Origin of the sequence: Streptomyces sp. NPDC007896, from assembly GCF_042959425.1 — a bacterium.
Classification (GTDB): Bacteria; Actinomycetota; Actinomycetes; order Streptomycetales; family Streptomycetaceae; genus Streptomyces.
Genome location: NZ_JBIBKX010000020.1, coordinates 110,520 through 168,190, shown reverse-complemented (window position 1 = coordinate 168,190; position 57,671 = coordinate 110,520). Strand labels below are relative to the sequence as shown.

At 69.6% G+C, this 57,671-nt stretch carries 43 protein-coding genes and 8 pseudogenes (2 of these 51 cut by a window edge); 9 read left to right on the top strand and 42 right to left on the bottom strand.

Annotated elements, in window-relative coordinates; all coding sequences use genetic code 11:
* The 12 genes and pseudogenes from ACFZDJ_RS44975 to ACFZDJ_RS44920 all read right to left on the bottom strand — a co-directional run.
* Positions 1–519: the 5' portion of an FxLYD domain-containing protein gene (locus ACFZDJ_RS44975; RefSeq protein WP_391068093.1), read on the bottom strand. 120 nt of this gene lie to the left of the window's left edge; 519 of the gene's 639 nt are visible here — the first part of the coding sequence; the start codon lies at positions 517–519; its stop codon lies off the left edge, out of view.
* Between the two features lie 268 nt (positions 520–787).
* The gene (locus ACFZDJ_RS44970; protein WP_391068090.1) at positions 788–1,135 is read right to left on the bottom strand and encodes a GntR family transcriptional regulator; all 348 of its coding nucleotides are present in this window, start codon (positions 1,133–1,135) and stop codon (positions 788–790) included.
* A gap of 116 nt (positions 1,136–1,251) precedes the next feature.
* A complete protein-coding gene (locus ACFZDJ_RS44965; protein WP_391068087.1) occupies positions 1,252–2,385 on the bottom strand; it encodes a glycosyltransferase in 1,134 nt (377 codons plus the stop codon).
* On the bottom strand, positions 2,382–3,287 hold the full coding sequence (gene fdhD / locus ACFZDJ_RS44960) for a formate dehydrogenase accessory sulfurtransferase FdhD (RefSeq protein ID WP_391068084.1): 906 nt from the start codon (positions 3,285–3,287) through the stop codon (positions 2,382–2,384). The genes ACFZDJ_RS44965 and fdhD overlap by 4 nt, the downstream gene beginning before the upstream one ends.
* 54 nt (positions 3,288–3,341) lie before the next feature.
* A pseudogene (locus ACFZDJ_RS44955) lies at positions 3,342–4,053 on the bottom strand (GTP 3',8-cyclase MoaA).
* A 34-nt stretch (positions 4,054–4,087) separates the two neighbouring features.
* Entirely contained in the window at positions 4,088–5,470 is a 1,383-nt protein-coding gene (locus ACFZDJ_RS44950) for an L-serine ammonia-lyase (protein WP_390933131.1), read from the bottom strand.
* A gap of 67 nt (positions 5,471–5,537) precedes the next feature.
* On the bottom strand, positions 5,538–6,812 hold the full coding sequence (gene glyA / locus ACFZDJ_RS44945) for a serine hydroxymethyltransferase (RefSeq protein ID WP_390933132.1): 1,275 nt from the start codon (positions 6,810–6,812) through the stop codon (positions 5,538–5,540).
* The gene (locus tag ACFZDJ_RS44940) at positions 6,809–7,246 is read right to left on the bottom strand and encodes a glycine cleavage system protein H (RefSeq protein WP_391068081.1); all 438 of its coding nucleotides are present in this window, start codon (positions 7,244–7,246) and stop codon (positions 6,809–6,811) included. The genes glyA and ACFZDJ_RS44940 overlap by 4 nt, the downstream gene beginning before the upstream one ends.
* Entirely contained in the window at positions 7,243–8,424 is a 1,182-nt protein-coding gene (locus tag ACFZDJ_RS44935; protein ID WP_391068078.1) for an FAD-dependent oxidoreductase, read from the bottom strand. The genes ACFZDJ_RS44940 and ACFZDJ_RS44935 overlap by 4 nt, the downstream gene beginning before the upstream one ends.
* A 46-nt stretch (positions 8,425–8,470) precedes the next feature.
* A pseudogene (locus tag ACFZDJ_RS44930) lies at positions 8,471–9,052 on the bottom strand (SpoIIE family protein phosphatase); the annotation flags it as partial.
* A gap of 12 nt (positions 9,053–9,064) precedes the next feature.
* Positions 9,065–9,331: pseudogene (locus ACFZDJ_RS44925) on the bottom strand (alcohol dehydrogenase catalytic domain-containing protein); the annotation flags it as partial.
* A 271-nt stretch (positions 9,332–9,602) separates the two neighbouring features.
* On the bottom strand, positions 9,603–9,788 hold the full coding sequence (locus ACFZDJ_RS44920; protein WP_391068075.1) for a hypothetical protein: 186 nt from the start codon (positions 9,786–9,788) through the stop codon (positions 9,603–9,605).
* A 103-nt stretch (positions 9,789–9,891) separates the two neighbouring features.
* On the opposite strand from ACFZDJ_RS44920, the gene ACFZDJ_RS44915 reads away from it, so the two are divergent.
* The 3 genes from ACFZDJ_RS44915 to ACFZDJ_RS44905 all read left to right on the top strand — a co-directional run bounded on the left by ACFZDJ_RS44915 (position 9,892) and on the right by ACFZDJ_RS44905 (position 12,184).
* The gene (locus ACFZDJ_RS44915) at positions 9,892–10,389 is read left to right on the top strand and encodes an IclR family transcriptional regulator C-terminal domain-containing protein (RefSeq protein WP_391068072.1); all 498 of its coding nucleotides are present in this window, start codon (positions 9,892–9,894) and stop codon (positions 10,387–10,389) included.
* Between the two features lie 170 nt (positions 10,390–10,559).
* A complete protein-coding gene (purU, locus tag ACFZDJ_RS44910; RefSeq protein WP_390933136.1) occupies positions 10,560–11,432 on the top strand; it encodes a formyltetrahydrofolate deformylase in 873 nt (290 codons plus the stop codon).
* Between the two features lie 101 nt (positions 11,433–11,533).
* On the top strand, positions 11,534–12,184 hold the full coding sequence (locus ACFZDJ_RS44905; protein WP_390933137.1) for an IclR family transcriptional regulator C-terminal domain-containing protein: 651 nt from the start codon (positions 11,534–11,536) through the stop codon (positions 12,182–12,184).
* Here ACFZDJ_RS44905 and folP read toward each other — a convergent pair.
* The 10 genes and pseudogenes from folP to ACFZDJ_RS44855 all read right to left on the bottom strand — a co-directional run bounded on the left by folP (position 12,172) and on the right by ACFZDJ_RS44855 (position 27,518).
* Positions 12,172–13,055, bottom strand: a pseudogene (folP, locus tag ACFZDJ_RS44900) (dihydropteroate synthase). The gene ACFZDJ_RS44905 and the pseudogene folP overlap by 13 nt on opposite strands.
* A gap of 203 nt (positions 13,056–13,258) precedes the next feature.
* Entirely contained in the window at positions 13,259–13,861 is a 603-nt protein-coding gene (locus ACFZDJ_RS44895) for a sarcosine oxidase subunit gamma family protein (RefSeq protein ID WP_390933138.1), read from the bottom strand.
* A complete protein-coding gene (locus ACFZDJ_RS44890; protein ID WP_391068069.1) occupies positions 13,854–17,108 on the bottom strand; it encodes a sarcosine oxidase subunit alpha family protein in 3,255 nt (1,084 codons plus the stop codon). Before ACFZDJ_RS44890 ends, ACFZDJ_RS44895 begins: the two co-directional genes overlap by 8 nt.
* A gap of 11 nt (positions 17,109–17,119) precedes the next feature.
* Positions 17,120–18,352, bottom strand: a complete 1,233-nt coding sequence (locus ACFZDJ_RS44885; RefSeq protein WP_384920522.1) for a sarcosine oxidase subunit beta family protein — start codon at positions 18,350–18,352, stop codon at positions 17,120–17,122.
* A 58-nt stretch (positions 18,353–18,410) separates the two neighbouring features.
* Positions 18,411–19,271 (bottom strand): bifunctional methylenetetrahydrofolate dehydrogenase/methenyltetrahydrofolate cyclohydrolase, encoded by an 861-nt coding sequence (locus ACFZDJ_RS44880; protein ID WP_391068066.1) that lies wholly within the window; start codon positions 19,269–19,271, stop codon positions 18,411–18,413.
* 30 nt (positions 19,272–19,301) lie between these two features.
* Positions 19,302–21,740: an FAD-dependent oxidoreductase gene (locus ACFZDJ_RS44875; RefSeq protein WP_391068063.1), complete on the bottom strand. Its 2,439-nt coding sequence runs from the start codon at positions 21,738–21,740 to the stop codon at positions 19,302–19,304.
* Between the two features lie 217 nt (positions 21,741–21,957).
* Positions 21,958–22,926: an ABC transporter substrate-binding protein gene (locus tag ACFZDJ_RS44870; RefSeq protein WP_319751418.1), complete on the bottom strand. Its 969-nt coding sequence runs from the start codon at positions 22,924–22,926 to the stop codon at positions 21,958–21,960.
* Positions 22,927–22,939: 13 nt separating this feature from the next.
* Complete coding sequence (locus ACFZDJ_RS44865) at positions 22,940–24,940, bottom strand: ABC transporter permease subunit (RefSeq protein WP_391068060.1); 2,001 nt, start codon at positions 24,938–24,940, stop codon at positions 22,940–22,942.
* Complete coding sequence (locus ACFZDJ_RS44860) at positions 24,940–26,028, bottom strand: glycine betaine/L-proline ABC transporter ATP-binding protein (RefSeq protein WP_382182943.1); 1,089 nt, start codon at positions 26,026–26,028, stop codon at positions 24,940–24,942. The genes ACFZDJ_RS44865 and ACFZDJ_RS44860 overlap by 1 nt, the downstream gene beginning before the upstream one ends.
* A gap of 20 nt (positions 26,029–26,048) precedes the next feature.
* Positions 26,049–27,518, bottom strand: a complete 1,470-nt coding sequence (locus tag ACFZDJ_RS44855) for an aldehyde dehydrogenase family protein (protein WP_390933143.1) — start codon at positions 27,516–27,518, stop codon at positions 26,049–26,051.
* Positions 27,519–27,737: 219 nt separating this feature from the next.
* On the opposite strand from ACFZDJ_RS44855, the gene purU (ACFZDJ_RS44850) reads away from it, so the two are divergent.
* Positions 27,738–28,610, top strand: a complete 873-nt coding sequence (purU, locus tag ACFZDJ_RS44850) for a formyltetrahydrofolate deformylase (protein WP_390933144.1) — start codon at positions 27,738–27,740, stop codon at positions 28,608–28,610.
* Between the two features lie 75 nt (positions 28,611–28,685).
* Here purU (ACFZDJ_RS44850) and ACFZDJ_RS44845 read toward each other — a convergent pair whose 3' ends face one another.
* From ACFZDJ_RS44845 to betA, 3 genes are read right to left on the bottom strand one after another with little or no spacing between them, the layout of a single operon-like run.
* A complete protein-coding gene (locus ACFZDJ_RS44845) occupies positions 28,686–29,528 on the bottom strand; it encodes an alpha/beta fold hydrolase (RefSeq protein ID WP_391068057.1) in 843 nt (280 codons plus the stop codon).
* Positions 29,529–29,540: 12 nt separating this feature from the next.
* Positions 29,541–30,377 (bottom strand): 5,10-methylenetetrahydrofolate reductase, encoded by an 837-nt coding sequence (locus ACFZDJ_RS44840; RefSeq protein ID WP_384920496.1) that lies wholly within the window; start codon positions 30,375–30,377, stop codon positions 29,541–29,543.
* Between the two features lie 3 nt (positions 30,378–30,380).
* Entirely contained in the window at positions 30,381–32,048 is a 1,668-nt protein-coding gene (betA, locus tag ACFZDJ_RS44835; RefSeq protein ID WP_384920493.1) for a choline dehydrogenase, read from the bottom strand.
* Between the two features lie 202 nt (positions 32,049–32,250).
* Between betA and ACFZDJ_RS44830 the strand changes: the two genes are divergently transcribed.
* On the top strand, positions 32,251–32,997 hold the full coding sequence (locus tag ACFZDJ_RS44830) for an IclR family transcriptional regulator C-terminal domain-containing protein (RefSeq protein ID WP_391068148.1): 747 nt from the start codon (positions 32,251–32,253) through the stop codon (positions 32,995–32,997).
* Between the two features lie 9 nt (positions 32,998–33,006).
* On the opposite strand, the gene ACFZDJ_RS44825 is transcribed toward ACFZDJ_RS44830, so the two are convergent.
* The 8 genes and pseudogenes from ACFZDJ_RS44825 to ACFZDJ_RS44790 form a co-directional block, all read right to left on the bottom strand.
* Positions 33,007–34,137, bottom strand: coding sequence for an SRPBCC family protein (locus tag ACFZDJ_RS44825; RefSeq protein ID WP_391068054.1), 1,131 nt, complete (start codon positions 34,135–34,137; stop codon positions 33,007–33,009).
* A 130-nt stretch (positions 34,138–34,267) separates the two neighbouring features.
* On the bottom strand, positions 34,268–35,431 hold the full coding sequence (locus ACFZDJ_RS44820) for an FAD-dependent oxidoreductase (protein WP_391068051.1): 1,164 nt from the start codon (positions 35,429–35,431) through the stop codon (positions 34,268–34,270).
* The gene (locus ACFZDJ_RS44815) at positions 35,428–35,790 is read right to left on the bottom strand and encodes a bifunctional 3-phenylpropionate/cinnamic acid dioxygenase ferredoxin subunit (RefSeq protein WP_168505525.1); all 363 of its coding nucleotides are present in this window, start codon (positions 35,788–35,790) and stop codon (positions 35,428–35,430) included. Before ACFZDJ_RS44815 ends, ACFZDJ_RS44820 begins: the two co-directional genes overlap by 4 nt.
* 214 nt (positions 35,791–36,004) lie before the next feature.
* Positions 36,005–36,634, bottom strand: a complete 630-nt coding sequence (locus tag ACFZDJ_RS44810; RefSeq protein WP_391068048.1) for an MBL fold metallo-hydrolase — start codon at positions 36,632–36,634, stop codon at positions 36,005–36,007.
* A complete protein-coding gene (locus ACFZDJ_RS44805) occupies positions 36,634–37,719 on the bottom strand; it encodes an S-(hydroxymethyl)mycothiol dehydrogenase (protein WP_382182951.1) in 1,086 nt (361 codons plus the stop codon). The genes ACFZDJ_RS44810 and ACFZDJ_RS44805 overlap by 1 nt, the downstream gene beginning before the upstream one ends.
* A gap of 318 nt (positions 37,720–38,037) precedes the next feature.
* A pseudogene (locus tag ACFZDJ_RS44800) lies at positions 38,038–38,385 on the bottom strand (BCCT family transporter); the annotation flags it as partial.
* 16 nt (positions 38,386–38,401) lie between these two features.
* Positions 38,402–38,677 (bottom strand): annotated as a pseudogene (locus ACFZDJ_RS44795) (chorismate-binding protein); the annotation flags it as partial.
* Positions 38,678–38,748: 71 nt separating this feature from the next.
* A complete protein-coding gene (locus ACFZDJ_RS44790; RefSeq protein ID WP_391068045.1) occupies positions 38,749–41,040 on the bottom strand; it encodes an FdhF/YdeP family oxidoreductase in 2,292 nt (763 codons plus the stop codon).
* A 300-nt stretch (positions 41,041–41,340) separates the two neighbouring features.
* Here ACFZDJ_RS44790 and ACFZDJ_RS44785 point away from each other — a divergent pair.
* Positions 41,341–42,752 (top strand): annotated as a pseudogene (locus tag ACFZDJ_RS44785) (hypothetical protein); the annotation flags it as partial.
* Between the two features lie 55 nt (positions 42,753–42,807).
* Positions 42,808–43,077: a beta-propeller fold lactonase family protein gene (locus ACFZDJ_RS44780; protein ID WP_391068145.1), complete on the top strand. Its 270-nt coding sequence runs from the start codon at positions 42,808–42,810 to the stop codon at positions 43,075–43,077.
* 203 nt (positions 43,078–43,280) lie between these two features.
* On the opposite strand, the gene ACFZDJ_RS44775 is transcribed toward ACFZDJ_RS44780, so the two are convergent.
* Complete coding sequence (locus tag ACFZDJ_RS44775) at positions 43,281–43,547, bottom strand: hypothetical protein (protein WP_391068042.1); 267 nt, start codon at positions 43,545–43,547, stop codon at positions 43,281–43,283.
* Positions 43,548–43,779: 232 nt separating this feature from the next.
* Between ACFZDJ_RS44775 and ACFZDJ_RS44770 the strand changes: the two genes are divergently transcribed.
* Positions 43,780–45,000: a metallophosphoesterase gene (locus ACFZDJ_RS44770; protein ID WP_391068039.1), complete on the top strand. Its 1,221-nt coding sequence runs from the start codon at positions 43,780–43,782 to the stop codon at positions 44,998–45,000.
* 896 nt (positions 45,001–45,896) lie between these two features.
* Positions 45,897–50,168, top strand: a complete 4,272-nt coding sequence (locus ACFZDJ_RS44765) for a discoidin domain-containing protein (RefSeq protein WP_391068037.1) — start codon at positions 45,897–45,899, stop codon at positions 50,166–50,168.
* A gap of 317 nt (positions 50,169–50,485) precedes the next feature.
* Here the strand turns inward: ACFZDJ_RS44765 and ACFZDJ_RS44760 are convergent, their stop codons facing one another.
* The 8 genes and pseudogenes from ACFZDJ_RS44760 to ppgK all read right to left on the bottom strand — a co-directional run.
* Positions 50,486–51,847 (bottom strand): beta-1,3-glucanase family protein, encoded by a 1,362-nt coding sequence (locus ACFZDJ_RS44760; RefSeq protein WP_391068034.1) that lies wholly within the window; start codon positions 51,845–51,847, stop codon positions 50,486–50,488.
* 279 nt (positions 51,848–52,126) lie between these two features.
* The gene (locus tag ACFZDJ_RS44755; protein WP_391068031.1) at positions 52,127–52,309 is read right to left on the bottom strand and encodes a hypothetical protein; all 183 of its coding nucleotides are present in this window, start codon (positions 52,307–52,309) and stop codon (positions 52,127–52,129) included.
* Positions 52,310–53,198: 889 nt separating this feature from the next.
* The gene (gene zwf / locus ACFZDJ_RS44750) at positions 53,199–54,608 is read right to left on the bottom strand and encodes a glucose-6-phosphate dehydrogenase (protein WP_391068028.1); all 1,410 of its coding nucleotides are present in this window, start codon (positions 54,606–54,608) and stop codon (positions 53,199–53,201) included.
* Positions 54,609–54,650: 42 nt separating this feature from the next.
* On the bottom strand, positions 54,651–55,352 hold the full coding sequence (gene pgl, locus ACFZDJ_RS44745; RefSeq protein ID WP_391068025.1) for a 6-phosphogluconolactonase: 702 nt from the start codon (positions 55,350–55,352) through the stop codon (positions 54,651–54,653).
* 5 nt (positions 55,353–55,357) lie between these two features.
* Positions 55,358–56,389, bottom strand: coding sequence for a phosphogluconate dehydrogenase (NAD(+)-dependent, decarboxylating) (gene gnd / locus ACFZDJ_RS44740; protein ID WP_391068022.1), 1,032 nt, complete (start codon positions 56,387–56,389; stop codon positions 55,358–55,360).
* 71 nt (positions 56,390–56,460) lie between these two features.
* Entirely contained in the window at positions 56,461–56,667 is a 207-nt protein-coding gene (locus tag ACFZDJ_RS44735) for a hypothetical protein (RefSeq protein ID WP_391068143.1), read from the bottom strand.
* Positions 56,668–56,713: 46 nt separating this feature from the next.
* A pseudogene (locus ACFZDJ_RS44730) lies at positions 56,714–57,319 on the bottom strand (transaldolase family protein); the annotation flags it as partial.
* 50 nt (positions 57,320–57,369) lie between these two features.
* Positions 57,370–57,671 carry the final stretch of a polyphosphate--glucose phosphotransferase gene (gene ppgK / locus ACFZDJ_RS44725; protein ID WP_391068019.1) on the bottom strand. The gene runs 472 nt beyond the window's last position, so only the last 302 of its 774 coding nucleotides appear in the window; the start codon falls outside the window, past its right edge — the gene reads right to left on this strand; its stop codon occupies positions 57,370–57,372.

The following is a 57,671-nucleotide window of genomic DNA, read 5'->3' as shown; positions in this document are numbered from 1 at the left end:
CTCGACGACCTTGCCGTCGGCGTTCTTGAAGTCGACCTGGACGGCGTACGAGGCCGTGCGATCGGTGTTGTTGGTGATGGTGACGAGCACGGCGAGCAGGCCGCCCGTCTTCGCCCTGGGCAGGCCGGTCATGGCGACGTCGGACCGTGCGTTCCCGGAGCCCTGCACCTTCTTCAGCTCCGCCTGTGCCTGCGCGCTCGCGCGGGCCGTGTCGGCCGAGACGGACGCCTCGAACTCCGAGGCGGCGGCGGACAGCGAGGAGGCCGCCGCCGAGGCCGAGGCCCGGGCGGAGCCGATGATCGAGGAGGCGGCCGAGGCCAGGGCGGACGGCGGTGTACCACTGAACGACGAGGTGTCCGGCGGGGTGGCGCGCGGGGTGACGGAGGCGGCGCCGCTGTCGCCGCCGCTGTTGGTGCTGCACGAGACGAGCGCGGCGCCGCAGGCCAGGGTGGCCAGGAGGGCCGCGGTCGCGCGGCTGCGGCCGGTCCGTGCCGGGCCACCGTGGGTGCGTCTGCTCATGGAGCTCGTCCTCTTCCTGCCGGTCCGAAAACCCGCTCTACGGGCCTCCCTCATGCTCCGTGCGGGGCTCCGCGTCCGCGATCGGTACTGACCCGTTGGGGTTGCCCGGGCCATGGCAGACCGGGGTCCGGGCGCGGGCCGGCGGGACGTGTCCCGCAGAGTGCGCAGGCTGACCTCGGCGACCTCAGCGAGCCGGGCCGCGTCGTAGGGCTCGGCAGGTGTCATTCCTGTACGGCGTCGATGACCCGCTTGATCGCTGCGGGCCGCGTCACGGGCGGGAACGCATCCAGCGCCGTTGAAAGATCCGGTTCGGTCTCCATAGTCGAGTCGAAGGCGGCCACAGCCTGCGCTGCGAGCCCGCGATCTCGGGCTCCAGGGTACGGCGCGGGCGATAGATGGCTCCCAGTTCCTGGAGGTCGAGCAGTGCGACCATCGCGCTGCATCCGGGCCGGGTGATCACGAGGCCTTCGCTTTCCAGACTACGCAGCGCCTCACGGACGGGGATGAAACTGACCTCCAGCATTCCCGCCAACTCGCGCAGCGAGAACTCCTGACCCGGAGCGAGCGCCCCGGACAGGACGCACCGGCGAATCTCCTCCGTGACCTGCTCGACCACCGAGCGCGATGCACTGGGCCGCGCACGGCCGCGCGCGACGTCGGAGCCACCGCCAGGGCCCCGCCGGCCGCCATGGGGAGGACCGATGGAACCCTTCGGCAGACGCTGCCGTCCGGCTAAGGTTTGGCGGTGAGTTTGCCGACCTGCAGCCTGTCGAGGCCGCCGTGCCGCGAGCCAAGACGACGCTCGTTCATCGCCGCTCTGTACACGCCCGCCGTCGCCGTCGCAGCCCTGTCCCAGCCGAAGGACCGTGCGTGCCTGGCCGCGGCTGCGCCCATCCGGGCGGAGCGGGCCGGGTCGTCGGCGAAGCTGCACAGTGCCCGCGCGTAGTCGTCCGGGTCGTGGCCCGGTACGAGAACGCCGCTCACGCCATGTCGTACTGCCACCGACAGGCCGCCGACCTCGGCAGCGATCACCGGGGTGCCGTATGCCTGCGCCTCGACGGCGACCAGACCGAAGGACTCGCTGTAGGACGGGATGACCAGCACGGACGCCGCGCGATACCAGTCGGCGAGCTGGTCCTGGCCGACCGGCGGGCGGAACAGCACGACATCGCAGACACCGAGACGGGCCGCCAGCTTCTGCAGTCCTTCCGGCTTGGACAGACCGCTGCCGCTGGGCCCGCCCACGACCGGCACCATGATCCGCTCACGTAGCTGCGGCCGCTCCTCCAGCAGCCGGGCCACCGAGCGCAGCAGGACGTCCGGCGCCTTCAGCGGCTGTATACGGCCCACGAACAGCGGTATGAGCGCGTCCTGCGGCAGCCCGAGGCGGAACCGGGCCGCGGCCCTGCCGACCTCGACACCGCAGGCGTCAGGTCGGAAGCGCTCCAGGTTGACACCAGGGTGGACGACGGCGACCCGGCCGGTGTCGGCGTCATAGTGGCGGAGCAGTTCCTCCGCTTCCTTCTCGGTGTTGGCTATCAACCGGTCGGCGGCGCGGACGACTTGGGTCTCGCCGATCACTCGGGTCGCGGGCTCGGGGATGTCGCCCTCAGCGAGGGAGGCGTTCTTGACCTTGGCCAAGGTGTGCATGGCGTGGACGAGTGGGACGCCCCAGCGCTGCGCGGCGAGCCGACCCACGTGGCCGGAGAGCCTCCCGCCGGCGTCGCCGGTGCCGGGCTGGTGCAGCGGTGAGGTGTGCACGCTGAGCATCGCGACGCGGCGGGGGCGGCTGTGGGCGTCGGGTGGCCGCAAGCGGGGTGGGCCGACGAGGGTAGTGCCGTGGGTACGGGGCAGGTTGCGGCTCACCTCGCGAGACCTCCTTGCCGGCGCGGTTCTCTGTCGGCAGTCAGGTCGAGACGCTGCTCGCCCGCGTACACGTTCATGGAGCCGCCGCGCAGGAAGCCCACGAGCGTGAGCCCGGTCTCCGCCGCCAGGTCCACCGCGAGGGAGGACGGTGCCGAGACCGCCGCCAGCATCGGGATGCCCGCCATGACCGCCTTCTGTGCCAACTCGAAGGACGCCCGCCCGGACACCAGCAGAACGCTCCGGGACAGCGGCAGTTCGCCGAACTGCAGCGCACGGCCGATCAGCTTGTCGACGGCGTTGTGCCGGCCGACGTCCTCCCGCAGGTCCAGCAGTTCGCCCTCGGGCGAGAACAACCCGGCGGCGTGCAGACCACCGGTCCGGTCGAACACCCGCTGCGCGGCCCGCAACCGGTCGGGCAGGACCGCCAGCAGTTCGGGGGCGACCCGGACCGGGGGCGTGTCGGCGATCGGCCACCACGCCGTGGTCCGTACGGCGTCCAGGCCGGCCTTCCCGCACAGGCCGCACGACGAAGTGGTGTACACGTTCCGTTCGAGCGTGATGTCGGGCACCGGCACGCCGGGGGCGAGCCGCACGTCGACGACGTTGTACGTGTTCGAACCTCCCCCACTCTCGACTTCGCCCGAGCGGGAGGTACCCCCACCCGTGGCTCCCGCGCAGTACACGATGCTCGCCACATCCGCGGCCCGGCCCACGACGCCCTCGCTCACCAGGAACCCGGCGGCGAGCGCGAAATCGTCCCCGGGCGTGCGCATGGTGATCGCCAGCGGCTTGCCGCCCAGCCGGATCTCCAGGGGCTCCTCCGCGACCAGGGTGTCCGGGCGCGTGCTCACCACACCGTCCCGGATGCGCAACACGCGCCGTCGCTCGGTGACCCGTCCCATGGCCTCACTCCCAGTTCTGTCTGTGGACGTCGTTCCGCTCAGCGCCGGGGGCGGTCAGCCCCCGATGGCCGACATCGGCCGGTCGGGCTGAAGGAAGGACGGCTCGTCAAGGCCGGAGCCGGCCTTCTTCCCCCGCATCGCGCGCTTCCACCGCACCGCGATCTCCTCGTCCGGCACCCCGGAGCGCAGCGTCCCGCGCGGGTCGGACTCCTCCCGGGCGAAGAGGCAGGTGCGCACTTGGCCGTCCGCGGTGAGCCGGGTGCGGTCGCAGGTGTCGCAGAAGGGGCGCGTGACAGAGGCGATGACGCCGACCCGGGTCGGCCCGCGCCGCCAGCCCCTCCAGCACGTCGCGGTGGCGGTCGCGCCGGGTCAAGGCCTCGAAGACAGCGGGGCGCAAGGTGTCCAGCGAGACATTGACCCGATCCAGGCCCGCGTCCTTGAGCGCCTGAGTGGTGCGCCGCAGACCGATGCCGTTGGTGGTCAGTGACATCTTCGGGCGCGGTGCGAGGGCCGCGCAGCGCTCGACGATGCCGACGAGGCCCGACCGCAGCAGCGGCTCGCCGCCGGTGAAGCGGACCTCCTGGACGCCGAGGCCGGTGACCGCTATGCGGACGAGGCGGACGATCTCGTCGTCCGTGAGCAGGTCGGGCTTGTCCAGCCAGCGCAGGCCCTCCTCGGGCATGCAGTACGTACATCGCAGGTTGCACCGGTCGGTGAGCGAGACCCGCAGGTCGGTGGCGACGCGACCGAACGTGTCGATGAGCATGGCTGCGGCCCTCTTTCCCTCTCCGTCCGCCGCCTCAGCACTCAATGACGTTGACGGCGAGGCCCCCACGGGCGGTCTCCTTGTACTTGACCTTCATGTCGGCGCCGGTCTCCTTCATGGTTTTGATGACCTTGTCGAGGGAGACGTGGTGGCGGCCGTCGCCGCGCAGGGCCATCCGGGCGGCGGTGACGGCCTTCACCGCGGCCATGCCGTTGCGTTCGATGCACGGGATCTGGACCAGGCCGCCGACCGGGTCGCAGGTCAGGCCCAGGTTGTGCTCCATACCGATCTCGGCGGCGTTCTCCACCTGCTCCGGGCTGCCGCCCAGCACCTCGGCGAGGCCGCCGGCGGCCATCGAGCAGGCGGCGCCGACCTCGCCCTGGCAGCCGACCTCGGCGCCTGAGATGGAGGCGTTCTCCTTGAAGAGCATGCCGATGGCGCCCGCCGCGAGTAGGAAGCGGACGATGCTCTCCTCGTCGGCGCCCGGCACGAAGTCGAGGTAGTACCGAAGTACGGCGGGGATGATGCCCGCCGCGCCGTTCGTCGGAGCAGTGACGACCCGGCCGCCCGCGGCGTTCTCCTCGTTCACCGCCATCGCGTAGAGAGTCACCCATTCCATCGCGCGGCCGGCCGGATCGCCCTCGCTGCGCAATGCCCGGGCTACCGCAGCTGCTCGGCGGCGGACCTTCAGGCCGCCGGGAAGGATGCCCTCGCGGCCGAGGCCTCGGGAGACACAGGCCTCCATGACCCGCCAGATCTCCAGCAGGCCCGCGCGGATCTCCTCCTCGTTGCGCCAGGACTTCTCGTTCTCCAGCATCAACGCGGAGATCGACAGGCCGGTCTCCCGGGAGAGCCGCAGCAGCTCGTCGCCCGTGCGGAACGGGTGGGCGAGCACGGTGTCGTCGAGCTTGATCCGGTCCGCCCCGACGGCGTCCTCGTCGACCACGAAGCCGCCGCCGACCGAGTAGTACGTCTTCTCGAGCAGCGGCACACCGTCGGCGTCGTACGCGAAAAGGATCATGCCGTTGGCGTGGTACGGCAGCGAGCGCCGCCGGTGCAGGACCAGCTGGGTCGAGACGTCGAAGTCGATCTCGTGGGCCGGGCCGATTTCGGCACCGAGAACGCGGATGCGCCCGGTGCTGCGGATTCGCTCGACGTCCAGGTCGGCCTGGGCGACGTCGACCGTGTGCGGCTCGTTGCCCTCCAGACCCAGCAGCACGGCCTTGGGGGTGCCATGGCCGTGGCCGGTGGCTCCGAGGGAGCCGAACAGCTCCGCCCGTACGGCGGTGGTCTGGGCGAGCAGGCCGTCCTTCTTCAGCCGGGCGGCGAACATCCCAGCGGCACGCATGGGGCCGACGGTGTGCGAGCTGGACGGGCCGATGCCGATGGAGAACAGGTCGAAGACGCTGATTGCCACGCCATACTCCGTGGGATTGAGGGACGTGCCGCAAGGTCACGGGCACGCCCCTGCGGAAGGTTGTCGGTTACAGGCCGGGGTAGAGCGGGTGCTTGTCCGCCAGGGCCTTGACCCGGGTCTTGAGGGCCTCCGCGTCGGCCGCCCCGAAGGGAGAGGGCGCCTTGAGCGCCTCGGCGATGACGTCGGCGACCTCGGTGAAGTCCTGGGCGGTGAAGCCGCGGGTGGCGAGGGCGGGGGTGCCGATGCGCAGGCCGGAGGTGACCATCGGCGGGCGGGGGTCGTTGGGGACGGCGTTGCGGTTGACCGTGATGCCGACCTCGTGGAGGCGGTCCTCGGCCTGCTGCCCGTCCAGCTCGGAGGCGCGCAGGTCGACCAGGATCAGGTGCACGTCCGTGCCGCCGGACAGCACGTTGACCCCGGCCTCACGGGCGTCGGTGGCCGTCAGACGCTCGGCGAGGATCCGCGCGCCCTCGACCGTACGGCGCTGCCGCTCCCTGAACTCCTGCGAGGCCGCCACCTTGAAGGACACCGCCTTCGCCGCGATCACGTGCTCCAGGGGACCGCCCTGGAAGCCCGGGAAGACCGAGGAGTTCAGCTTCTTCGCGAACGCCTGCTTCGCCAGGATGATGCCGCCGCGCGGGCCGCCGAGCGTCTTGTGCGTCGTGGACGTGACGACGTCCGCGTACTCCACCGGGTTCGGGTGGAGCCCGGCCGCGACCAGCCCCGCGAAGTGCGCCATGTCGACCCACAGGTACGCCCCGACCTCGTCGGCGATCCGGCGGAACTCGACAAAGTCCAGCTGCCGCGGGTACGCCGACCAGCCCGCGATGATCACCCTCGGCCGGTGCTCCTTGGCCAGCCGCTCCAGCTCATCCATGTCGACCAGACCGGTCTCGGTGTCCACGTGGTAGGCGACCACGTGGAACTGCTTGCCCGAGAAGTTGATCTTCATGCCGTGGGTGAGGTGGCCGCCGTGGGCCAGGTCCAGGCCGAGGATGGTGTCGCCGGGCTGGGCCAGCGCGAAGAGGGCGGCCTGGTTGGCGGAGGCACCCGAGTGCGGCTGGACGTTGGCGTACTCGGCGCCGAACAGCTCCTTGACCCGGTCGATCGCGATCTGCTCGGCCACGTCGACGTGCTCGCAGCCGCCGTAGTAGCGGCGGCCGGGGTAGCCCTCGGCGTACTTGTTGGTCAGCACCGAGCCCTGGGCCTCCATGACCGCGACCGGAGCGAAGTTCTCCGAGGCGATCATCTCCAGGGTGGACTGCTGGCGGTGCAGCTCGGCGTCGACCGCGGCGGCGATGGCCGGGTCCAGCTCGCGCAGGGGCTGGTTGAAGAGGGTCATCGACGGTCTCCTTGGGTGTGAGCGCAGTGGGCGACATAGGCATCGGCGGACAGGGCGCCGGCGATGTTCTCGACGCGCAGCCTGAACCGCCGGCCGACGGTGTAGGGAGCGGCGTCGACGACGCCGGGGTCGTCGGCCAGCGCCGTGTTGACTTCCAGGACCTCTCCCGAGGCGGGGGCGTACAGGCCGCTCACGGAGGTCAGCGCCCTGATCTCGCCACAGCTCTCCCCCGCCTCGACCCGCCTGCCGACTTCGGGCAGCCGCAGGTGGACGACGTCGCCCAGGGTCTTCGCCGCGAACGCGGCGATGCCGACGGTGGTGTTGCCCTCGTCCACGACCAGCCACCCGTGGTCCCAGGTGTAACGCAGGTGCCGCGGAATGCTCAGGACGGTCTCCCGTGAGGACGGGAGGGGGAGCCGGGGTGGGGAGATCATGAGACGACGACCGCGGCGGCGGGGACGAGGGTGCGGCGGAGCCGGTTGAAGAACTTCGGCTGGTTCAGGGAGAGCACGGCGACGGGGGTGCCCTCACGCCGGTAGACGGCCGTGAAGGAGCGGCCGTCGACGTCGCCTTCGACGACCTCGGGCTCGGCACCGGGGGCGACATGCCCGGCGAGCTGGATGCGCACCTCGTACTGGTCTGACCAGAAGTACGGCGCGGTCAGGGGTGCCGGGGCCGACACACCGGAGAGCAGCGTGCGGGCGGCGGTCCGCGCCTGCTCGGTGGCGTTGCTCCAGTGCTCGATGCGGGCGTGCCGTCCGGTGAACGGGTTGGGACAGCGGGCCACATCACCGACGGCGACCACACGCGGGACGCTGGTCGCGCAGCCGGCGTCGCACACCACACCGTCGTCCACCCGCACACCGGAACCGGCGAGCCAGTCGGTGGCGGGCCTGACACCCACCCCGACCACGACGATGTCGGCGGACAGCACTCGCCCGTCCGCCAGCCGTACGCCGGTCACCCGGCCCTCGCCGACGAGTCCCGCCACTCCGGTTCCGCGCAGCAGGCTGACCCCGTGATCGTGGTGGAGAGAGGAGCACACCAGCCCCATCTCGCGCCCCAGTTGGCGTTCCAGCGGTACGTCCAGCACCTCGACGACGGTGACGTGGAGCCCGAGCCGGTGGGCGGTGGACGCCACCTCGGCGCCGATGAAGCCGGCGCCGATGACAACGACCCGGGGCAGGCCGTCCAGCAGCTCGGAGCGCAGGGCCTGGGCGTCGTCCAGGGTGCGCAGGGTGTGGACACCGGCCATCCCGTCCGTGCCGGGAAGCGTCCGGGGACTGGCACCGGTCGCGACGACGATGCCGTCGGTGCGCACACGCCGTCCTCCGGCCAGAGTGACGGTCCGGGAAACGGGGTCGAGCCGCACCGCGCGCTCGCCGAGCAGCCACTGCACGTCCAGGACCTCGTACTCGTCCGCGTCGCCGAGCGCGAGCGCGTCGGCGTTGAGGTCCCCTTTGAGGAAGTCCTTGGACAGCGGCGGGCGGTCGTAGGGAGTGTGGCGCTCCTCCCCCACGACGACGATCTCGCCGTCGTAGCCCTCCGCGCGCAGTGCGCGGACCGTGCTCAGGCCTGCCAGCGACGCTCCGACGACAGTGATGCTCCTCATGTCGGCTCCAGACGGGGAGTTGTCTCACATGACACAACGATAATCGCTATGCGCAACATGCTTTCCGTGGCGCCCGGGCGCTGTCAAGAGGGAGGAGCCGAACATCGGTTCCCGAATGCGCGCAATGTTGCGCAGCTCGCAACGGAAGTGCCTGAAGGGAGGCCGGGGCTCCGACGGTCAGAGCGTCGGCTCGTCCCACTGGTCCAGCAGGGGACAGCCCTCGGGCGCCTTCGTCGGTGGTGGCCGCGCGGCGCGGATGCGGGGAGGTGCTGCTGCCGTCCGCGGCTTCGCAGATCAGGCCGTTACGGTCGTACAGCAGACGGAGCCGGATGGGATCGGTGCCGTAGCGGATGGCGTTGGTGACCAGTTCGCTCAGGATGAGCGCGGTGGTGAAGGCGATGTCGTCGGCGGGGTGGTCGGACAGCAGGGCGTCGAGTAACCCCTGGCAGGCCTGTTCCGGGGTCTGGTCGGGGTGTGCCAGGGAGCCTCCGAGAAGTTCGAGGCCGGTGTCGATGCCGCGGTCGCGGTATTCGACGAGCCCGTTGGCGCAGAGGACGAGCCGGGAGCCCTTGAGCAGGTGCAGTTCGGCGGTCTCGACCTGCGGACCGGAGCCGAGGCCGAGCGATGGTGAGACGCGGACGGTGACACCGTTGCCGACCGCCTCGACGACACCCGAGGCCTCATGGCCGAGCAGGAACGGAAACTCGTCGGTGATCCCGCCCTCCCCGTAGTGCAGGTCGGTGTGGCAGACGCCGCAGGCCTGCCCCCGCACCAGCGCCTCACCGGGGTCCGGGGTCCGGGGTCCGGGGTCCGGGGTCCGGGGTCCGGGGTCCGGCACCAGGATGGTCTCCACCGGTACCGGGGCGCCCTTCTTCCGGGCGACGACGGCGCGTACTGCGTGTGTCACTGTCGATCTCCTCGCTGAGGGGCGGCCGAATGCCGACTTCGACGGGGATGTTCCGGAGGGCGGGAACGTCGACCACTCCGGGGAGCGATCGACGCGGGGAGAGAGTGAACTTCGCCGGGGCCCGAATGAGGACCGAGGCTGAGACTCTGTTGCGCATTACGCAATCATATTCACCATAAGCAACAAACGACAAACTGTCTCCCTGCGGACATCCACTGTCAAGGGGTTGGCAGAGCCAACTTGCCATCCCGTTGGAAGTCGGCCGGTGACGTCAGTTGCCGCTCCCCCGCAGGCTGTCGCGGCGCTCCCCGCCGACGGCCACACCGCTCGGCGACCCCATGCAGACGCGCAGCCGACGGATCTTCACCTCGGACGACGAAAGGATCGTCAGCGGCACATGGGAGTGCGACCCCGGGGAGTCGGCATGACACTTTCCGATCGCGGGGAGGTCAATCACGTCCTGGGCGGAGCAGCGGGGCAAGTACCGACTCGGCCGCGGCCTGATCCGTCTGGCCGGCACCGCCACAGTCCGGCTGGACCTCTCCCAGCAGAGCCGCCGGATGTGCGAGCAGTTGGCGGATCAGGTCGCGGAGACCATCAACCTGGCCATCCTCGACCGGGACGCCGCCATCACCGTCGACCAGGTGCTCGGCCCCTCGGCCATCATCACGCACAACTGGCCGGGGAGGCGCACGCCGCTGCATGCCACGTCCAGCGGCAAGACACTACTGACCCATCTCCCCGAACCCGAGCTCGAGAGCAGGCTCGCGGCGCCACTGGAGAGCTGCACACCGCCCGTCACCGACCCCGGGACCCTCCGGGCACAGCTGGAGCACACCCGTACGGACGGCTGCGCCCACAGCGTCGAAGCGCTCGAACGGGGTCTGAACGCGGTGGCCGCACCGGTCTTCTCCCTCAATGGGCAGGTGGTGGCCGCGCTCAGCGCCTCGGGGCCGTCCTTCCTGTTGACCGAGCAGCGGCTACCGGAGGCTTCCGCCCTGGTGCAGGCAGCGGCCGAGAAGATCTCGGACCGCCTCGGCCACCCCCGCCGGGCCTGAAATGCGCGAGCGGACTCCGCATATACGTCCGCCCGTCGACCGGAACGATCACTCGCGGTCGTGACAGTTGCACGCCATCCCTTGACCAGCCGGTCACTCCCATTGGAGCATGTTGCGTATCACCCAATACGTTGCACGATACGCACCACCATGACACGACGGAGGATGCCATGTCCCCTCGACCGCAGCCCGGCCGCGAGTTCGTCCTCACCCTTTCGTGCCCCGACCAGGCCGGCCTCGTCCACGCCGTGACCACCTTTCTCGTGAGCCACTCCGGAAACATCCTGGAGAGCCAGCAGTTCAACGACCGGCTGCAGGACCGCTTCTTCATGCGGGTGCACTTCGATGTCTCGGATCCCGACGTCTCACCGGAGGACCTGCACACGGGGTTCGGCCCGGTCGGCCAGGCGTACGGGATCAGCTGGCGAATGCAGGACGCCTCGACCCCGACGCGAACCCTGATCATGGTGTCGAAGTTCGGCCACTGCCTCAACGACCTGCTCTTCCGCAGGTCCACGGGCGCGCTCAACATCGAGATCCCGGCGATCGTCTCCAATCACCGCGACTTCGAGCCGCTGGCGCAGACCTACGACGTCCCCTTCCACCACATCCCGGTGACGACGGAGACCAAGGCGGAGGCCGAGGCGCGACTGCTGAGCCTCGTCGACGAACTGGACATCGACCTCGTGGTCCTCGCCCGCTACATGCAGGTCCTCTCCGACGACCTGTGCAAGCAGCTCGACGGACGGGCCATCAACATCCACCACTCCTTCCTGCCGAGCTTCAAGGGAGCACGGCCGTACGTCCAGGCACACCAGCGAGGCGTCAAGCTCGTCGGGGCCACGGCGCACTACGTCACGTCCGACCTCGACGAGGGCCCGATCATCGAGCAGGACGTCGTCCGCGTGGACCACTCGCGCGCCCCCGACGAGCTGGTCACCATCGGCCGTGACGTCGAGGCCCATGTGCTCTCCCGCGCCGTGGAGTGGCACAGCGAGAGTCGTGTGCTGACCAACGGGAGCTGCACCGTGGTCTTCCGCTGACGGGACGGGCCGTGGGACCACGCGGGCAGCCGGATCCTGCCATGGTCCTAACCTTCCGGAACCCCTGCGGGCCCGTGGACACGACCGCGTATGGTTGCGCTATGAGCAACTACACCGCAGAGAGCGAAACAACAGGTCTCGCGGTGACCGGAGTTCAGTCCGTCGACCGTGCCGTCAGCATCCTGGAGATCCTCGCCCAGCGCGGCGAGGCCGGTGTCAGCGAGGTCGCCGCCGAGATCGACGTCCACAAGTCGACCGCGTTCCGCCTGCTCGGGGCGCTGGAAGCGCGCGGACTGGTCGAGCAGACGGCCGAGCGGGGCAAGTACCGGCTCGGCCTCGGGATCGTGCGGCTGGCCGGTGCGGTCACGGGCCGCCTCGACATCACACAGCAGGGCCGGCAGGTGTGCGAGCGGCTCACCGAGGAGATCGGCGCGCCGGCGAAGGAGCGCGCCGACGTGCTCACGGCGTCCGGGATGCAGAAGCTGACGCCGCACACCCTGACCGTGAGAACGAAGCTGGAGAAGAACCTCGCCGAGGCGCGGGAGCGTGGGTACGCGGTGACTCTGGAGGAGCTCGAGATCGGACTGCACGCCGTCGCGGCCCCGGTCCGGGCCCGCGACGGCGAGGTCGTCGCCGCCCTGAGCGCCTCCGGCCCCGCGTACCGCTTCACCGAGGAACGCATCCACGAGCTCGCGCCCGTGCTGCTCAAGGGCGCGGCGGAGATCAGCCACCGGATGGGTTATCCGGGCTGAGCCTCGAACGATCTGAGGGACCGTACCGACGCCGCCGCCTCGGCGCCCCAGCGGGCTGTCACCCGCACCGCGTCGAGCGTCGAGGCGACATCGTGCACCCGCAGGCACCAGGCGCCCTGCGCGGCGGCGAGAACGGACACGGCGGTGGTCGCGGCGTCCCGCAGCCGTGCCGGGCGGGGTTGTCCCGTCACCGGGTCCGCCGGCAGCCGGCCCAGGAACGACTTGCGTGACGCGCCCACGAGGACGGGACGGCCCAGTGCGACGACGTCCCCGAGACGGCCCAGCAGCTCCCAGTTGTGCCCGGACTCCTTGGCGAAGCCCAGCCCGGGGTCGATGATCAGGCGACCGGGCCTGATCCCCGCCTCCAGCGCGGCCTCGATCCGCAGGCGCAGTTCGTCGACCACGTCGGTGATCACGTCGTCATAGACGGCGTTCGCCCGCATGCCGGCGGCGTGTCCGCGCCAGTGCATCGCCACGTACGGCAGGTCCGCCCGGGCCATGAGCGGCAGCATCGCGGGGTCGGCAAGGCCCCCTGAGACGTCGTTGACCAGCCGTGCGCCGGCGTCGAGCGCGCGGGCGGCGACCTCGGCCCGCATGGTGTCGACGCTGACGGTCCCGCCCGTCGCGGTGAGTTGCCGGACGACGGGCAGGACGCGTCGCAGCTCCTCCTCGACCGGCGGGCGGGCCACGCCGAGCGAAGCGAGATGGGGGTCCCCCCGGACGGAGTCTGAGGGAGGGTCGACTCCCCGCCCACGTCCACGCTGTCCGCGCCCTGCTCGAACAGCGCGAGTCCGTGCGCGACAGCCGCTTGCGGAGCGAACGACAGCCCACCGTCGGAGAACGAGTCCGGGGTGACGTTCACGACGCCCATGACCAGCGTGCGGCCGGACCGTGGCAGCCCGTGCGGGTGGAGTTCGGGCGTTCCCGGGTGTGGCGGGGTGGTGACGTGAGCGGTGGCGGTCACAGAGTTCCAGCCTTCGAAGCGTAGGACGAAACTTGCTGCACAAAGCCCTGTGGGAGCCCCGTCGAGGGGCTCCCACGAGTGCGACGGGGGGCAACCCCCGCCGAGGTCGCTCAGACGTACTCCGTCGCCGCGTCCAGCAACCAGTCCGCCAGATAGCCGGCGAAGGACGAACGGACCAGTACCCAGAACCCGGCCCTGGGTTCGTCCCTGGAGACCAGGACGACCTGCGTGCGGCCCAGTGTCGTCTGGGCGCAGCGACCGGAGCCGAAGGCCCTCGGATGCAGGTCCAGCGCGCAGCCGTGCGCCAGCAGATCGTGGGCGCGGGGACCCGTCACGAGGAGCGTGGTGCGCTGGGCGGAGACGTCGGTGACGGAGACGGGCTCGTCTCCCGCTGCCTCCCGGATCCGGCTCTCCAGGTCCCGTTCACTGTCGGGCCTGCCGACCAGCAGCCATTCGTCCGGGCCGAGCCACAGCACGGTCAAATCCCCGGCGCGTACGACGGTGTTGGGTTCGAGGGGCAGTTGCAGGCCCAGCGCGAGCCCGACGGCGTCCGCCGCCGCTCCCTTGGCGTCGAGGCGCACGTTGATCTGGGCCAGGAAAGGCAGTTCGGCCAGCCGGATCGCGCCCCCTGACGTGCGGGTCACGGCGGCCAGGCGGTCCGCGACCTGCGACAAGGGGCTGCGGGGCGGGGCGGTCGGGGCGGTGTCAGCCATCGCGACGGGCTCCCTCGGGGTCGTAGAGGACGGGGCTTGCGACGGTCACCGGGACCAGCCGGTCGCCGACGGGGGCGTACAGCCGCTCGCCGATGCGGTCCCGGCCGCCCTTGATCAGGGCGAGCGCGAAGGTCCGGCCGAGGGCGGCACTGCGGTAGCTGGAGGTGACGTGGCCGAGCATCGGGACGGGCGGCGCGGGCAGCTCGCTGTCGGCGACCAGGTGCGTGCCCTCGGGAAGGAAGGTGCCCGGGTCCTCGGGGAGAAGGCCGACCAAGTGCTTGCGGTCGGGGCGGACGCTGTCCGCACGGGCGTAGGAGCGCTTGCCGATGAAGTCGGGCTTCTTCTTCGACACCACCCAGTTCATGCCGAGGTCCTGCGGCGTGACGGTGCCGTCGGTGTCCTGGCCGATGATGGGGTAGCCCTTCTCGGCGCGCAGGACATGCATGGTCTCGGTGCCGTACGGGGTGATGCCGTACGGGGAACCGGCCTCATACAGCGCCTGCCACAGGGTGAGTGCTTCCCAGGGTGACACGTTGATCTCGTAGGCGAGTTCGCCGGAGAAGCTGATCCGGCACACCCTGGCCTCGATGCCCGCGACGATCGTCTCCCGCCATGCCATGAACGGGAACTCGTCGTTGGCCACGGCCAGTTGGGGTGCCAGCGCGCCGAGAACGTCGCGGGAGCGGGGGCCGACGAGGGCGACGGTGGCCCACTGTTCGGTCACGGACGTGCAGTGGACCTTCAGTTCGGGCCACTCGGTCTGCAGCCATTCCTCCATCCAGTCCAGTACGCCGGCCGCGTTGCCGGTCGTGGTGGTGACCAGGAAGCGGTCCTGGGCGAGGCGGATGACGGTGCCGTCGTCGAAGACCATGCCGTCGAGGCGGCACATCACGCCGTAGCGGATCATGCCTACCTTCAGGGTGCTCATCATGTTGGTGTAGAGCCGGTCGAGGAAGACGCCCGCATCCGGGCCCTGTACGTCGATCTTGCCGAGGGTGGAGGCGTCCATGAAGGCCACGCCGTCGCGGGCGGCGGCACACTCGCGCAGGACCGTGGCTTCCATGTCCTCGCCGTCCTGCGGGTAGTACCAGGGGCGCTTCCACTGGCCGACGTTCTCGAAGAGGGCGCCGTGCGCGACATGCCACTCGTGGATGGCGGTCGTGCGGACCGGATCGCTCAGGGCGCCGCGGTCGCGGCCGGCGAGCGCCGCGAAGGAGACCGGCGTGTACGGCGGCCGGAACGTGGTCGTGCCGAGCGCGCAGATGTCCACGCCGAGCAGTTCGGCGACGACGCCGCTGGCCAGGACCCCGGAGGTCTTGCCCTGGTCGTTGGCGGTGCCCGCCGTCGTGTAGCGCTTGGTGTGCTCGACCGAGCGCAGACCGGCGCCGGCCGCCCGGGCCAGGTCGTCGATGGTGACGTCGCGTTGGAGGTCGACGAAGCGGGGGGCGTCCGAAGCACCGGGGACGACGTACACGTGCATCGCCGGCGTCTGCCGCGGCCGTGCGGCCACCGCCGGCAGGCGGGGCGCCTGCGGGGTGTAGCCCTCGGCCTCGATCGCGCGGGCACCAGCGGCGGCGCCCTGGGCCAGGACCTCGGCCGGATCCAGGACGCCGCTCGCGCTGCCCACGACCTCGACCGCCTGCCGGCAGGTGTCCGGCACGAAGGAGCCCAGTGCCTCGTCGTACCGCAGCTTGCCGCCCGACTGGCTGAACAGGTGAGCCACCGGGTTCCAGCCGCCGGAGACCAGCAGCAGGTCAGCCGCAAACTCCCGCTGTCCCACGGACTCTCCGTACGGGGCGATGGTCACCGCGGTGAGCCGCGCGTCGCCCTCCGTGCCGGTGACGGCGTGCCCGGCCACCACCTCGATACCCGCCTGCCGAGCGCGCTCCGCCCACTCTCCCGGTGCGGGGCGGGTGTCGACGATCGCCGCGATGTCCACGCCCGCCGCGGTGAGGTCCAGCGCTGCCGCGTAGGCACTGTCGTTGGTGGTGAGGACGACCGCGAGGCGGCCGGGCAGCACACCGTGGCGGTTGACGTAGGTGCGGGCCGAGGCGGCGAGCATCACGCCGGGGCGGTCGTTGTCCGCGAACGCCAGCGAGCGCTCGTGGGCGCCGGTGGCCAGGACGACGCGACGCGCGCGGATGCGCCAGACGCGCTCGCGGGAGACATTCCCGGGGGCGTCGGCGCCGAGGTGGTTGGTACGGCGTTCGACGGCGAGGAGGTGGTTGTCGTCGTAGTAGCCGAAGACGGTGGTACGGCGCAGGACGCGCACCTCGGGGGCGTTGTCGAGCTGCCCGGTGACGTCCGCCACCCAGTCGAGGTGTTCGGCCGTGCCCAGGAGGCTGCCGCCCAGCTCCGGTTGGTCGTCGGCGAGGATGACACGGGCTCCGCTGCGGGCGGCGGCCGCCGCCGCGGCGAGGCCGGCCGGTCCCGCGCCGACGACCAGCAGGTCGCAGTGGGCGTGTACGGCGTCGTAGCGGGCGGGGTCCGGTTCGGTGGCGAGGCGGCCCTGGCCGTGGAGGCTGCTCGCGACCAGGCCGTCGTAGAGCTCGACGGTGGTCGCGGGGAGCATCGGCTCGGGGAAGGGCGCCTCGATCTGGACGACCGCGTTGGGCTCCTCCACACCGGCCGAGAAGATGCCTCGGGGGCGGCCGAGCTTGATGCTGGTGCCGGCCTTGATGACGCCGTTGGCGAGGAGGGCGGAGGCGAGGGTGTCGCCTCGGTGGCCCTGGTACTCGGTGCCGTCGAAGGTGAAGGTGAGGGGGGTGTCGCGGTGGATTCGGCCGCGGGTGGGGTGGCGGAACGGCTGGCCTGCGGCGGAGCCGCTGGATGCAGCGCCCCCTCCGCCCCTACCCGTCCCCTCCTGAGGGGGCTCCGCCCCCTGGACCCCCGTCGGCCCTGAAGGGGCCTTGTCCTCAAACTCCCCCAGAGCGGGTACCCCCAGACAGGCTGAGTGCACCGGGCGGGGCTCAAGCGTTGCCGGGCGTTCCTCACCCGCCCGGTACACCGCCAGGATCTCGTTCGTGGCCGTGTCCCGTACCGCGTTGAACCACTTGCGGCAGCCCGCCGCGTGGCTCCAGCGCTCGGCGAACGGGCCCTTCGGGTTGTCGCGGAAGAACAGGTAGCGGGCCCACTCCTCGTCGGTGAGGGCCGACGGGTCCTCGGGGTACGGCACGTGGGCCTGGCCGCCGTAGTGGAACTCGGCCTCGTCGCGGGGCCCGCACCACGGGCAGGGGATGAGCAGCATGGTTGGGCTCCCTAGTGGGCCACCGCGGCAGCGCCGTGCTCGTCGACGAGCGCGCCGGTGGTGAAACGGTCGAGCGAGAAGGGGGCGTTGAGGGCGTGCGGGGTGTCGTGGGCGATGGTGTGGGCGTAGACCCAGCCCACGCCCGGCGTGGCCTTGAAGCCACCCGTGCCCCAGCCGCAGTTGAGGTAGAGATTGTCGACGGGGCTGAGCCCGATGATCGGCGAGGCGTCGGGGCTGACGTCCACGATGCCGCCCCAGGTGCGCAGCACATGGGCGCGGGCGAAGACCGGGAAGAGCTCCAGGGCCGCGGACATCTGTTCTTCGATGATGTGGAAGGCGCCGCGCTGGGTGTAGGAGTTGTACGCGTCGATGCCCGCGCCCATCACCAGCTCGCCCTTGTGCGCCTGGCTGACGTACACGTGGACCGCGTTGGACATGACGACCGTCGGGTGCACCGGCTCCAGCAGCTCCGACACCAGCGCCTGCAACGGATGGCTCTGGACGGGGAGTTCGATGCCGGCCATGGCGGCCAGGACCGAGGTGTGGCCCGCGGAGCAGAGCGCCACCTTGCCCGCCGCGATGGGGCCGAGGTTCGTCTGGACTCCGACCACCCGGTTGCCGACCACGTCCAGGCCGGTGACCTCGCAGTTCTGGATGATGTCGATGCCGGCGGCGTCCGCCGAGCGGGCCAGGCCCCACGCCACGTAGTCGTGCTTGGCGATGCCGGCGCGCGGCTGGTAGGTGGCGCCCAGGACCGGATAGCGCACGTCCGGGGAGATGTTGACGATCGGGCAGACTTCCTTGACGCCGTCCGCGTCGAGCCACTCCGCGTCCACGCCGTTGAGGCGGTTCGCCTCGACGCGGCGCACGCTGTCGCGGACGTCCTGGAGGCTGTGGGCGAGGTTCAGCACACCACGCTGGGAGAAGAGGATCGGGTAGTCGAGCTCCTCCCCGAGTCCCTCCCACAGCTTGAGCGCGTGCTCGTAGATGCCGGCGCTCTCGTCCCACAGGTAGTTGGAGCGGATGATCGTGGTGTTGCGGGCCATGTTGCCGCCCGCGAGCCAGCCCTTCTCCAGCACGGCGACGTTGGTGATGCCGTGGTTCTTCGCCAGGTAGTGGGCGGTGGCGAGGCCGTGTCCGCCGCCGCCGACGATCACCACGTCGTACGACCGCTTCGGTTCGGGTGTGCGCCAGAGGAAGTCGGGGTGGTCCGGGAGGTCGGCGCCTGGGGTACGGGGGCTCATCGGACGTCTCCGTCTTCTGAAAGGTACTGATACAGCGGGTGCTTGGGGGCCGTCACGTTCATACGGCGTTCGCGTTCCTCTCGGCGGCCTCGACGACGTTGGCGAGCAGCATGGCCCGCGTCATGGGTCCTACGCCCCCGGGCATCGGCGCGAGCCACCCGGCGACCGAGGCCGCGTCCGGGTGTACGTCGCCGACCAGCCCGTGGTCGGTACGGGTGATGCCGACGTCCAGGACCGCGGCGCCGGGGCGCAGCATGTCCTTGGTGATCAGCCCGGGTGAGCCGGCCGCCGCGATGACGATGTCCGCCTCGCGTACGTGCCAGGCCAGGCCCTTGGTGCCGGTGTGGCACAGGGTCACGGTGGCGTTCTCGGACCTGCGGGTGAGGAGCAGGCCGAGGGGCCGTCCGACCGTGATGCCCCGGCCGATCACACACACCCGTGCTCCGGTGATCGGCACGTCGTACCGGCGGAGCAGTTCGACGATGCCGCGCGGGGTACAGGGCAGCGGGGCTTCGACGCCGAGGGTGAGCCGGCCGAGGCTGACGGGGTGCAGGCCGTCGGCGTCCTTGGCCGGGTCCATGCGTTCCAGGACGGCGCCTGCGTCCAGGTGACGCGGCAGCGGGAGTTGGACGATGTAGCCGGTGCAGGCCGGGTCGGCGTTGAGTTCGTCGATGACGTCCTCGACCTGTGCCTGCGTGGCGTCGGCGGGCAGTTCACGGCGGATGGAGGCGACGCCGATCTGCGCGCAGTCCCGGTGCTTGCCGCCGACGTAGGCGCGGCTGCCGGGGTCGTCGCCGACCAGGACCGTGCCGAGCCCCGGCGGACGGCCGCCGGTGGCGGTCAACTTGGCCACGCGCTCGACGAGTTCGCGGCGGATCGCGGCGGCGGTCGCCTTGCCGTCCAGCAACTGAGCGGTCACCGGCAGTGCTCCTTCTCTCGAAGTCGTCGCTTAGCCACGGAGGCGGGACATGGTCGGGTCGAACAGGGGCTCCTCGGCCACGACCGCCTCGATGCGCCGGTCGAAGTAGCCGATGTGCACGGTGGTGCCGGGGGTGGCGAGTTCCGCCGGGAGCCAGGCATAGGCGATGCCCTTGCCGATCGTGTAGCCGTAGGCGGCGCTGGTGACGTAGCCGACGGCGCGGTCACCGTCGTACACCGGCTCCTTGCCCATGACGACGGACTGCGGGTCGTCGATGGTGAGGCAGCTCAGCTTGCGTCGTACGTCGGTCTTACGGCGCTCAAGGGCCGCCTTGCCGATGAAGTCGCCCTTGTCGAGCTTGACGGCGAAGCCGACGCCGGCCTCGTAGGGGTCGTGCTCGTAGGTCATGTCGGTGCCGAAGGAGCGGTAGCCCTTCTCCAGGCGGAGGCTGTTGAAGGCGCCACGGCCTGCGATGATGCCGCCCAGCGGCTTGGCCGCCTGCCACAGGGTGTCCCACAGCTTCTGGCCCAAGTCGGCGGTGGTGTACAGCTCCCAGCCCAGCTCGCCGACGTAGGAAAGGCGCATCGCGGTGACGGGGACGGAGCCGATGTGGGCGCGCTTGGCGCGGAAGTACTTCAGGCCGTCGTTGGAGAAGTCCGCGTCGGTGAGGGGCTGCAGGACCTTGCGGGCGAGCGGGCCCCACAGGCCGATGCAGCAGGTGCCCGGGGTGATGTCACGGACCTGGACCGTGCCGTCGGCGGGGAGGTGGCGGGTGAACCAGTCGAGGTCCAGGTTGCCGTTGGCGCCGACCTGGAAGAGGTCGCGGGCCAGCCGGGCGACGGTGACATCGCTGCGGATGCCGCCGTCCTCGTCCAGCAGGAGGGTGTACGTGACGGAGCCGACGGACTTGTCGATCTTGCCGGTGGACAGTCCCTCCAGGAAGGCGGCGGCACCGGGGCCGGCGACCTCAAGGCGCTTGAGGGCCGTCATGTCGTACATCGCGACGGTCTCGCGGGTGGTCTGCGCCTCGGCGCCGACGATCGGGGACCAGTAGCGCGCGGCCCAGTCGTTCGGGGTCGGGATGGAACGGCCTTCCAGCAGGCTCGCGTTGGCCTCGTACCACTGGGGGCGCTCCCAGCCGTTCGCCTCCAGAAAGAAGGCGCCGAGTTCCTGCTGGCGGGCGTGGAAGGGGCTCGTGCGGATCGGGCGCGGGTCCCCCGACGGCTGGAGCGGGTGCAGGATGTCGTAGACCTCGACGAAGTTCTGGCAGTCGCGGGCCAGGACGTACTCGGGGGCGAGCTGGTGCGGTTCGAAACGGTTGACGTCGCACTCGTGCAGGTCGAAGGACGAGCAGTAGCCGTCGACCAGCCATTCGGCCATGGCCCGGCCGACGCCGGCGGAGTGGGTGACCCAGACGGCCTCGGCGACCCAGAAGCCCTTGACGTCCGGGGACTCGCCGAGGAGCGGCTGGCCGTCGGTGGTGAAGGAGAACAGGCCGTTGATGCCCTCCTCGACCTTGGCCTCGCGCGTCGCGGGGAGCAGGGACTGGGTCTCGCTCCAGGCGTCCTCGAAGTCGTCCTCGGTGAACTTCAGGACCGACGGCATCTCGTCGGCCTCGTCCACGGAGAGGATGTCGTCGGCGGAGATGGGCATCGGGCGGTGGCCGTAGTAGCCGATGCCGATGCCGTCGAAGCGGTCGCGGTAGTAGAGGTCGGCGTCCTGGTGGCGCAGGATCGGGCGCACGGCCTCCTCGGTCTGGCCCGCGAGCGCCGGTACCGGGCCGGTCCAGGCGAGTTGGTGGCCGAGCGGGGTGAGCGGGAGGTTCATGCCGACCATGCGGGCGATCTTCGGGCCCCAGATGCCGGCGCAGCATACGACGATGTCGGCGGGGATCTCGCCCTGGTCGGTGAGGACGCCGGTGACACGGCCCTCGCTCTGCTGGACGTCGAGGACCTCGTGGCGGGCGAGGAAGCGTACGCCGCGCTGGGTGGCCCGGCGGATCTGCGCCTCGACGGCGAGGACGGCCTTGGCGAGGCCGTCGGTCGGGACGAGGAGGCCGCCGAGGACCTTGTCCGGGTTGACGAGCGGGTGCTGCTCGACGCACTCCTCGGGGCTCAGCAGCCGGGCCTCGATGCCCCAGGCGGTGATCCAGCCGTGGCGGCGGTGCAGTTCGGCGACGCGCTCGGGGGTGGTCGCCACTTCGAGGCCGCCGACCTGCAGGAAGCAGGGCTTGCCGTCGACGTCGAGGGAACAGAACTTCTCGACCGTGTAGCGGGCCAACTCGGTCATGGTCTTGGAGGAGTTCGTCTGGAAGACCAGGCCCGGCGCGTGTGAGGTGGAGCCTCCCGTGGCCGGCAGCGGGCCCTGGTCGACCACGGTCACTTCGGTCCAGCCGCGCGCGGAGATCTCGTCAGCGAGGGCCGCTCCCACGACGCCTGCTCCGATGATCACCACTCGGGGTCCCGCCATCGCCGCACCTCCGAAATCAAAACCGTCGAGTTGCTGTCTGCGCAACATAGTTCAGGTTGCGCAACTCAATGTGCCTGTCACAGGGAGGGGGTGTCAAGGGGTCCGTGACGTCGGAAAACAGGCCGAAACACCGCCCGGAACACGGCAATGCCCGGCGGGCGGCGCGCACCTGCACGCACCGCCCGCCGGGCATGTCCGACCGGCTTGTGGCCTCGGCCTACTTGAGCCAGGCGTCCACCTTGTCCTTGTTGGCGTCGACCCACTTCTTCGCCGCCGCCTCGTCGGTCATCTTGTCCTGGGCGATGTACTTGGCGACGGTGTTCTGGTCGTCGTTCGTCCAGTTGAAGTTCTTCACCAGGTTGTAGGCGGGGCTGCCCGACTTGGCGAACTTGGCGCTGACGATCTTGTTGAGGTTGTACACGGGATAGTCGCAGGCGATCTTCGCCGCGTCGGCGTCACAGCCCGTCGTGTACGTGGGCAGGGAGACCTTCTTCAGCGGAACCTCGGACAGGAACCACTGCGGCTCGTAGAAGTAGCCGATCACCCACTGCTTGTTCTTCTCGGCGGTGCGGAAGGCCTGGATGAGGGCGGTCTCGCTGCCCGCGTACACCACCTTGAAGTCCAGCTTCAGGTTCTTCACCAGCGCCGCGTCGTTCGTGACGTACGACGGGTCGCCGTCCAGGAGCTGGCCCTTGCCGCCCGACTCGGACGTCTTGAACTTCGACGCGTACTTGTTGAGGTTCTTCCATTCGAGGATGTCGGGGTGCGCCTTGGCCAGCCACGGCGGCACGTACCAGCCGATGATGCCTTTGTTGCCGGTCTGGCCGGCGTCGACGGCGGTCTTCTGGCCGCTGATGTACTTCTTCGTCAGGTCGGCGTGGCCCCAGTTCTCCAGGACGGCGTCGACCTCGCCGGTGCCGAAGCCCTGCCAAGCGATCTCTTCCTTCAGGTTCTTCTTGGTGACAGTACAACCGAGGTTGTGCTGAGCGACGTATGCGACGACCGCCGCGTCGGCCTCGTAGCCCACCCACGGGTTGACCGCGAGGTTGAACGTGCCGCACTTGCCGGAGCTGCCCGCGTTGTTCGATCCTGAGGAGGAGTCGCCGACCTTCGCCCCTCCGCACGCGGTGAGGGTGAGGCCGAGGACGGCCAGGCCGGCCGCGCCGGCTCGCCAGTGTCTTGCCATGGTGTCGTGCTCCTTAAGCGCTCGCGCGTCGCGCCGCTGCCTGAGTGATCCGGTCGAACATGACTCCGAGAAGGACGATGGCGAGACCCGCCGCAAGTCCCTTCCCGTACAGCTGCCCCTGTGAGAATCCGGCCACGACGTCGTAGCCGAGGGCGCCCGCTCCCACCAGGCCGCCCACCACAACCATCGACAGCACGTAGATCAGGCCCTGGTTGGTCGCGAGTGTCAGGGCACTGCGTGACATCGGCAGTTGGACCTTGGTGATGATCTGCCAGGTGTTGCACCCGGCGGCGGTGGCCGCTTCCACGGTGGTCTCGGGCACGGCCCGGATCCCGTCCGCGATGATCTTCATCGTGACGGGCGCCCCGTAGACGATCGCCGCGACGATGGCCGTGAAGCGGGTGGCGCCGAACAGCGCGAGGAACGGTACGAGGTAGACGAACGGCGGCATGACCTGGGCCGCGTCCAGGGTGGGCCGGATCAGCCTGTCCACGAGCGTGCTGCGCCCCATCCACACGCCGAAGACGATGCCGAGCACCATCACCAGCACCGTGGCGACGAGCGTCGAGGCCAGCGTCGTCATGCCGTCCGACCACACACCCGTGCCGACCAGCAGGCCCACGCACACGGCCGTGGTGACGCCGGCCTTCCAGCCGCCGAACACCACGCCCAGCGCGACCAGCACCGCGCCGACGAGCCACCACGGGGAGTCGGTGAGCAGCGTCTGGAACGGATTGAGCAGGCCGTTGGTGATGGCGTCGCGGATCGCGTTGGTCAGACCCGACAGGTTGTCCTGCGCCCAGTTGGTCGCGGTGTCCGCCGCGCTCGCGATGTGGCTGCCGATGGTGCCGTCGCCGGGGAAGTCCGCCGCCCACAGATAGGTGTGCGACAGGTAGATCAGGACCGCCGTGACCACTGCGCCTGCGCCCAGCAGTGGCCGCCGCCACTTCACGAAGGTGTTCTTGGAGCGCCGCGCGTTCTCCTCACGGGCGCTGGCCGCGGTCGTGACCCGGTCCAGGACGATCGCCATGACCACGATGGCGAGACCCGCGTTGAAGGCCGTGCCGACGTCGAGCGACTGCAGTGCCTGGATGACGTTCGCGCCGAGGCCGGGAGCATTGATCAGGGCGGCGATGGTCACCATGGCCAAGGCGGCCATGATGGTCTGATTGACGCCCATCACCACGGTCCGCTTGGACATCGGCAGCAGGACCTTCAGCAGGGACTGACGGCGGGTGGCGCCCAGGGAGTCGGCCGCCTCGACGGTCGTCTTCGACACGCTGCGGATGGCGTGCGCGGTGATGCGGATCGTCGGCGGGGCCGCGTAGATCACGGTGGCGATGGTGGCGGACGCTCCGCCGATGAGGAAGAACAGGGTCAGCGGTGCCAGGTAGACGAAGGTCGGCATCGTCTGCATGAAGTCCAGGAAGGGCGTCATGATCCGGTTGAACCGGTCCGACAGCCCTGCCCACACCCCGAGCGGGATCGCGAACAGCAGGGCCACGAACACCGCGGAGAGGGTGAGGGCGAGGGTGTCCATGCTCTCCTGCCACAGCCCCTGCAGCCCGAAGAAGGTGAAGCCCGCCACGGCCAGCAGCGCGACCCGCCAGTTCCCCACGGCCCAGGAGACGTACCCGGCGATGCCGACGACGCCGAGCCAGCCGAACTGCGGGACCGGGCGGGACCCGGACGGCTGGGAGATCAGGTGCTGGATGAAGGTCACCAGGTTGTCGATGACCAGCCGGATCTCGTTGAAGAAGTACAGGAAGAGCGGGTTGGAGTTGCGGTTGGCGCCGATGGAGTCGTTGAAGTCGTTGATCCGCCGGTGCAGATCGGTCAGGTCCGCCGCCGCCAGGGGCAGGGTCTGCTTTCCGCGCAGGATGGCGAACAGCACCAGCCAGACGACGAGGATCGCGCCGATCATCATGGGCCGGCTGACCTTGCGCGCGCCCTTGGCGGGCGCGGCCGGTTCTACGGCCTCTGTTTTCTCGGGTTTCTCGATGGCGACGGTCATCACGCGCCGCCTTCCTGCCCGGCGACCACCGCGAGGATCTCCTCGTCGCCGACGATGCCGAGCAGCTTGCCGTTCTCGACGACCTTGACGGGCTTGTCGGCCGCGAGCACCGCCCGGGTGGCCTCCTTCACCACGACATCCGGGCCCAGCTCGGGGCCGTCCAGTTCGTCGCCGTCCTCCGGCGCGCGCATGATCCACCGCAGGGTGAGGACGTCGCCGCGCGGCACGTCCTTGACGAACTCGCGTACGTAGTCGTCGGCGGGGGCGCCGACCAGCTCGTCACCGGTGCCGCACTGGACCATCTTGCCGTCGCGCATGATGAGGATGCGGTCACCCAGCTTGAGCGCCTCGGAGAGGTCGTGGGTGATGAACACCATCGTCTTGCCGACCTCGTGGTGCAGCCGGATGACCTCGTTCTGCATGTCCCGGCGGATCAGCGGGTCGAGCGCCGAGAACGGTTCGTCGAAGAGGAGTACGTCCGGGTCGCCGGCCAGCGCCCGGGCAAGGCCGACGCGCTGCTGCATACCGCCGGAGAGCTGGTCGGGGTAGGAGTTCTCGTAGCCGGACAGGCCGACCAGTTCGACGACCTCAAGCGCCCGCTTGGTGCGCTCGGCCTTGCTCATGCCGCGGATCTCCAGGCCGAAGGACACGTTGTCGACGACCCTGCGGTGCGGCAGCAGCCCGAAGTGCTGGAAGACCATGGAGAACTTGCGGCGCCGCAGTTCCCGCAGCCGCTTGGCGTCCGCGTCGCGGATGTCCTCGCCCTCGAAGACGATCTCACCGGCGGTGGGTTCGATCAGCCGGGTCAGACATCGCACCAGGGTGGACTTCCCGGAGCCGGACAGGCCCATGACGACGAAGACCTCGCCGGGCGAGACCTCGAAGTTCACATCGCGTACGGCGGCGGTGCATCCGGTGCGGTCCATCAGCTCGCGACGGGTGAGCCCGCACAGCTCCTCGGAGTCCGGTACCTGGTCGGCCTTCGGCCCGAACACCTTCCACAGCTTGCGCACGGATATGACCGGGGTGGGGGCCGAGTCCTGGGACGTGCCGCGCCGCTGCGGCACCTCAGTCTGTGCTGGGGTCACGATCGACCTCTCTTCGGCATTCAGCCGCGGAACCAGTGCTGCGGCCGGGGTTGGATGTTCTGCCAGATGTGCTTGGGCTCTCGGTACTCGTCCAGGCCGGTCGGTCCCAGCTCCCGTCCCACGCCCGAGTGCCCGAAGCCACCCCATTCCGCTTGCGGCACGTAGGGGTGGTAGTCGTTGATCCACACCGTGCCGTGGCGCAGCCGCCGGGCGACCCGCTGGGCCTTCCCGGCGTCCTGCGTCCAGACGGCGCCGGCGAGTCCGTACTCGGTGTCGTTGGCGATGCGTACGGCGTCGTCCTCGCCGTGGAAGCGCTCCACGGTGAGCACGGGACCGAAGGATTCCTCGTGCACGACACGCATGTCCTGCCGGCACTCGTCGAGCACCGTGGGCGGATAGTAGTGGCCGTTCGCCAGTGCGGGGTCACCGGGGCGTTCGCCACCGCAGCGCAGTACGGCGCCTTCGGCGAGGCCCGCCGCGACATACGCCTCGACCTTCTCCCGGTGCTGTGCGGAGATCAGCGCTCCGGTCTCGGCCTCGGGGTCGAAGGGTCCGCCGAGGCGGATCTGCCGAGCGCGGCGGACGACCTCGTCGACGAAGGCGTCGTGGAGGGAGTCCTCGACGATCAGACGGGCGCCGGCCGAGCAGACCTGACCCGAGTGCAGAAAGACGGCCGTGAGGGCGAAGTCCACGGCCGTCTCGAAATCGGCGTCGGCGAAGATGACGTTGGGGTTCTTGCCGCCGAGCTCCAGCGCCACCTTTTTCACGGTCGCGGCGGCGGTGGCCATGATGCGCTTGCCGGTCTCCAGGCCTCCGGTGAAGGAGACCATGTCGACGGCCGGGTCCTCGGAGAGCGGTGCGCCCACCTCGGGGCCCGTGCCCAGGACGAGATTGGCGGCGCCGGCCGGGAGCCCGGCCTCCTCAAGTGCCCGCATCAGCAGGATCGAGGTGGAGGGGGTGAGCTCGCTGGGCTTGAGGACGATCGTGTTGCCCGCGAGCAGCGCCGGGGCGACCTTCCAACTGGCCTGCAGCAGCGGGTAGTTCCAGGGGGTGATGAGCCCGCACACGCCGACCGGTTCATAGACGACACGGCTGACGGCGTCATCACGACCGGTGTCGATCACCCGGCCGGCATCCGTGCCCCCGATCCCGCCGTAGTAGCGAAAACAGGAGACAACGTCGGCGATGTCGTACTCGCTCTCCACCAGCCGCTTGCCGGTGTCCAGCGACTCGGCGCGGGCGAACTCCTTGGCGTCGCGCTCGATGAGGTCGGCGGTGCGCAGCAGCAGCGCACCGCGCTCCCGCTCGGGGGTGTGCGGCCAGGGACCTTCGTCGAAGGCTCGGCGGGCCGCAGCGATCGCCGCCTCGGTATCCGGACGCGTCCCCTCGGACACGGTCGCGGCGAGCGCGCCATCAGCGGGACAGCGGATCTCCCGGCGCCCACCGGCCACCGCATCGCGCCATTCCCCAGCCACATACAGGTCTGCCACGCGCCAAGCCCTTCAGCCGTTATGCGTTGCGCATCGTGCATTCAATTGCTTGTGGTGGAACACCATGACGAACGCTGGAGACCTACGTCAAGGGGTTGGCGGATGACGATTTCGCAAGGGGCCCATCAGCCCTTCTCTCTTGACCGATGACCCCATCGAACCCAACTATGTTGCGTATCGCTCACCGAGTTGTGCAATACGCACCGACGGAGGCTGCATATGTCCCCTCGACCGCACCCTGGCCGTGAGTACGTCCTCACCCTCTCGTGCCCCGACAGCGCCGGCCTGGTCCACGCCGTGAGCGGCTTCCTCGTCAGGAACTCGGGCAACATCCTGGAGAGCCAGCAGTTCGATGATCGACTCCAGGGCCGTTTCTTCATGAGGGTTCACTTCGACGTCTCCGACCCTGACGCGAATGTGAAAACTCTGCGTTACCGATTCGGTCCCGTCGCTGAGGCCTACCGCATCGCCTGGACCCTGAGCGAGGCGTCGACCCCGACCCGGACGCTGATCATGGTGTCCAAGTTCGGCCACTGCCTGAACGATCTGCTCTTCCGCCGGCGCACCGGCGCCCTCAACATCGAGATCCCGGCGATCGTCTCCAACCACCGGGACTTCGAGAGCCTGGCAGAGACGTACGGCGTCCCGTTCCACCACATCCCGGTCACCAAGGACACCAAGGCCGAGGCCGAGGCGCGCCTGCTGGAGCTGGTACGCGAGCTGGACATCGACCTCGTCGTGCTGGCCCGCTACATGCAGATCCTCTCCGACGACCTGTGCAAGCAGCTCGAGGGCCACGCCATCAACATCCACCACTCCTTCCTCCCCAGCTTCAAGGGCGCGCGCCCGTACGAGCAGGCCTACGCCCGCGGCGTGAAGCTCGTGGGCGCGACGGCGCACTACGTGACATCGGACCTGGACGAGGGGCAGATCATCGAGCAGGACGTGGTCCGGGTGGACCACTCGCTCGATCCCGGGGACCTGGTCACGGTCGGGCGGGACGTGGAGGCACAGGTACTCGCGCACGCGGTGAAGTGGCACAGCGAGAGCCGCGTCATGGTGGACGGCAACCGCACGGTGGTCTTCCGCTGAGCAGTACGGCATGACGGGGGCGGGGCCGGATTCCGGCCCCGCCCCCGTCGTATACGAACCCCGGCGCCCCCGCGGTCACAACGGCTGCTGGAGGAAGGCGATGAGTGCGGCCGTGAGTTCCGCGGGGGCGTCCTCCTGGACGAGGTGCCCCGCTCCGGCGATCGGTTCGAATTGCGCGCCGGGGACGAGAGCGGCGAGCTCGCGGCCCTTCGCCACCGGGATCCAGGTGTCGTCCTCGCCCCAGCAGACGAGCGTGGGGATGCCGATCCCGCTGTAGCGGCCCTGGATCTCGTCGGTGTGGCGTTGCTCGGCCTGGGCGATCTGCCGGTAGAAGGCCGCCTGGCCGGGGCAGTCCAGCCAGGGCTCGACGAGCCGGTCGAGGACCGCGGGGTGCAGGCCGGGGCTGCTGGCGGAACCGACGTACTCACGCACCAGGGCGCCGTGGAGTGCGGGCGGCAACCGCTCGAAGACGTCGGCGTGCTCGCCGACGAGCCGGAAGAACGGGGACCCCCACGGCGCCAGCGCGACCGGATCCACCAGGGCGAGGGCCCGATAGCGGGCCCTGTGAAGCAGATGGGCCCGCAGGGCGACGGCACCGCCGAAGTCGTGGGCGACCACGAGCGGTTCCGTGAGGCCCCAGTGGCTCAGGAGCTCGGTGAAGACCCGGCCCTGGGCGGCCAGGGACACCTCCTGGCCCGCGGCCTTCTCGGAGGTCCCGTAGCCGGGCATGTCCCAGACGAACACCTGGTGGTACCGGGCGAGCGAGCGGGCGACCGCACGCCAGACGTACGAGGAGAAGGGGGTGCCGTGCAGGAGGACGACCGGTGGCTGGCCGGGATGGCCCAGCCGGTCCCAGCGGACGTCACCGGAGGCGCTGGTGAAGGTTCGCGTCAGTCGCCAGTCGGTTTCGGGTGCCATGCCCCTCCTGGTTCAGTCGCCCAACCGGTCCAGCAGGGCGCGGCGCCACCGTTCGGTCTCGGCGATCTGGTTGAACGTGAACACGTGCAGGCCCGCCACCCCAGCCGAGGGCGTGGTAAGCGCCTCGGCACTGCGGGCGAGCAGCCGGTCGGGCGAGTAGCCGCCGGGGGTCGCGAACCGCAGGAACCACGAGGCGTGCTTGGTGAGGAAGCGCGTCGACTCCCCCACCCCGATCTTCGTCGCCATGGCCAGCAGCTTCGCCCGCTGCACGGGCCCCGCCACGCCCACATGGACGGGCAGGGTGACATCGCGGCGCCGTATGCGGCCGACCCAGTCACCGAGCACGCGCGGGTCGAAGCAGAGGTTGCTCACGATGTACGTGGCGTGCGCACGCTTGTCCCACATGGCCTGGATGGTGAGGTCGTCGTGGATGAGCGGGTGGCTCTCGGGATAGCCGGTGATGCCGACGCGCGCAAAGGGGCTGCCCAGCTCGCTCAGCCTGCGCAGCACCGGTAGCGCCCCGTGGTAGGCCCCGGCCGGCGGATCGGCGTCGCCGGCCGGGACGAAGACGTCGTCGACACCCGTCTCCCGGAGCCGGTCGACGACATCCTTCAGGTGCGCGTCGTCCCGCAGCAGCCGCGCGGGCACGTGCGGGACGACGCGGTAGCCGTGCGCCGCCAGCCGGCCGACGAGGTCGAGCGTCGGCTCCAGGCCCTTGACCGGCGACGCCGTCACGGTGACGACGACGTCGCGCGGGACATGGGCGAGGACCTTGTCCTCGGTCGCCTTCGCGGGCAGCACCTCGTAGCGGACGCTCGACAGCAGCGCCCGGACGTGTTCGGCGTCCAAGGGTTACCCGGCCTGCTTCTGGGCGTCGCGGTACCGGTAGTAGGCGGCCTTGGAGGCGGGGAGCGGTTCCTTGCCGAGGATGAGGTCGGCCGCCTTCTCCGCGATCATCATCACCGGCGCGTAGATGTTGCCGTTGGTGACGTAGGGCATCACCGACGCGTCGACGACGCGCAGTCCCTCCACGCCGTGCACGCGCATGCTGGTGGGGTCGACGACGGACATCTCGTCGGTGCCCATCTTGCAGGTGCAGGAAGGGTGCAGGGCGGTCTCGCCCTCCTTGGCGACCCAGGCGAGGATCTCCTCGTCGCTCTCCACGGACGGGCCGGGTGAGATCTCCCCGTCGTTGTACGGGGCCAGGGCGGGCTGATTGAGGAGCTTGCGGGCGACCCGGATCGACTCGGCCCACTCGCGGCGGTCCTGTTCGGTGGACAGGTAGTTGAAGCGCAGCGCCGGGTGCTCCTGCGGGTCCTTGCTCTTGATCTTCACCGAGCCGATGGCGTCGGAGTACATGGGCCCGACATGCACCTGGTAACCGTGGCCGCCGGCGGGCGAGGAGCCGTCGTAGCGGACCGCGATGGGCAGGAAGTGGAACATCAGGTTGGGGTAGTCCACGTCCTCGTTGCTGCGGGCGAAGCCGCCGGCCTCGAAGTGGTTGGTCGAGGCGGGGCCCTTGCGGAAGAGCCACTGCAGGCCGATGAAGGGCGCGCGCCACTTCGCCATGTACGGCTGCATCGAGACGGGCTGCTTGCAGGCGTACTGGATGTACACCTCCAGGTGGTCCTGCATGTTCTCGCCGACACCCGGGAGGTCGTGGACGACGTCGATTCCGAGCGCGCCCAGTTCCTCGGCGTTGCCGACGCCGGAGAGCTGGAGCAGCTGAGGAGAGTTGATCGCGCCGCCGCAGAGGATGACCTCGCGGGCCCGCACCTCCTGACGCTTGCCGCGGTGCCGGTACTCGACCCCGACGGCACGCTTGCCCTCGAACAGGACACGGGTGACCAGGGCGCGGGTGGTGATGGTGAGGTTGGGCCGCTTCCTCACGGGCTTCAGGTACGCCTTCGAGGCCGACAGCCGGCGCCCTCGGCTGACGTTGCGGTCGAAGGGGGCGAAGCCCTCCTGCTGGTACCCGTTGACGTCGTCGGTGCGGGGGTAGCCCGCCTCCTGGACGGCCTTGAGGAAGGCGGTGAACAGCGGGTTGGAGGCGGGGCCGCGTTCGAGGACGAGCGGGCCGTCGTGGCCGCGGAACTCGTCGTCGGGGTCGGCCGCGAGACAGTTCTCCATCCGCTTGAAGTACGGCAGACAGTGCGCGTAGTCCCAGGTCTCCATGCCGGCGTCGGCGGCCCAGCGCTCGTAGTCCATGGGATTGCCGCGCTGGAAGATCATGCCGTTGATGCTGCTGGAACCGCCCAGCACCTTGCCGCGCGCGTGGTAGATGCGCCGATTGCCCATGTGGGGCTCGGGTTCGGACTCGTACTTCCAGTCGTAGAACCGGCTGCCGATCGGGTAGGTCAGCGCCGCGGGCATGTGGATGAAGACGTCCCACGGGTAGTCGGGCCGGCCGGCCTCCAGGACCAGCACCTGGTTGCCCGGGTCGGCGGAGAGCCGGTTCGCCAGTGCACTGCCGGCGGATCCACCACCGACGATGACGAAGTCGTATTGCAGGGGAGCCATGGTGCCTCGTCTCGCTCGCGCCGTAGATACGCGTGGCATGCTAGTACGGGTATCGCTATACGCACTAGGTTGCGCGCCACGCAACTTGCAAGGTCTACGTTTCGACGCTGTTACTTGCGCCGGCGTTGTTTACTGCGCGTATAGTTTCGCTGTGAGCAACTACAGTCCAGATACTGAAACGACAGGTTCGCAGTCCGGCGGGGTGCAGTCCGTCGACCGCGCCATCAGCGTGCTGGAGATCCTGGCCCAGCGCGGCGAGGCCGGCGTCAGCGAGGTGGCCGCCGAGATCGATGTTCACAAGTCGACCGCGTTCCGGCTGCTCGGCGCCCTGGAGGCGCGCGGTCTGGTGGAGCAGGCGGGCGAGCGCGGCAAGTACCGCCTCGGCTTCGGCATCGTACGCCTGGCCGGCGCGGTCACGGGACGCATCGACATCACCCAGCAGGGCCGCCCGGTCTGCGAGCGCCTCGCCGAGGAGATCGGCGAGACCGTCAACATCGCCGTCATGCAGGAGCACTACGCGATCAACCTCTACGAGGTGCGCGGCCCCGGGGCCGTCACCGCACACAACTGGGTCGGCGAGCTGACCCCGTTGCACGCCACCTCCAGCGGCAAGGTCCTGCTGGCCCACTTGCCCGCCAAGGAGCGCGCCGCGCTGCTGTCGGAGGCCGGCCTGAAGAAGGTGACCCCGCACACGCTGACCTCGAAGACGAAGCTCGAGAAGAATCTCGCCGAGGCCCGGGAGCGCGGCTACTCCTGGACTGTGGAGGAGCTGGAGATTGGGCTCCACGCCATGGCCGCGCCGGTCCGCGACCGAGACGGAGAGGTCATCGCGGCACTCAGCGCCTCCGGGCCCTCGTACCGGTTCACCGAGGAGCGCATGCACGAACTCGCCCCGGTGCTGGTCAAGGGCGCGGAGGAGATCAGCCATCGCATGGGCTACCTGGGCTGACCCGCCCGATTACGGCCGGGGAGTACCGAGGCGCTCGTTCACCCAGTCGTGGAAGGCACCGATGTGGTGTTCGCTGGGCACCAGTACCCCGCCCTTGGCGTACATCCGGGAGCTCATCCCGGGCTGCGTGCGCTCGCACGCGTCGAAGTCCTGGCGGTTGACCCGGTCGAAGAGTTCCACGGACCGGCTGACGTCCTTGCCGCTCTCGACGACGTGCGGAAGATAGAGCCAGTCGCACTCGACGATCGTGCGGTCGACGGCCACCGGGTACATCCGGTGGAAGATCACGTGATCGGGGACGAGGTTGATGAAGACCTGCGGTTTGATGGTGATCGCGTAGTAGCGGCGGTCCTGGTCGTCGGACACGCCGGGTATGCGGTCCAGCCCCTCGGAGCCGTCGACGGTGAAGCCCTGGACCTCCTCACCGAACTCGGCGCCGTGGCCGACGTAGTACTGGGCCGCGTAGCCGTCGGCGAACTCGGGGAGCACCTCGGTGAGTTCGGGGTGGATCGTGGCGCAGTGGTAGCACTCCATGAAGTTCTCGATGATGAGCTTCCAGTTCGCCTTGACGTCGTAGACGATCCGCTTGCCGACCGAGAGGTTGTCGATGTCGTAGTGCTCGATCGACTCCACGTCGCCGAGCCGTCCGACGACCTCGCCGAGGACGTCCTCCTCGAAGGAGGGTGGGTTCTCCGCCAGGCAGACCCAGACGTAGCCGAGCCATTCGCGGGTGGTCACGCTCACCAGGCCGAACTCGGTGCGGCCGACGTCGGGCATCTTCGTGAGGTTGGGCGCCGCGACGAGCTTGCCGTTCAGGTCGTATGTCCAGGCGTGGTATGGACATTGGAAGGCACGCTTGACCTCGCCGGCCTCCTCGGTGCGGAGCTTGGCACCGCGGTGCCGGCAGACGTTGAAGAAGGCGCGTACGGAGTTGTCCCGCGCACGCGTGATCAGGATGCTCTCGCGGCCCACCTCTACGGTCCGGAAGGCACCGGGCTTGGCCAGGTCCGAGGAACGCACGGCGCAGAACCACATCGTTTCGAAGATGCGCTCCTGCTCTTGGGCGAAGATCCCCGGATCCGTATAGGAGGAGCCGGGGAGGGTGGCGATCAGACTGTCCGGCAGGCTGGTCGAGGTCACGGTGCACTCCTCGGGAAACGTCGTGGAGGGGCCATTCACGCGCCGGGAAGAACGACTCCGGACGGCGTTGTGCATGGAGCAACGCTGCGTGCCATGTGCAACCGCAGCATGAAATGACTCAGGGGCCGTGTCAAGAGCTCGCGGCGGCGAGCTGCTTGCGCCAGCGAGTGAACAGCCGAGGCTGGTTCATCCCGAGCACGGCGACCGGAACTCCGGCACGCCGGTAGACGGCCAGGACGTCGCGGTCGTCCGCGGCGCCCGCCTCGATGGTCACACTGTCGGCGGCTGCCGCGTGACCGACGAACTGGATCTTCACGCCGTACTGGTCGGACCAGAAGTACGGCGGCCGGGGCACACCCGGTTCCACCGCGCCGCCCGCCAGCAGTGTGGCGATCGCGGCGTCGGGACGCTCGCGCGCCCCGGTCCAGTGCTCGACGCGGCGGTGGGCGCCCGCGCGGGCGTCGTACCAGTTGGCGCAGTCGCCGACCGCGACCACGCCGGCCAGGCTGGTGCGGCCGTCGGCGCCGCACTTGACGCCGTTGTCGAGTTCGACGCCGGAGCCTTCCAGCCACTCGACGCACGGGCGCGCGCCCACACCGACGACGACGATGTCGCCGGGGATGCTGCGGCCGTCCTCGAGCAGGACGGCGTCCACCCGCCGCTCCCCGCTCAGCCCCTTGACCCCCACGCCGCACAACAGCCTTACGCCGTGGTCCACATGGAGGGCGGAGACGATGTCGCCCATGCTCGCGCCGAGCGGTCCGGCCAGCGGCGTCGGGGCCGCCTCGACGACCGTCACGTCCAGCCCGAGGGCGTATGCGGTGGAGGCGACCTCGGCACCGATGAAGCCGCCGCCGATCACCACCAGCCGTCCACCCCGGGCCAGTTCGTCCCGCAGGGCGCGGGCGTCGTCCAGGGTGCGCAGGGTGTGCACTCCGGCCAGGCCTTCGGACCCCGGCAGAGTACGCGCCACGGCGCCGGTCGCGATGACGATGCCGTCGGCGCGGACCTCCCGCCCGTCGGCGAGCCGGACGGCGCGCTCGGTGCGGTCGAGTCCGGCGGCACGAGCGCCGAGCAGCCACTCCGCCCGCAGGTCCTCGTCGTCCGTCTCCAGCGAGAGATCCGCCTCGCCGAGGGTGCCGGCCAGGAACTCCTTGGACAGCGGGGGCCTGTCGTACGGGCGGTGGAGTTCGTCACCGATGACGACGAGCCGCCCGTCATAGCCCTGCTTCCGCAGCGAGCGCGCCGCCGACAGACCGGCCAGCGAGGCGCCGACCACGGCGACGGTCCTCACGCGGAACCCCCGGCGAGCCGGGCTGCGACGCAGGGCGGCAGGTTGGGGGCATCCGCGGACACCCGGACGTGGATCACGCCGTCCTCGACGACGACCTCGTGCGTCCGGACCGGGAGCTTGGCCGGCGGAGAGTCGACCGCGCCGGTCCTCAGGTCGAACTTCGAAGCATGCAGCGGACATTCCACCTCGCAGCCCTCCAGCCAGCCGTCGGCGAGCGAGGCGTCCTGGTGGGTGCAGGTGTCGTCGATGGCGAAGAGTTCGCCGTCGTCGGTGTGGAACACCGAGACCGGAGGATCTGTGTCGAGCCGGTGGGCCTCTCCTCGCGGGAGATCCGCGAGACGGCACGCGGGAATCATCATGACACCTCGGTGCGTATAGCGAAACGGATTGCGGTAAGCGCAACATCAGTTTGAGGTCGGCCAGAACCCTTGTCAAGGCATCCAGAGGGCACTCCGAGCCGTTTATCGCGTTGCGCAAGGTGGAACCCAATTCACATAGAACAACAACAGCCCGCCGCATCGGCTCGCGACGGACGCGAGCCGAGGGCGGGCGGGTGAGGGGCGCGCGAGGGCGTCAGAAACCGCGGCGCATCCACTCCTGGAGGTGCGGGGCCTCGGCCGCGACGGTGGTCGTCCCCCCGTGGCCGGTGTGCACGACGGTGTCGCCCGGCAGCGTCAGCAGCCGGTCCCGGATCGACTCGATGATGGTCGGGAAGTGGCTGTACGACCGTCCCGTCGCCCCCGGTCCACCGGCGAACAGGGTGTCGCCGCTGAAGAGGGCCGTCAGGGCCGGTGCGTACAGGCAGACCGCGCCGGGCGCATGGCCCGGCGTGTGCAGCACGGTCAGCTCGATGCCGGCCACCGTAAGGCCCTGGCCGTCGGTCAGTTCGGCGTCCGGCGCCTTGTCGGGGTGGGTCTGCTTCCACAGCGGCAGGTCGTCCGGGTGGAGCAGGATCGGGGCGCCGGCGCGCTCCGCGAGTGCGGGCGCGGCGTCGATGTGGTCGTTGTGGGCGTGGGTGCACACGATCGCCCGCAGGGTGCGCCCGCCGACGGCGGCGGCGATGGCCTCGGCGTCGTGCGCGGCGTCGATGACGATCACCTCGTGGTCGTCGCCGACGATCCACACGTTGTTGTCGACGTCCCAGGTGCCGCCGTCCAGGGAGAACGTTCCCGAGGTGACGAGGTGTTCGACGCGGGCGGCCATCAGAGGACCACCACCGAGCGCAGCACGTCGCCGCCGTGCATCCGTTCGAACGCCTTCTCGACCTCGTCCAGCGCGATGGTCTCCGTGACGAACGCGTCCAGGTCCAGCCGGCCCTGCTGATAGAGGTCGACGAGCATCGGGAAGTCGCGGGAGGGCAGGCAGTCGCCGTACCAGGACGACTTGAGGGCGCCGCCGCGTCCGAAGACGTCCAGCAGCGGCAGTTCCAGCTTCATCTCCGGGGTGGGCACACCCACGAGGACGACCGTGCCGGCCAGGTCGCGGGCGTAAAAAGCCTGCTTGTACGTCTCCGGGCGACCCACCGCCTCGATCACGACGTCGGCGCCGAAGCCGCCGGTCAGCTCGCGGATCGCCTCGACCGCGTCGGCGTTCCTGGAGTTGACCGTGTGGGTAGCGCCCAGCTTCTTGGCCGTCTCCAGTTTGTGGTCGTCGATGTCGACGGCGATGATCCTCGCCGCGCCCGCCAGGTTCGACCCGACGACCGCCGCGTCCCCGACGCCACCGCAGCCGATGACCGCGACCGTGTCACCGCGGCCGACGTTGCCGGTGTTGATGGCCGCACCGATGCCGGCCATCACGCCGCACCCCAGCAGACCGACGGCGGCCGCCGACGCGGCCGGGTCAACCTTCGTGCACTGCCCCGCCGCCACCAGCGTCTTCTCCGCGAAGGCGCCGATGCCGAGCGCCGGGGACAGCTCGGTGCCGTCGAGCAGGGTCATCTTCTGCTTCGCGTTGTGGGTGTTGAAGCAGTACCACGGCCGTCCGCGCAGGCACGCCCGGCACTGCCCGCATACCGCACGCCAGTTGAGGATGACGAAGTCGCCGGGGGCGACATCGGTGACACCCTCCCCTACCGCCTCCACGACACCCGCGGCCTCATGGCCCAGCAGGAAGGGGAAGTCGTCGTTGATGCCGCCCTCGCGATAGTGCAGATCGGTGTGACAGACCCCGCAGGCCTCGATCTTCACCAGAGCCTCACCCGGTCCCGGGTCGGGCACGATGATTGTTTCCAGGCTGACGGGGGCGCCCTTGCCCCGCGCGACAACAGCACGGACCTGGTGTGTCATGGCCACTCCTCGGCTGGTCGAGACTTGAATCAGACCGTTGCTCATTACGGCACACATCTCATGTGCCGCAACACAGCATCGTGGAGTGCCGACCGGGGGTCAAGGAGCCCGACGGGAGTTCCCGCAGCTGGGCGGCCAGGCCGGTCCGATGCGGAGTTCGAAGTCGCCGTCGTACTGCTCATGACCGGCCATGACGGCCGTTTCGATGGCCTCCTTGCCCTTCCGCCCGCGGATGATGAGCGGGTCGTGGCGCAGATCGTGGGTGAGCGCGATACGTAAACCGACCATCACCAGGGTGAAGGGGGCTGCCGCGAGGGTGAAATGCGACAGCGGTTCGGCGACGCCGTGGAGCATCAGGCCGATACCCATGCCCGCGCTGAACATCAAGGCGATCCAGGAGACCGTGCGGAACTCGGGCCGCACGCCCTCCTTGCCCAGGGTGATCCGCCCGTAGCGGCTCATCGCCGGCCAGAGAGCGAAGACGACGAAGCCCGAGGCAGCGAGGACGAACGCCCAGCCGCCGTTGCGGATGAGTCCGCCCAGCAGGGTCCCGGACGCGCCCTTCAACGCGCCGGTGGCTGTGGCCCCCCACACGACGAAGGCGAGGGTGAGGACCGCGGCGACGCCGAAGACAACGGGGTCCGTCCGAGGGCCGGTGGGGGTCACCGGGCTCCCGGTCGGTGCCTGGGTGCTGCTCGACCTTGCACAGGGCGGGCACGGTCACAGAACCGGTGGCACAGACGCGTCCCAGGTCGTTGCGGACCAGGTCCACGATCATCACGTTCTCGGCGTGATCCTTTTCCAGGAGGTCCTCCGCGGTCCGGCCGGTGCCCTTGATGGGGCCGGACTCCACCGTGCGGCCGGTACGGCGGAGGAAGAGTCCGGGCGAGGCCGTCGCGATCTCCACACCATGCACCGGCAGGCACACCGTGCCGGCGTACGGGGCCGGATTGCCGCGTAGTCCGCCGAAGCGGGCCAGAGGGGCAAGAGCGTACGCTCTTGCGCTCATCGGTCACACCGCCCTGTACATCAGGCCGGTTCCAGCCGGACGACGATGGACTTCGACGTGGGCGTGTTGCTGATGTCCGCCGTGGAGTCGAGAGGCACCAGGACGTTGGTCTCAGGGAAATAGGCGGCACAGCACCCCCGGGGCGTCGGGTACGAAACCGCCCGAAAGGCCCGTGCCCTGCGCTCCACGCCGTCCCCGTACTCGCTCACGATGTCGACGAGGTCCCCGTCGGCCAGGCCTCGGTCGGTGAGGTCGTCGGGATGCAGGAAGAGGACGCGTCGCCCCTGGTGGATGCCGCGGTAACGATCGTCCAGGCCGTAGATGGTGGTGTTGTACTGGTCGTGGGAGCGGAGCGTCTGCAGCAGCAGCCGGCCTTCGGGGACGTGCGGGCTCCTCAGCAGGTTGGCGGTGAAGTTGGCCAGGCCGGTGGAGGTGGTGAACCGGCGCTCGTCGCGCGGCGGGTGGGGCAGCGCGAAGCCGCCCGGCTGCCGTACCCGGGCGTTGAAGTCCTCGAAGCCGGGGATCACGCGTTCGATGCGGTCACGGATGCGGTCGTAGTCCGACTCGAACTCCTCCCACGGCACCTGGGAGCCCGCTTCCCCGAGGGCCGCCCGTGCCATACGGCAGATGATCGCGACCTCGCTGAGCAGATGCTCGGAGGCGGGCTTGAGCCGCCCCCGGGAGAGGTGCACCATACTCATGGAGTCCTCCACCGTCACCAGCTGCGGCCCGGCCGGGCGCAGATCGGCTTCGGTCCGGCCGAGGCAGGGCAGGATGAGCGCCTGCTCCCCGGCGATGACGTGCGAGCGATTGAGCTTGGTCGAGATCTGGACGGTGAGGCGACAGCGCCTGAGCGCCTGTTCGGTCAGGTCGGTGTCGGGGGCCGCGGCAACGAAGTTGCCGCCCAGCGCGACGAAGACCCGTACCTGGCCGTCGCGCATGGCACGGATGCTCTCCACCACGTCGTGGCCGTGGTGACGTGGGGGCGTGAACGCGAACTCGGTGCCGAGCGCATCCAGGAACGCGGCGTCCGGCTTCTCGTAGATGCCCATCGTCCGGTCGCCCTGCACGTTGGAGTGACCGCGTACCGGGCAGAGGCCTGCGCCCGGGCGGCCGATGTTGCCGCGGAGCAGAAGGAAGTTCACGACGTCCCGGATGGTGGGCACCGAGTGGCGGTGCTGGGTGAGCCCCATCGCCCAGCAGACGACGATCTTCTCGGCGGCCAGGACATGGCCGAACGCGGCCCGTATCTCTTCCTCGGGCAGACCGGTGGCCTGAAGGATGTCGTCCCACGAGGCCTTGCGGGCTTGCTCGGCGAACTCCTCGAAGCCATGCGTGTACCGGTCGATGAAAGCGGTGTCGAGGACCGTGCCGGGCGCCTCGTTCTCCGCCTCCAACAGCATGCGGTTGAAGGCCTGGAACAGCGCCTGGTCTCCACCCAGCCTGATCTGCAGGAACTGGTCCGCCAGCCGGGTGCCGCCACCGAGGACACCGGAGGGCCGCTGGGGGTTCTTGAACCGGAGCAGCCCGGCCTCGGGCAGGGGGTTGACCGCGACGACGCGGCCGCCCCGCCGCTTGGCCTCCTCCAGCGCGGAGAGCATACGGGGGTGGTTGGTGCCCGGGTTCTGGCCGACTACGAGGATGAGGTCGGCCTCGTGGAGGTCTTCCAGGCTGACGCTGCCCTTGCCGATGCCGATGGTCTCCGTCAGAGCCGATCCGCTCGACTCGTGGCACATGTTGGAGCAGTCCGGCAGGTTGTTGGTGCCGAGCATCCGGACGAAGAGCTGATAGACGAACGCGGCCTCGTTGCTCGCCCGTCCGGAGGTGTAGAAGGCGGCCTGATCGGGGTGATCGAGCGCGGCGAGTTCCCGGGCGATGACGGCGAACGCGTCGTCCCAGGAGATCGGCCGGTAGCGGTCGCTGCCCGCCGGGCGGTACATGGGGTGCGTGAGGCGCCCCTGTTGCCCGAGCCAGTAGTCGCTACGGGGCAGGAGTTCCTCGAGGGGTTGCTCGGCGAAGAAGTCCGGGGTGACACGGCGGACGGTGGCCTCCTCGGCCACCGCTTTCGCGCCGTTCTCACAGAACTCCGCCCGGTGCCGGTGCTCCGGCTCGGGCCAGGCGCAACCGGGACAGTCGAAGCCCTTCTTCTGGTTGACCTGGAGCAGCGTGAGCAGGCTGCGGCGAGCCCCCATCTGTTCGCCGGCGTGCCGCAGCGAGGAGGTGACCGCGGGGATACCGGCGGCGTACTCCTTCGGTGGGCCGACCCTCAGACGGGCGTCACCGGGGTCCTCAGCAGGTGGCTTACGGGTCATCTGTAGCGCTACTCCGCGGTGTAGGGAACCAGAGCCATGCCAGTGCCGTCGCCTGGCATCGCGGCCCGTCGCGCGGAGAGCCGCAACCGAAGGTCAGGCGGTTTCACATTGAGCAACAGTAGCGCGATACGCAACTAGCCCAAGGAAGCCCTACCGACGACCTCCTGTCAAGACCGATGACCGCGAAGACGGTGTCCGAGTCGATCCACTCGCTGTCCGAGACGAACGAGCGCGTGGTCACCGGCACGTGACCCTTCGCGGCCGACGTGCTGGGGGTGACGATGCTGGTGGAATGCGACGGCGTACCGGGAGTTCCTCAAGGTCAGCGACGGGTGGCGGCACGCGGGCGGGTTCGTGTGGCTGCTGGCGGGGACCGAGGACGCGCACTGGCACAGCAACGAGTCAGGACTGGCGGACATGTTCGAGGAGTACCTGGACGAGGACGCCGGGCCCGAGGAGCGGCGGGCGGCGGACATCTGGCGGCGCGGACTGCAGCTCGACGTGGAGTCCGACATCACCCACGTCCTCACGGATCCCGAGGACCTGGATGAGGACGGCGAGTGGGCCGTGTACACGTGGGCGAGCTGGCGGGCCGCACCACCCGAACGGCACGCGAACTTCATGGAGTTCATGCGGGACATGTACCGGGAGTTCCACAGCCTGCGGGCGTGCCCGGGCGACGGGGAGCTGGTGTTCGCCAACGACACGACGCGAAAGCTGGACGCCCTGATGGAGGAGGCCCGGCTGGAGGCGCTGCGCGGCGGCTGGGAGCGGGCCGTGAAGACGCTGGACGAGGCCAAGGAGTACGGCAGACCGCGGGCCGCCGGGCTGGGTGACCAGATACGCCGCCTGCTCGGACAGACCTACATGGTGTACTTCGACGGCCTGGTGACGGACCCGCGGTACGCGCCCGAGCTGCTGCCACCGCTGGTCGCCGAGCACGCGGCGCACGCGTACCGGGACGACTCCACGCTGACGTTCCATCTGCGGGGTGCCGACGGCGACGTGGTGTCGCCGGCTTACGCGACGCTGGATCAGGTGAGGAATGGCACGTACCGGTACACGGCGGCCGGACCGTTCGGGGAGAGGGTCGAGCGGGCGCGGGAGCTGGCGCGGTGGGGAGACACCGACGGGCCATGGCGGACGCTGAGAAGCGCTCTGCCCCTGTGGGAGCCGCTGGGACCGGACCACCTGGCGCCGCTGGGGTGGGTGGCCGACCCCGTGCTCGGGCCGCTGCTGACCCCGGAGCGGGGCCGCGAGCCGCTGTCCACTCCAAGGGGCGGGCAGGCGGGTGAGGCGCCGAGGCCGACGGCCTGGCTCGACCCGGGTGACCTGGCGTGGCTCGCGGAGCCGGACCCTGGCAACAGCCGCACGTCCTACCGGTTCGTCCTGGTGGAGGCTGTGGCGCCCTGGACGGAGAGATCCGGCCAAATGGGGAGATACCGCGGGCGCTGGACCCGAGCCGGTTCTTCAGTGATCTGGAGGACAGCGCCGGGGCGGAACGGTCACTGCTGGAAGCGGTGTCCGGGGCGTTCGGTGCCCATCTGCCGCGTCATGCCATCGTGAACGGACGGCTGCACACATTCACCACCCGTTCATGGACGCGGCCGCCAAGGGACGGCGAGACGTACGCGGTGATCCGCATGCACCGGGCCGCCGAGCGCCCGGCGGACGGCGAGCGGACGGGAGAGGACGGGCCGGGGAGCAGGTAGAGACCGGCCAGGCTGCGCACATTCTCGATACGGTGAGAGTCGAGAGCACGTAGCCCTGGGATGTCGGAGGACGATCACCGGCTACCGGATCGACCGCCCGACCGGGATGTTCTCCGTCATCGGCCACACCAGCCAGGGCGTGAGCGGTCCGACCAACTTCGTCATCGACCCCAGTGGACGATGGCACTACGTCAACAACAGCACAGCCGACAGCGTCGCCCCGTTCGCCGTCGGGCCCGAGACGGGCGAGCTGACGCCCACCGGCCGGACGACTCCCGTCCCCGTCCCCGTCCCCCCGATGATGGCGCTGCGCCACCAGGACTGAAACGGCAGTACCCGACGTCAGCTGCTCGGACCCTCGCAAACGAAAGCCACTTAAGCCCTTGCCTCAACCAGCATGCCGGTGGTTCTCGGCCTCCCGCCGGTGTCCAGCCAGGTCTGGGCTACCGCGTCGGCGTGGGGCGTCAGGGTCAGCTGCCCGATGTGGGTTTCGATGGCGCTCGCTTCGATCGGGAACGGCCGGTCGAACTACCAGAAGATCTCCGTCACATCGCGTTCCTGGGTCTCGAACAGGGACCCGGTCCGCAGGGCGAGCTTGGGTACTGCGCTCACGCGCGTACGGCCGTCGAGGGCCGCTGCGGCGGCGTACTGTCGGCCGGTCAGGGGCTCGGGAGAGGGCAGGTTCCACGCCCGTCCCCATGACGCCTCGCTGTCGGCCGGCATCACGAGTGCCCACGCGAGATCCGGCAGGTAGTGCAGGGCGTGCGGTTGGTCGAGCCTGCCCGGCCAGAACATGCGCCTCCCGGTGACCGCCCGCGCGAACAGGGTGTTCCCGGGGACCGAGATCAGCCCCCGGGGGCCGGGGCCGTAGTAGTCGGCACCCCGGCCGCCGCAGCGGAGTCTTGCCGCCCGGCAAAGACCCCTTCACTGCATGAGGCTGCCCACCATGAACACCCCGTCCTACCGGCCCGAAGACGGCCGGATACAGTGCGCGCGACGGCAGCCCGGTTGCTTGAGGAGGGGAAGCGTGACCGACACCAGCGAAACCCGATCCGCCGACAGTGCAGCGCACGAGACCCAGCGGAGCCGACTGCACCGCCTGATGCGCTACCTCCCCCTGATCGCCCCCGTCCTGCTGTGGACCGTGCCCTGCTGGCTGCTGCTGTACGCCGGCCAGCACTGGCCGCTCCCTGTCACTCTGGCCGGCACCGCCCTGTTCGCCCTCGGCCTGATCGGCATGCCGCTCGCGATGGTGCGCGGCCACGGCCGACGGCAGCAGGACTGGGCGGCGATCGTCGGGGACACCCTGCTGGGCACGAGCTGGGTCCTGTTCACCTGGTCCGTTCTGCTCGGCATCCTGCTGCGGCTCGCCCTGACCGTGGCCGGCGTCGGCGACGGCCAGGACCGGGCCCGGATCGTCACCTGGGCGGTCCTCGGCGCAGCCGCCGTGCTGCTCGCCTGGGGGTACACCGAGGCCCGCCGGGTACCACGGGTACGCCGCCTCGACGTACAACTCCCGCGCCTGGGAGCCGGATTGGACGGCACCCGCGTCGTCCTCATCACCGACACCCACTACGGCCCGCTCGACCGCGCCCGCTGGTCGGCGCGGGTCTGCGAGACGGTGAACACTCTGCAGGCCGACCTGGTCTGCCACACCGGAGACATCGCGGACGGCACGGCCGAACGCCGCCGCGCCCAGGCCGCCCCACTCGCTACCGTGCAGGCCACCCGGGCCCGGGTCTACGTCACCGGCAACCACGAGTACTACAGCGAGGCCCAGGGCTGGGTCGACCTCATGGACGAGCTGGGCTGGGAGCCGCTGCGCAACCGCCATCTGCTGCTCGAACGCGGCGGCGACACCCTCGTGGTCGCCGGCGTGGACGACGTCACCGCCGAGTCCTCCGGCCTCGCCGGCCACCGCGCCCACCTCGCCGGAGCCCTGCACGGCGCGGACCCCGACCACCCCGTCCTGCTCCTGGCCCACCAGCCCAAGTTCGTCGACCGGGCGGCAGCCGACGGCGTCGACCTCCAACTCTCCGGCCACACCCACGGCGGCCAGATCTGGCCCTTCCACCACCTGGTCCGCATCGACCAGCCCGCCCTCGCCGGCCTCAGCCGCCACGGCACCCGCACCCTCCTCTACACCAGCCGCGGCACCGGCTTCTGGGGCCCGCCCTTCCGCGTCTTCGCCCCCAGCGAGATCACCCTGCTCGTACTCCGCTCCCCACAGCGGCCCCCCACGCCGTAGCGCTGGGCGGGCCAGCGGTTCCGCCTGGAGATGCTGCCCCTCGGGGGCCTCGCTCCGCTCACGCGACGGAGATCGTGGCGGACGACCGGGTTTCGGAAGTGACCAAGTCCCGTATCACAGCCCTTATGAGCGGGGTCCTGGCTGTAACTGCCCGACCAGGTGGAAGACCTCCCGGGCCGCATAGCGCTAGAGGCAACGGACGATTTCGCGACGGGTCTTACCGTGAACAGGCCGTTCGCGACGTCCGCACGACTCCGCCGCCCGCGTGCACGCGACCGGCGAGCTGATGCTCGAGGTCGCGACGGCTTGCCTGTCCAACACTGGCCGGGCCGACGAAGTCCAGGAACCGGGAACCGGTCGGCAGAGCGCGTGACGAAAAGCGGGGAATGTGTGGAAGCAGCCCTGGAGCACGCTGGGGACGAGGACTCTGCCCCGTCGGTATCTCACCACCTATGACGCATGGATCGCGCAAGAATTTGCGCGCCTTGCGTTCACTTGCGATCTCGGAGCGCAAGCCCGCAACCGCGGCCGAGTCGCGGACCGGACCGTGCGGGCCCGTAAAGCTGGCCCCGACACCTGCCATTTGACCGCTTCAGCGGCTCGGATGTGGCGCCCGCGCCGACATCACTCCTGAGTGATGGGTGCTTCTGGTGAATATTGTGCCGTTCCGGCTGTAGACCCGCTCATGCTGCTCTGCAATATTTCGATGAAACAACGCAAAATACTGCCTCACTGTGCCCTTAGTAGATCTTCTCCGTCAGGTCGGCTTCCGTCGCCTGAACGCACTGCACCCCGCTCCGCACTGATCGTCCTGCACCTTTCTGCACCACTCCGCCAGGAATGAGCCGCCCTCGCCGCCCCACCGGCGCGCGAGCCTCCGCAGGAAGTGACCCCGCATGACTCGACACAAGCAGAGATCCACAAGGCGCCGCGCAGCGATCGCCGCGCTCGGCTCCGCCGTCATGGTTCTGGGCCTGCCCGCCGTCGGCGCACACGCGGCCGGTGGCCCCAACGCCGCTGCGGACGCCGCGACTTCGGCGGGCAGCACCCGTGGCGCACACGCCGCAGCCAACGTCACCGACGGCGACACCGACACCTACTGGCAGGCCGGAAAGAAGTCGGCCCAGTGGGTGCAGACCGACCTCGGGCGGAGCAAACGCGTCCGCCAGGTCGTGCTGCGGCTGCCCGAACACTGGCAGACCCGCAAACAGACGCTGGCGCTCCAGGCAAGCGCCGACGGAAAGAGCTTCGCCACGCTCAAGTCGTCGGCGCAGTACGTCTTCAGCCCCGGCAACGACAACACGGTGAAGGTCTCCTTCCCCGCGACCCTCGCCCGATACGTACGGGCCGACTTCAGCGCCAACTCGGTCGCCGGCACCGCTCAGCTCGCCGAGATGCAGGTCCTCACGACCGCCGCCGCGACCCCCAACCTCGCCCAGGGCAAACCCTTCAGCGAGAGCGGGCACGCCGACGTCTACGGCGCGGCCAACGCTGGTGACGGCAACCGCAACACCTACTGGGAGAGCACGAACAACGCCTTCCCGCAGTGGCTCCAGGTCGACCTCGGCTCATCGGTCAAGATCAACCAGGTGACGTTGCGGCTGCCCAGCGGCTGGCCGAGCCGCAGCCAGACCTTCAAGGTCCAGGGCTCGACCGACAACCAGAACTTCACCGACCTCACGGCCTCGAAGGCGTACACCTTCGACAGCACCAACGACCAGTCGACGACCATCTCCTTGGACACGACCACCACGCGGTACGTGCGCGTGCTGTTCACCGCCAACACCGGCTGGCCCGCCGGGCAGGCGTCCGAGCTGGAGGTCTACGGACCGGCGACCGGCGACACCCAGGCGCCCACGGCGCCGTCCAACCTGAGCTACACCGAGCCGGCCACCGGGCAGATCAGACTGACCTGGAGCGCGGCCACCGACGACACGGCCGTGACCGGCTACGACATCTACGCGAACGGCCAGTTGCGGTCGAGCGTCGCCGGGAACGTCCTGACCTACACCGACACCCAGCCGGCCGGCGGCGACATCACGTACTTCGTGCGGGCCAAGGACGCCGCGGGCAACGTCTCCGCCAACAGCAACAGCGTCATCCGCAAGGGATCGAGCGGCGACACCCAGGCCCCCACCGCGCCCGGAAACCTCGCCTACACGCAGTCCGGCAACGACGTGAAGCTCACCTGGCAGGCGTCGAGCGACAACGTCCAGGTCACCGGCTACGACGTCTACGCCAACGACCAGCTCGTCAAGACCGTGGCGGGCGACGTCACGACGTACACCGACACTCCGTCGGCGGGGGCCACGGTCACCTACTACGTGAAGGCGAAGGACGCCGCCGGGAACGTGTCGATGGCGAGCAACAGCGTCACCCGGACCGGTTCCGGCGCCGGGTCCGATCTCGCCCAGGGCAAGCCCATCGAGGCCTCCTCGTACACCTTCACCTACGTCGCCACGAACGCCAACGACGGCCAGAGCAGCACCTATTGGGAGAGCGCGGGCGGCGCCTACCCGGCCACCCTCACCACCAAGCTGGGTGCCAACGCCGACCTCAGCCAGATCGTCGTCAAGCTCAACCCCGATGCCGCCTGGTCCACGCGCACGCAGAACATCCAGGTGCTCGGCCGCGACCAGGACGCGACGGCGTTCACCAGCCTCGTGGCCGCGAAGGACTACACGTTCAACCCGGCGAGCGGCAACACGGTGACCATCCCGGTCTCCGGCTCCGCCGCCGACATCCAGCTCAAGTTCGCCTCCAACACCGGTGCCCCCGGCGCGCAGGTCGCCGAGTTCCAGGTCATCGGCACCCCGGCCGCCAACCCGGACCTCAAGGTCACCGGCATCACCAACACGCCCGCGGCCCCGGTCGAGTCGGACGCCATCAGCCTGACGGCGACCGTCACCAACAGCGGCAGCAAGCCGTCCAAGGCCACGGACCTGAACTTCACGCTCGGCGGTACCAAGGCCGCCACCACGGACGTCCCGGCCCTCGCGGCCGGCGATTCGACGACGGTCACGGCGAGCATCGGCACCCGGGATGCGGGCAGTTACCCGGTCGGCGCCGAGGTGGACCCGTCGAACAAGGTCATCGAGCAGAACGAGGCGAACAACGTCTTCACCCGCTCCGACACCCTCGTCGTCAAGCCCGTCTCCAGCTCGGACCTGGTCGCCGCTCCGGTCGCCTGGACGCCCTCCAGCGCCTCGGCGGGCGACGATGTCTCGTTCACGGTCGCGATCAAGAACCAGGGGACGGTGGCCTCGGCCTCCGGCGCCCACAACGTCACGCTGACGGTCCAGGACTCCAACGGCGCCACCGTCAAGACGCTCACCGGTTCCTACAGCGGCGCCATCGCGTCCGGCCAGACGACCGCACCGGTCGGCCTCGGCTCCTGGACGGCCGCCAACGGCAAGTACACCGTCAAGACGGTGATCGCCGACGACGCCAACGAACTGCCGGTCAAACGAGCCAACAACACCACCACGCAGGCCCTGTTCGTCGGCCGCGGCGCGGACATGCCGTACGACATGTACGAGGCCGAGGGCGGCACTGTCGGCGGCGGCGCCAAGGTCGTCGGCCCGAACCGCACGATCGGCGACATCGCGGGCGAGGCGAGCGGCCGCAAGGCGGTGACCCTCACCGGGACCGGCCAGTACGTCGAGTGGACCACCCGGGCGGCCACCAACACCCTGGTGACCCGCTTCGAGATCCCGGACGGCACCGACACAACGCTCAATGTCTACGTGGACGGCCAGTTCCTCAAGCCGATCGACCTCACATCGAAGTACGCCTGGCTCTACGGCAACGAGACCTCTCCGGGTAACTCGCCCGGCTCCGGTGCCCCGCGCCACATCTACGACGAGGCGAACCTGCAGCTCGGCAGGACCGTTCCGGCCGGCTCCAAGATCCGGCTCCAGAAGGACGCGGCCAACACCTCCACCTACGCCATCGACTTCATCAACACCGAACAGGCGACGGCCATCCCGAACCCGGACCCGGCCGCCTACACGGTCCCGGCCGGCTTCTCCCACCAGGACGTGCAGAACGCGCTCGACAAGGTCCGCATGGACACCACGGGCAAGCTCGTCGGCGTCTACCTGCCCGCCGGAGACTACGAGACCTCCAGCAAGTTCCAGGTCTACGGCAAGGCGGTCAAGGTCGTCGGAGCCGGGTCGTGGTTCACCCGCTTCCACGCACCCGCCTCGCAGGAGAACACCGACGTGGGCTTCCGGGCCGAGGCAACCGCCAACGGCTCGTCGTTCACCGGCTTCTCCTACTTCGGCAACTACACGTCCCGGATCGACGGTCCGGGCAAGGTGTTCGACTTCTCCAACGTCTCGGGCATCACCATCGACGACATCTGGGTCGAGCACATGGTGTGCCTCTACTGGGGCGCCAACACCGACAGCATGACCATCAAGAACTCCCGCATCCGTGACACGTTCGCCGACGGCATCAACATGACGAACGGTTCCACGGACAACCACGTGGTCAACAACGACGCCCGCGCCACGGGCGACGACAGCTTCGCGCTCTTCTCGGCGATCGACGCGGGCGGCGCCGACGAGAAGAACAACCTCTACGAGAACCTGACGTCGACGCTCACCTGGCGCGCGGCCGGTGTCGCCGTCTACGGCGGCTACAACAACACCTTCCGCAACATCCGGGTCGCCGACACCCTGGTCTACTCCGGCATCACGATCTCCTCGCTGGACTTCGGCTACCCGATGAACGGCTTCGGGACCGATCCGACGACGATCGAGAACGTCTCCCTGGACAGAACGGGCGGCCACTTCTGGGGCTCGCAGGTCTTCCCGGCCATCTGGGCGTTCTCGGCCTCCAAGGTCTTCCAGGGCATCCGGGTCAACGACGTCGACATCGACGACTCCACCTACGGAGGAGTGATGTTCCAGACCAACTACGTCGGCGGCCAGCCGCAGTTCCCGGTGAAAGACACGATCTTCACCGACATCTCCATCACCAACTCCAAGAAGAGTGGGGACGCGTTCGACGCGAAGTCCGGGTTCGGCATCTGGGCCAACGAGCTGCCCGAGCCCGGTCAGGGACCCGCCGTCGGTGTGGCCACTTTCCGCAACTTGCGGATGAGCGGCAACGCGGAGGACATCCGCAACAAGACCACCACCTTCCAGATCAACATCCAGTAGCTCCCGACAGCACCGCATCGAGCGGGGCCGCCCTCACAAGGGCGGCCCCGCTTCGCCATGTCCGTGGCGAGCTGGAGAAGTGCCTGGGTGACGGGATGCCCGTTCAGGCACCGGTCCCGCTGGTTGCGGGCGCCCTCACGCGTAACGACGGCGCGGTCGGCGTCAGGCACGCGACTGACGAGGGCGGGCTCAACTCGTCGTCGGCCGAGGGGACTCGACACATGCGTCGGCCCCTTCCGGACGGTGCGAAGCGTCCGGCCGGAGCCGACTGAGGCCTGATCAGGGCGAGTTGGGTGTGCGGGACTCCTCCGGGCCGCCTACCAGCCGACGGCGACCAGGAGCCACTGCGGGTTGGCGTGGGAGATGAAGGAGGACTGGCCCGCCACATCGTCATAGGGGAAGCCGTAGGCGAGCTGGTTGATGGCGTTGTCGTGCCAGAACTTGGCGTAGTAGTTCGCGGGCGCCGCCTTGTAGAACTGCGCCGGGTCGGACTGCTGCGACGCCGGCAGCGTGGCCACGTGGCGGTTGAGGGCGGCGCACATGTCGGGGTTGGCGGCCAGCGAGGCGGCGCAGCCGAAGATGTCGGAGGTGGCCGCGTTCACGCCGACCGACTGGGCGTACGACGTGAAGTAGTTGGCGTTGACGCCGCCCGCGCGGAAGCTCGGGTCGCTGCCGGGCGCGATGATCCGGTACGGCGCCTGGGTCTGGGCCAGCACCTTGAACTGGGACGGAACCGCGTCGGTGAAGCGCTGGAAGGTGGTGGCGCGGTCCTCCGCGAAGGTCTGCCGGTTCTCGCCGACCTCGACGTCGTAACCGTCCTTGGTGTGCAGGCGCATGGCGAGCTTGAGGCCGAAGGCGTCGACCCGGGTGGTGTTGCCGTTGAAGACGTTGTTGCCGACCGTGAACTCGATGAAGTCGTAGTAGGAGCCGTTGGGTGAGCCCAGGTAGAAGTACATACGGCCGGCGGAGTTGGCCGGCATGTCCAGGTAGGGCTGCTCGGCGATGGAGTGCACCTGCCCGTTGAAGTTCCAGTACACCTGGCTGTCCGGGTACTTGCCGTTGGTGCGGTTGAGGATCTTCACCTCGACGGCGTTGCTGGCCGGGGGTATGTCACTGGTGCTGCCCCAGAAGTCGTCCGGGGGTGTGGTGCTCCCGGGACCGTAGACCTGGAACTCCCACAGCGAGTAGCCGTACGGGGTGGCCCGTGCGGTGCCGTACACCCGCACATAGCGCCCGCTGCCGGTGATGTTGATGTTCTGGGTACCGCCGGTGGAGGTCGTGGTGGAGTAGACGGTGGTCCAACTGTTCGCGTCGGTCGAGGTCTGGATCTGATACCCGGTGGCGTACGCGGCCTCCCAGTTCAGCGAGACCCGGGTGAGCTGCTGCGTGGAACCGAGGTCCACCCGCAGCCACTGCGGATCGGCGAAGGCCGAGGACCATCGGGTGCCGGTGTCGCCGTCGACGGCCGCGCTCGCGGGGAAGGACCCGCTCTCGGTTGAGGACGCGGTGGCGGGCCGTCCTTGGGACAGTAACTGGTCGGCAGCGTGAGCGGGCGAGGGAGTCAGGGCGGCGAAGCAGGCGACTATCAGGATGACGACCAGACCGAGAGCCGTGCGGGAGCGTACGGCACCGGCCGACGGTCTGCCGAGTGTGCCGGATGCGCCGGCGGAAGTCTGCATGGGGGGTCTCCTCAAGCCGGTTCGGCGTGCGGGGGGCAACAGCGGGTGTGAGAGCGCTCTCCCCGGGTTGTAGCCCCACCCCTGCCCGGCGTCAACAACTGAAGCCGAATCCACGGAAGTTGGTCGACGTGGAAGCAGCAAGGGGCCGATGGCTTGGGCAACGCCGCGCGCGCCCCGGCGATCCGTTCAGAATCCGACCACGGGCCTCACCTCGACCCGACCTGTTCCTCCATCACTTGACGTGTCCGGTATGGACCTTCGTGGTCGTCGTGGCCGTGATCAGTCGGCTGCGAGAGCGACGGTCTTCAGCGCGTGGCGCGCTTCGAGGCGCACGACCACGCGCTGCCGTGCCAGTTTGCGGGCGGCGCGCGGCTTGGCCTCGGCCGCGAGCAGGGGGAGCCACAGCAGCCGGCCCCGGAGGCTGACCGTGAACAGGCCGGTGGCGAACAGCAGTTGGTTCACGGCGAAGCCAGGCGAGGCACGTGGTCAGGTCGGCCGAGGTGCGGTGAGCCGGCAGCAGGCGCAGGGGCGCGTCGGCCCTGCGCTGGAGCGGTTCGAACGCTGCCGTTTCCACCGTGCGCACGTCCTCCGGATCGGCGGCACAAGGCCCCCTCTCCGTACCGCGTGCGCGCAGAGCACTCGTGACCTGCTCGCTCGGCCCAAGACAGCGTCCACCCGCTCGCGTTCCGGTGATCCGACGGGCGCGAGTCCGTCGACACGCGCCCGCAGCGAGGCTCGCGCGACAAGCGTGCTCGGCCTCCGCCGCATGTGCCTGCTACGCGACCTCGACATGATCACCTCGCACCTGGACAACCCCGAACGCGACCCCGGCACCCTGCGCTACATGCTCCAGAACCTGGGCCGCCAGGGGACCTCATCGGTGCTGGGCCGCTCCCCCTCCGACTCGGGGGGAGGGATCCTTCTGGATCGGGCGGGTTTCCCAGGCCCGCGGGACTGCGGTATGACCAGCGGGTGTTACCGAGGCGGGAATACACTCGTTCCTCGCTCTGTACGAAGCTGGATCGCGCCTACGATCGCACCTGAAGTGACGGACTCCGGGTCCCGGTCCACCTTCTGGGACTCGCGTTGCCTACACCCGTCGACGCTTGGTGAGCACCTGAACCTCTTCAGCGACTGATCCCGAAGGTTCGGGCGACCAGATCCCAGCCCGGTTCCCCTTCGCCAGCGGCCATGTGGACGACCCGCTTGACCTGGTGACTTTCCTGGAGGTCCCCCGCCCCTGTTGCCCGCCCGGGTGTCCCACTCGCGCGGGCGATATCCGTTGCGGTGCTTGACCCATCATCTCCAGGGGCGCAACCGGGCGGTTCACCGGGAACGGGGCGCGGCTGTGTCAGTCGGGAGAGCTCGCCGGCAGCCATGGTTCGTACCATCGCGGATATCCGGCGACGAGCTTGCTCGCGCCCGCCGGTCCCCAGGTCCCCTGCCGGTAGCGCTCGGGGTCGCCGGGCGCCTCCAGCAGTGGCTGGACGATTCGCCACGTCTCCTCCACCGAGTCCTCCCGGGTGAACAGGCTCGCGTTGCCTTGCATCGCATCGCTGAGCAGGCGCTCGTACGGCTCGGGTGCCTCACCGAGCTCGGCTGCGAAGAGGAGGTCAAGGTCCACCAGTTGCGTGTCCTGCTTGCCCGGCTGCTTGGCCTGGATGCGGAAGTTCACGCCAGGGCTCGGATCGATCCGCAGGATCCACTGGTCGGGCTCGGGCGCGAACCGCTCCGCGAACGCAAGCCGCGGCGGGCGCTTGAACACGATCCGGATCTCGGTCACTCGCTCGGGGAGCGACTTGCCGGCGCGGATGAAGAACGGCACCCCGGACCAGCGCCAGTTCTCGACCTCAAGCCGCAACCCGGCGAAGGTCTCGGTGCGTGAGCGCGGCCGCACGCCGGGAACCTGTAGGTACCCCTCATACTGCCCGCGGACGTAGTGGGCCGGGTCGGCGTCGGGGATCGCCCGGAACACATCAACCCGGCGGTCCCGGAGCGCGTCCGCATCGGCGGCTGATGGCGGCTCGGACGCCATCAGGGCGAGCAGCTGCAGCAGATGGTTCTGCACGACGTCGCGGAGCGCGCCGACCGGGTCGTAGAAGTGGCCGCGGTCCTCGACCCCGAAGTCCTCGGCCATGGTGATCTGCACGCAGGAGATGTGGTCACGGTTCCACACCGGCTCGAACACGGAGTTGGCGAACCGCAGAAACTGGATGTCCATCGCCGGCTCTTTGCCGAGGAAGTGATCGATCCTCAGCAGCTGATCCTCGTCGAGGAGCTGACGCAGCTCGGCGTTGAGGGCGCGCGCCGACGCGAGGTCATGCCCGAATGGTTTCTCCACGACAACCCGGGCGCCCTTGGTCAGCCCGACGCCTGCCAGGCCCTCGACCACCCGGGCAAACAGCGACGGCGGGATCTCCAGATAGAAGACCGGGTGCCGCTTGCCGTTGACCGCCCGGGCGAGGCGATGGAACGTCTCCGGGTCGGCGTAATCGCCCTGCACATAGCCGAGTCGGGCGGCGAGCCGGGCAAAGACGCTGTCGTCCAGCGGCTCGCCGGCTGCCTTGATCGCCGCGCGGGCGTGGTCACGCAGCGCGTCGTCGGACCAGCCGTCGCGCGCCACTCCGACGATCGGGCAGGTCAGCAGCTTGCGCCGCTCAAGCCGATAGAGCGAGCGAAACGTCATCTTGCGCGCGAGGTCGCCAGTGATCCCGAAAATGACCAGCACGTCTGCGGGAACGTTCGACGAGTTCGAAGCCACCTCATCCTCCTTACGGAGCCGGCACGGCAATGGGGTCGGGCATCATGGTCCTGCCGGCGACCGGGCGCCGACGCGAGCAGGACCCCGGCCGGCCGCCGCCGCGTCCGCGAGGACGAGCGACGCCGCCGCCTCGACCCGGCCGGCGGGAATCGACTGGTCTCCCGCGACGAGCCTCGAGAGCGGTTCGCGCTTGTCCGCTCCGGTGATGAGCCAGAGCACCTGCTGGGCGCGAGCGAGCGCAGGATAGGTGAGTGTCATGCGTTGGTGGCCCATGTAGGGCGCCGTCAGGGCCACCGGCCGGTCCGAGACTTCGAGCACCGGGTCCCGTGGCACCAGCGAGGCGGTGTGCCCGTCCGGGCCGAGGCCCAGGTGAACGAGGTCGACACGCTCGGGTAGCGACCGCCCGTAGGCGGCGGCCGCCGCGTCAAGGTCGACGTCGTTCACGGGCATCGCGATGACCTCGGCCGGAGCCGCACCAAGGCTCTCCCGCAGGTGGGTGAGGTTACGGTCCTGGTCACCGTCGGGCGCGACGCGCTCGTCGACCTGGAACACCGCAACGTGCTCCCAGGGGACGTCCTCATGTGCGAGCCGCGCGAACATCGCCCAGGGCGTGTGCCCCCCGCTGACGGCGAACGTGAATCGGCCCTGCGCTTGCACGCAGGCCCGGGCCAGCCGCGCCACGAACACCGCCGCGGTGCCGGCGACCGCATCCGGATCGGCGACGACCTCGAGTTCGTGATGCACAGTCCTCAGCCCTTCTTTTCGGCGTGCCCGCCGAACTCCGAGCGCATCGCCGAGAGGATCTTGTCGGTGAACTCCCCGGCCTCCCTGGACTCGAAGCGCTCGTAGAGCGAGGTGGTGATGACCGGTGCCGGGACGCCTTCGTCCACCGCGGCGAGGACGGTCCAACGGCCTTCCCCGGAGTCGGAGACCCGCCCGGCGAAGCCGTCGAGGGAGGGCGAGCCGGCGAAGGCGTCGGCGATCAGGTCGACCAGCCACGAGCCGACGACCGAGCCGCGCCGCCAGACCTCGGCCACCTCGCCGACGTCGATGTCGTACTGGTAGGCCCAGGGATCGCGCAGCGGCGTCGTCTCCGCGTCGACCTCCTGCCGGCTTTTGCCGGCGTCCGCGCGCTTGATGATGCTCAGGCCCTCGGCGATCGCGGCCATCATCCCGTACTCGACCCCGTTGTGAACCATCTTCACGAAGTGCCCGGCGCCGTTCGGCCCGCAGTGCAGGTACCCGAGCGGGGCGGTGCCGTCGGTCCGGGTCCGGCTCGGCGTCGGCTCGGCGCAGCCCTCGCCGGGAGCGATCGTCTTGAAGATCGGGTCCAGATGGGCCACGACCTCGTCCTCGCCGCCGATCATCAGGCAGTAGCCGCGCTCCAGGCCCCAGACCCCACCGCTGGTCCCGCAGTCGACATAGTGCAGCGACTTGCCGGCAAGACGCTTGGCGCGTGTGATGTCGTCGCGGTAGTAGGAATTGCCGCCGTCGATCAGGATGTCACCGGGCTCCAGCAACGGCTCGAGCTGGTCGAGGATGGAGTCGACGATCGCGGCCGGAAGCATGAGCCATACGGCCCGTGGCTTGTCCAGTTTCGCGACGAAGTCCCGGGGTGAGTCCGCGCCCGTCGCGCCCTCGCCGGCCAGTTCGGCGACGGCGGCCGCGTTGACGTCGGACACGACGCAATGGTGGCCGTCTCGCATCAGCCGACGCACCAGGTTCGCCCCCATCCGGCCGAGCCCGATCATCCCGAGCTGCATGGGCTTGTCTGTCGCCATGTGGCGCCTCCTAGTCCTTGAGCGTGCGGTAGTGCCGCATCAGCGCGTTCGTGGACGAGTCGTGGCCGAGTTCAGGGTCGGTCGCGCTCTCGAGCTCCGGGATGATCGCGACAGCAAGCACCTTGCCGAGCTCGTCGCCTCACTGGTCGAAGGAGTCGATCCCCCAGATCGTCCCCCGGGGTGAACACGCTGTGCTCGTAGAGCGCGACCAGCGAGCCGAGCCGGTACGGGGTGAGCACCTCGCCCAACAGCACGTTCGTCGGGCGGTTGCCCTCCATCACCCGGTCCGGTGCCACGTTCTCCGCCGTCCCCATCGGGCATCGTGTTGACCGTGAGTGGCGCGGCCAGACAGCGGACGTAAAGCGTGTCGGAGGCGGCCGGGTGCTTCGTCCTCGTGCCGGCCCAGAGCAGCCGCCGCATTCGCGTGCCGGCGTTCTCCAGCCGCTGGAAGCGCTGCGAGCCCATCACTTCGCGGCAGGCCCGGTACACGGCGAGGGCGAGGGCGAAGGTGTCGGTCAGGCCGGCTGGTGCGGTGTCCTTGACCGCCACGTCCCAGCGTGGCATGAACACCGACGCGACCGAGCCGACAGCGGGGTCGTGGCCGGCCTGCACACGGCGCTCGACGCCACGCGGGTGGGCGTCAGCCGCGGCCCGGTAGTGGTCTGCCGAGAACGGCAGCGTCACGTTCACCGGAACGCCCGGGGCGATGGCCTCCTCGATCGCCGCCGGCTCCTCGGGCCTCCCGGGGATCTTGATGAAGAGGTTGCGCCGGTCGGCCCTGGCGTGCCGCGCCTTGGCGGCCGCCACCGTTCGCCGCGTGTCGTAGGCGAGCAGCGTCCCCGGATGGCCGGAGTTGGCCGCGTGGATGGCGTCCGTGCACAGAGTGCGGATCGTGTCGACGCAAGGTGTTTCCAGGTCGTTGTTGCTCAACGCGAGCCTCCCTGAAGGTGCTGCCCTGCGCTCATATCGAGCGCGGCAGACTAGGGTTGAGCCTTCCCGGCCGGGGCGAAGAGCGCCGCGCCGACAATGCCCGCATCGTTCAACAGCTGCGCCGGTACGATCTCGGTCCTGAGCTCGATGTACGGCAGGAACTTGTCGGCCTTCTTGCTGACGCCGCCACCGATGACAATCAGGTCGGGCCACAGCAGCCGCTGGACGAGCTCGAGATACGTCTCCAGACGGTGCGCCCATTTCTTCCAGGACAGGTCGTCGTGCTCGCGCACCGACTCCGCGGCCCAGTCCTCGGCATCCTCGTGGTGCAGCGGCAGGTGCCCCAGCTCGC

Bases quoted from the DNA above. Each gene is read 5' to 3' on its own strand.
- fdhD (WP_391068084.1), bottom strand. From the start codon at position 3,287: ATGGGACGGGTCACCGAGCGACGGCGCGTGTTGCGCATCCGGGACGGT.
- glyA (WP_390933132.1), bottom strand. From the start codon at position 6,812: ATGACCCTCTTCAACCAGCCCCTGCGCGAGCTGGACCCGGCCATCGCC.
- ACFZDJ_RS44940 (WP_391068081.1), bottom strand. From the start codon at position 7,246: ATGATCTCCCCACCCCGGCTCCCCCTCCCGTCCTCACGGGAGACCGTC.
- ACFZDJ_RS44935 (WP_391068078.1), bottom strand. From the start codon at position 8,424: ATGAGGAGCATCACTGTCGTCGGAGCGTCGCTGGCAGGCCTGAGCACG.
- ACFZDJ_RS44915 (WP_391068072.1), top strand. From the start codon at position 9,892: ATGTGCGAGCAGTTGGCGGATCAGGTCGCGGAGACCATCAACCTGGCC.
- purU (WP_390933136.1), top strand. From the start codon at position 10,560: ATGTCCCCTCGACCGCAGCCCGGCCGCGAGTTCGTCCTCACCCTTTCG.
- ACFZDJ_RS44905 (WP_390933137.1), top strand. From the start codon at position 11,534: ATGAGCAACTACACCGCAGAGAGCGAAACAACAGGTCTCGCGGTGACC.
- ACFZDJ_RS44895 (WP_390933138.1), bottom strand. From the start codon at position 13,861: ATGGCTGACACCGCCCCGACCGCCCCGCCCCGCAGCCCCTTGTCGCAG.
- ACFZDJ_RS44890 (WP_391068069.1), bottom strand. From the start codon at position 17,108: ATGCTGCTCATCCCCTGCCCGTGGTGCGGGCCCCGCGACGAGGCCGAG.
- ACFZDJ_RS44885 (WP_384920522.1), bottom strand. From the start codon at position 18,352: ATGAGCCCCCGTACCCCAGGCGCCGACCTCCCGGACCACCCCGACTTC.
- ACFZDJ_RS44875 (WP_391068063.1), bottom strand. From the start codon at position 21,740: ATGGCGGGACCCCGAGTGGTGATCATCGGAGCAGGCGTCGTGGGAGCG.
- ACFZDJ_RS44870 (WP_319751418.1), bottom strand. From the start codon at position 22,926: ATGGCAAGACACTGGCGAGCCGGCGCGGCCGGCCTGGCCGTCCTCGGC.
- ACFZDJ_RS44865 (WP_391068060.1), bottom strand. From the start codon at position 24,940: ATGACCGTCGCCATCGAGAAACCCGAGAAAACAGAGGCCGTAGAACCG.
- purU (WP_390933144.1), top strand. From the start codon at position 27,738: ATGTCCCCTCGACCGCACCCTGGCCGTGAGTACGTCCTCACCCTCTCG.
- ACFZDJ_RS44845 (WP_391068057.1), bottom strand. From the start codon at position 29,528: ATGGCACCCGAAACCGACTGGCGACTGACGCGAACCTTCACCAGCGCC.
- betA (WP_384920493.1), bottom strand. From the start codon at position 32,048: ATGGCTCCCCTGCAATACGACTTCGTCATCGTCGGTGGTGGATCCGCC.
- ACFZDJ_RS44815 (WP_168505525.1), bottom strand. From the start codon at position 35,790: ATGATGATTCCCGCGTGCCGTCTCGCGGATCTCCCGCGAGGAGAGGCC.
- ACFZDJ_RS44810 (WP_391068048.1), bottom strand. From the start codon at position 36,634: ATGGCCGCCCGCGTCGAACACCTCGTCACCTCGGGAACGTTCTCCCTG.
- ACFZDJ_RS44805 (WP_382182951.1), bottom strand. From the start codon at position 37,719: ATGACACACCAGGTCCGTGCTGTTGTCGCGCGGGGCAAGGGCGCCCCC.
- ACFZDJ_RS44790 (WP_391068045.1), bottom strand. From the start codon at position 41,040: ATGACCCGTAAGCCACCTGCTGAGGACCCCGGTGACGCCCGTCTGAGG.
- ACFZDJ_RS44775 (WP_391068042.1), bottom strand. From the start codon at position 43,547: ATGTTCTGGCCGGGCAGGCTCGACCAACCGCACGCCCTGCACTACCTG.
- ACFZDJ_RS44765 (WP_391068037.1), top strand. From the start codon at position 45,897: ATGACTCGACACAAGCAGAGATCCACAAGGCGCCGCGCAGCGATCGCC.
- ACFZDJ_RS44760 (WP_391068034.1), bottom strand. From the start codon at position 51,847: ATGCAGACTTCCGCCGGCGCATCCGGCACACTCGGCAGACCGTCGGCC.
- gnd (WP_391068022.1), bottom strand. From the start codon at position 56,389: ATGGCGACAGACAAGCCCATGCAGCTCGGGATGATCGGGCTCGGCCGG.
- ACFZDJ_RS44735 (WP_391068143.1), bottom strand. From the start codon at position 56,667: ATGGAGGGCAACCGCCCGACGAACGTGCTGTTGGGCGAGGTGCTCACC.